This window comes from Pseudomonas sp. KCJK9058, assembly GCF_046230975.1.
Classification (GTDB): Bacteria; Pseudomonadota; Gammaproteobacteria; order Pseudomonadales; family Pseudomonadaceae; genus Aquipseudomonas; species Aquipseudomonas alloputida.
Genome location: NZ_JBJJLR010000035.1, coordinates 1 through 55,244 on the forward strand (window position 1 = coordinate 1; position 55,244 = coordinate 55,244).

Annotated in this window: 52 protein-coding genes, 2 tRNA genes and 2 pseudogenes (1 of these 56 running past the window's edge); 25 read left to right on the plus strand and 31 right to left on the minus strand. The window is 59.4% G+C overall.

What is annotated here, in order from left to right:
* Positions 1–65 precede the first annotated feature (65 nt).
* Entirely contained in the window at positions 66–296 is a 231-nt protein-coding gene (locus tag ACK59Z_RS17950; protein ID WP_081237919.1) for a DUF4160 domain-containing protein, read from the plus strand.
* Positions 284–736: a DUF2442 domain-containing protein gene (locus ACK59Z_RS17955; protein WP_103470261.1), complete on the plus strand. Its 453-nt coding sequence runs from the start codon at positions 284–286 to the stop codon at positions 734–736. The genes ACK59Z_RS17950 and ACK59Z_RS17955 overlap by 13 nt, the downstream gene beginning before the upstream one ends.
* Before the next feature lie 651 nt (positions 737–1,387).
* Here ACK59Z_RS17955 and ACK59Z_RS17960 read toward each other — a convergent pair.
* Together ACK59Z_RS17960 and ACK59Z_RS17965 are read right to left on the minus strand one after the other, a co-directional pair.
* A complete protein-coding gene (locus ACK59Z_RS17960) occupies positions 1,388–2,152 on the minus strand; it encodes a hypothetical protein (protein ID WP_409293524.1) in 765 nt (254 codons plus the stop codon).
* Between the two features lie 112 nt (positions 2,153–2,264).
* Positions 2,265–4,007 carry an anti-phage dCTP deaminase gene (locus ACK59Z_RS17965; protein ID WP_409293525.1) on the minus strand — a complete coding sequence of 581 codons (1,743 nt, stop codon included), beginning with the start codon at positions 4,005–4,007 and terminating at the stop codon, positions 2,265–2,267.
* 918 nt (positions 4,008–4,925) lie between these two features.
* On the opposite strand from ACK59Z_RS17965, the pseudogene ACK59Z_RS17970 reads away from it, so the two are divergent.
* Positions 4,926–5,081, plus strand: a pseudogene (locus ACK59Z_RS17970) (type II toxin-antitoxin system RelE/ParE family toxin); the annotation flags it as partial.
* Here ACK59Z_RS17970 and ACK59Z_RS17975 read toward each other — a convergent pair.
* Positions 5,078–5,401, minus strand: coding sequence for a helix-turn-helix domain-containing protein (locus ACK59Z_RS17975; protein WP_409293526.1), 324 nt, complete (start codon positions 5,399–5,401; stop codon positions 5,078–5,080). The pseudogene ACK59Z_RS17970 and the gene ACK59Z_RS17975 sit on opposite strands and share 4 nt — an antisense overlap.
* Positions 5,402–5,913: 512 nt before the next feature.
* On the opposite strand from ACK59Z_RS17975, the gene ACK59Z_RS17980 reads away from it, so the two are divergent.
* Positions 5,914–6,330, plus strand: coding sequence for a transposase (locus ACK59Z_RS17980; protein ID WP_409293527.1), 417 nt, complete (start codon positions 5,914–5,916; stop codon positions 6,328–6,330).
* A 34-nt stretch (positions 6,331–6,364) separates the two neighbouring features.
* Here ACK59Z_RS17980 and xerC read toward each other — a convergent pair whose 3' ends face one another.
* On the minus strand, positions 6,365–7,339 hold the full coding sequence (gene xerC, locus ACK59Z_RS17985) for a tyrosine recombinase XerC (RefSeq protein WP_409293528.1): 975 nt from the start codon (positions 7,337–7,339) through the stop codon (positions 6,365–6,367).
* A 101-nt stretch (positions 7,340–7,440) separates the two neighbouring features.
* On the opposite strand from xerC, the pseudogene ACK59Z_RS17990 reads away from it, so the two are divergent.
* Positions 7,441–7,944: pseudogene (locus ACK59Z_RS17990) on the plus strand (phage portal protein); the annotation flags it as partial.
* A gap of 61 nt (positions 7,945–8,005) precedes the next feature.
* On the opposite strand, the gene ACK59Z_RS17995 reads toward ACK59Z_RS17990, so the two are convergent.
* The 4 genes from ACK59Z_RS17995 to ACK59Z_RS18010 all read right to left on the minus strand — a co-directional run bounded on the left by ACK59Z_RS17995 (position 8,006) and on the right by ACK59Z_RS18010 (position 10,324).
* Positions 8,006–8,659 (minus strand): DUF4145 domain-containing protein, encoded by a 654-nt coding sequence (locus ACK59Z_RS17995; protein WP_409293529.1) that lies wholly within the window; start codon positions 8,657–8,659, stop codon positions 8,006–8,008.
* Between the two features lie 645 nt (positions 8,660–9,304).
* Positions 9,305–9,817, minus strand: coding sequence for a hypothetical protein (locus tag ACK59Z_RS18000; RefSeq protein WP_409293530.1), 513 nt, complete (start codon positions 9,815–9,817; stop codon positions 9,305–9,307).
* Between the two features lie 84 nt (positions 9,818–9,901).
* Positions 9,902–9,977, minus strand: a tRNA-Thr gene (locus ACK59Z_RS18005).
* 98 nt (positions 9,978–10,075) lie between these two features.
* Positions 10,076–10,324: a hypothetical protein gene (locus tag ACK59Z_RS18010; protein ID WP_010951646.1), complete on the minus strand. Its 249-nt coding sequence runs from the start codon at positions 10,322–10,324 to the stop codon at positions 10,076–10,078.
* A gap of 525 nt (positions 10,325–10,849) precedes the next feature.
* On the opposite strand from ACK59Z_RS18010, the gene ACK59Z_RS18015 reads away from it, so the two are divergent.
* Positions 10,850–11,140: a DUF3077 domain-containing protein gene (locus tag ACK59Z_RS18015; protein WP_003255753.1), complete on the plus strand. Its 291-nt coding sequence runs from the start codon at positions 10,850–10,852 to the stop codon at positions 11,138–11,140.
* Positions 11,141–11,494: 354 nt separating this feature from the next.
* On the opposite strand, the gene ACK59Z_RS18020 is transcribed toward ACK59Z_RS18015, so the two are convergent.
* The 5 genes from ACK59Z_RS18020 to ACK59Z_RS18040 all read right to left on the minus strand — a co-directional run bounded on the left by ACK59Z_RS18020 (position 11,495) and on the right by ACK59Z_RS18040 (position 15,785).
* Complete coding sequence (locus ACK59Z_RS18020) at positions 11,495–12,700, minus strand: methyltransferase (protein WP_409293531.1); 1,206 nt, start codon at positions 12,698–12,700, stop codon at positions 11,495–11,497.
* A 111-nt stretch (positions 12,701–12,811) separates the two neighbouring features.
* Entirely contained in the window at positions 12,812–13,501 is a 690-nt protein-coding gene (locus ACK59Z_RS18025) for an ABC transporter permease (RefSeq protein ID WP_019439073.1), read from the minus strand.
* Positions 13,501–14,193 (minus strand): ABC transporter permease, encoded by a 693-nt coding sequence (locus tag ACK59Z_RS18030; protein ID WP_003255749.1) that lies wholly within the window; start codon positions 14,191–14,193, stop codon positions 13,501–13,503. The genes ACK59Z_RS18025 and ACK59Z_RS18030 overlap by 1 nt, the downstream gene beginning before the upstream one ends.
* Before the next feature lie 54 nt (positions 14,194–14,247).
* Positions 14,248–15,000: an ABC transporter substrate-binding protein gene (locus ACK59Z_RS18035; protein ID WP_003255747.1), complete on the minus strand. Its 753-nt coding sequence runs from the start codon at positions 14,998–15,000 to the stop codon at positions 14,248–14,250.
* 11 nt (positions 15,001–15,011) lie between these two features.
* A complete protein-coding gene (locus tag ACK59Z_RS18040) occupies positions 15,012–15,785 on the minus strand; it encodes an ABC transporter ATP-binding protein (RefSeq protein ID WP_003255746.1) in 774 nt (257 codons plus the stop codon).
* A gap of 630 nt (positions 15,786–16,415) precedes the next feature.
* Between ACK59Z_RS18040 and gabP the strand changes: the two genes are divergently transcribed.
* The gene (gene gabP / locus ACK59Z_RS18045; protein WP_003255745.1) at positions 16,416–17,801 is read left to right on the plus strand and encodes a GABA permease; all 1,386 of its coding nucleotides are present in this window, start codon (positions 16,416–16,418) and stop codon (positions 17,799–17,801) included.
* Positions 17,802–18,050: 249 nt separating this feature from the next.
* Here the strand turns inward: gabP and ACK59Z_RS18050 are convergent, their stop codons facing one another.
* From ACK59Z_RS18050 to ACK59Z_RS18075, 6 genes are all read right to left on the minus strand, one after another.
* Positions 18,051–18,494, minus strand: coding sequence for a hypothetical protein (locus ACK59Z_RS18050; protein WP_011953234.1), 444 nt, complete (start codon positions 18,492–18,494; stop codon positions 18,051–18,053).
* 187 nt (positions 18,495–18,681) lie between these two features.
* A complete protein-coding gene (gene ppk2 / locus ACK59Z_RS18055; RefSeq protein WP_232891519.1) occupies positions 18,682–19,662 on the minus strand; it encodes a polyphosphate kinase 2 in 981 nt (326 codons plus the stop codon).
* A 170-nt stretch (positions 19,663–19,832) separates the two neighbouring features.
* Positions 19,833–19,908, minus strand: a tRNA-Phe gene (locus ACK59Z_RS18060).
* Positions 19,909–19,998: 90 nt separating this feature from the next.
* Entirely contained in the window at positions 19,999–20,271 is a 273-nt protein-coding gene (locus ACK59Z_RS18065) for an oxidative damage protection protein (protein WP_003255742.1), read from the minus strand.
* Positions 20,268–21,335, minus strand: a complete 1,068-nt coding sequence (gene mutY / locus ACK59Z_RS18070; RefSeq protein ID WP_003255741.1) for an A/G-specific adenine glycosylase — start codon at positions 21,333–21,335, stop codon at positions 20,268–20,270. Before mutY ends, ACK59Z_RS18065 begins: the two co-directional genes overlap by 4 nt.
* Positions 21,332–23,578 carry an AsmA family protein gene (locus ACK59Z_RS18075; protein WP_108191860.1) on the minus strand — a complete coding sequence of 749 codons (2,247 nt, stop codon included), beginning with the start codon at positions 23,576–23,578 and terminating at the stop codon, positions 21,332–21,334. The genes mutY and ACK59Z_RS18075 overlap by 4 nt, the downstream gene beginning before the upstream one ends.
* 268 nt (positions 23,579–23,846) lie before the next feature.
* On the opposite strand from ACK59Z_RS18075, the gene ACK59Z_RS18080 reads away from it, so the two are divergent.
* From ACK59Z_RS18080 to hisF, 6 genes are all read left to right on the plus strand, one after another.
* Positions 23,847–25,508, plus strand: coding sequence for an OFA family MFS transporter (locus ACK59Z_RS18080; RefSeq protein WP_003255739.1), 1,662 nt, complete (start codon positions 23,847–23,849; stop codon positions 25,506–25,508).
* A gap of 185 nt (positions 25,509–25,693) precedes the next feature.
* A complete protein-coding gene (hisB, locus tag ACK59Z_RS18085; protein WP_003255736.1) occupies positions 25,694–26,287 on the plus strand; it encodes an imidazoleglycerol-phosphate dehydratase HisB in 594 nt (197 codons plus the stop codon).
* Positions 26,288–26,926 carry an imidazole glycerol phosphate synthase subunit HisH gene (hisH, locus tag ACK59Z_RS18090; RefSeq protein ID WP_003255735.1) on the plus strand — a complete coding sequence of 213 codons (639 nt, stop codon included), beginning with the start codon at positions 26,288–26,290 and terminating at the stop codon, positions 26,924–26,926.
* On the plus strand, positions 26,927–27,187 hold the full coding sequence (locus ACK59Z_RS18095; RefSeq protein ID WP_003255734.1) for a DUF2164 domain-containing protein: 261 nt from the start codon (positions 26,927–26,929) through the stop codon (positions 27,185–27,187).
* Between the two features lie 27 nt (positions 27,188–27,214).
* Entirely contained in the window at positions 27,215–27,952 is a 738-nt protein-coding gene (gene hisA, locus ACK59Z_RS18100) for a 1-(5-phosphoribosyl)-5-[(5-phosphoribosylamino)methylideneamino]imidazole-4-carboxamide isomerase (RefSeq protein WP_108191859.1), read from the plus strand.
* Positions 27,953–27,962: 10 nt separating this feature from the next.
* Positions 27,963–28,733: an imidazole glycerol phosphate synthase subunit HisF gene (gene hisF / locus ACK59Z_RS18105; protein ID WP_003255729.1), complete on the plus strand. Its 771-nt coding sequence runs from the start codon at positions 27,963–27,965 to the stop codon at positions 28,731–28,733.
* Between the two features lie 175 nt (positions 28,734–28,908).
* Here the strand turns inward: hisF and choV are convergent, their stop codons facing one another.
* The 3 genes from choV to ACK59Z_RS18120 all read right to left on the minus strand — a co-directional run bounded on the left by choV (position 28,909) and on the right by ACK59Z_RS18120 (position 31,961).
* Positions 28,909–30,087 carry a choline ABC transporter ATP-binding protein gene (gene choV, locus ACK59Z_RS18110; RefSeq protein WP_010951660.1) on the minus strand — a complete coding sequence of 393 codons (1,179 nt, stop codon included), beginning with the start codon at positions 30,085–30,087 and terminating at the stop codon, positions 28,909–28,911.
* Positions 30,084–30,932, minus strand: a complete 849-nt coding sequence (choW, locus tag ACK59Z_RS18115) for a choline ABC transporter permease subunit (protein WP_172830946.1) — start codon at positions 30,930–30,932, stop codon at positions 30,084–30,086. The genes choV and choW overlap by 4 nt, the downstream gene beginning before the upstream one ends.
* Before the next feature lie 81 nt (positions 30,933–31,013).
* Positions 31,014–31,961, minus strand: coding sequence for a choline ABC transporter substrate-binding protein (locus tag ACK59Z_RS18120; RefSeq protein ID WP_010951661.1), 948 nt, complete (start codon positions 31,959–31,961; stop codon positions 31,014–31,016).
* Between the two features lie 452 nt (positions 31,962–32,413).
* Here ACK59Z_RS18120 and ACK59Z_RS18125 point away from each other — a divergent pair, with 452 nt between their 5' ends.
* Together ACK59Z_RS18125 and ACK59Z_RS18130 are read left to right on the plus strand one after the other, a co-directional pair.
* Positions 32,414–33,790 (plus strand): L-serine ammonia-lyase, encoded by a 1,377-nt coding sequence (locus ACK59Z_RS18125; protein ID WP_019439081.1) that lies wholly within the window; start codon positions 32,414–32,416, stop codon positions 33,788–33,790.
* Positions 33,791–34,283: 493 nt separating this feature from the next.
* A complete protein-coding gene (locus ACK59Z_RS18130; RefSeq protein ID WP_011953240.1) occupies positions 34,284–35,390 on the plus strand; it encodes a GlxA family transcriptional regulator in 1,107 nt (368 codons plus the stop codon).
* A gap of 121 nt (positions 35,391–35,511) precedes the next feature.
* Here the strand turns inward: ACK59Z_RS18130 and ACK59Z_RS18135 are convergent, their stop codons facing one another.
* On the minus strand, positions 35,512–35,769 hold the full coding sequence (locus tag ACK59Z_RS18135; protein ID WP_021782639.1) for a hypothetical protein: 258 nt from the start codon (positions 35,767–35,769) through the stop codon (positions 35,512–35,514).
* 338 nt (positions 35,770–36,107) lie between these two features.
* On the opposite strand from ACK59Z_RS18135, the gene ACK59Z_RS18140 reads away from it, so the two are divergent.
* Positions 36,108–36,359, plus strand: coding sequence for a hypothetical protein (locus tag ACK59Z_RS18140; protein ID WP_108191858.1), 252 nt, complete (start codon positions 36,108–36,110; stop codon positions 36,357–36,359).
* A gap of 219 nt (positions 36,360–36,578) precedes the next feature.
* Here ACK59Z_RS18140 and ACK59Z_RS18145 read toward each other — a convergent pair whose 3' ends face one another.
* From ACK59Z_RS18145 to choX, 4 genes are all read right to left on the minus strand, one after another.
* On the minus strand, positions 36,579–37,049 hold the full coding sequence (locus ACK59Z_RS18145) for a thioesterase family protein (protein ID WP_108191857.1): 471 nt from the start codon (positions 37,047–37,049) through the stop codon (positions 36,579–36,581).
* Between the two features lie 10 nt (positions 37,050–37,059).
* The gene (locus tag ACK59Z_RS18150; RefSeq protein ID WP_108191856.1) at positions 37,060–38,025 is read right to left on the minus strand and encodes an L-carnitine dehydrogenase; all 966 of its coding nucleotides are present in this window, start codon (positions 38,023–38,025) and stop codon (positions 37,060–37,062) included.
* Between the two features lie 18 nt (positions 38,026–38,043).
* Positions 38,044–38,928: a 3-keto-5-aminohexanoate cleavage protein gene (locus ACK59Z_RS18155; protein WP_003255710.1), complete on the minus strand. Its 885-nt coding sequence runs from the start codon at positions 38,926–38,928 to the stop codon at positions 38,044–38,046.
* A 122-nt stretch (positions 38,929–39,050) separates the two neighbouring features.
* Positions 39,051–39,995, minus strand: coding sequence for a choline ABC transporter substrate-binding protein (gene choX, locus ACK59Z_RS18160; protein ID WP_108191855.1), 945 nt, complete (start codon positions 39,993–39,995; stop codon positions 39,051–39,053).
* Positions 39,996–40,139: 144 nt separating this feature from the next.
* Here choX and ACK59Z_RS18165 point away from each other — a divergent pair, with 144 nt between their 5' ends.
* Positions 40,140–41,087 (plus strand): GlxA family transcriptional regulator, encoded by a 948-nt coding sequence (locus ACK59Z_RS18165; protein WP_011953245.1) that lies wholly within the window; start codon positions 40,140–40,142, stop codon positions 41,085–41,087.
* A 3-nt stretch (positions 41,088–41,090) separates the two neighbouring features.
* Here ACK59Z_RS18165 and ACK59Z_RS18170 read toward each other — a convergent pair whose 3' ends face one another.
* From ACK59Z_RS18170 to ACK59Z_RS18180, 3 genes are all read right to left on the minus strand, one after another.
* Complete coding sequence (locus ACK59Z_RS18170; RefSeq protein ID WP_014755073.1) at positions 41,091–41,708, minus strand: hypothetical protein; 618 nt, start codon at positions 41,706–41,708, stop codon at positions 41,091–41,093.
* Positions 41,709–41,779: 71 nt separating this feature from the next.
* Entirely contained in the window at positions 41,780–42,472 is a 693-nt protein-coding gene (locus ACK59Z_RS18175) for a hypothetical protein (protein ID WP_003255705.1), read from the minus strand.
* Between the two features lie 138 nt (positions 42,473–42,610).
* Entirely contained in the window at positions 42,611–43,027 is a 417-nt protein-coding gene (locus ACK59Z_RS18180; protein WP_003255702.1) for a lysozyme inhibitor LprI family protein, read from the minus strand.
* Positions 43,028–43,312: 285 nt separating this feature from the next.
* On the opposite strand from ACK59Z_RS18180, the gene ACK59Z_RS18185 reads away from it, so the two are divergent.
* The 7 genes from ACK59Z_RS18185 (at position 43,313) to ACK59Z_RS18215 (ending at position 52,628) form a co-directional block, all read left to right on the plus strand.
* Complete coding sequence (locus ACK59Z_RS18185) at positions 43,313–44,290, plus strand: dipeptidase (protein ID WP_003255700.1); 978 nt, start codon at positions 43,313–43,315, stop codon at positions 44,288–44,290.
* A 76-nt stretch (positions 44,291–44,366) separates the two neighbouring features.
* Positions 44,367–44,897, plus strand: coding sequence for a DUF5943 domain-containing protein (locus tag ACK59Z_RS18190; RefSeq protein WP_011953247.1), 531 nt, complete (start codon positions 44,367–44,369; stop codon positions 44,895–44,897).
* 15 nt (positions 44,898–44,912) lie between these two features.
* Entirely contained in the window at positions 44,913–46,973 is a 2,061-nt protein-coding gene (gene dgcA / locus ACK59Z_RS18195; protein ID WP_003255697.1) for a dimethylglycine demethylation protein DgcA, read from the plus strand.
* Positions 46,974–47,151: 178 nt separating this feature from the next.
* Entirely contained in the window at positions 47,152–49,104 is a 1,953-nt protein-coding gene (gene dgcB / locus ACK59Z_RS18200; protein WP_004575952.1) for a dimethylglycine demethylation protein DgcB, read from the plus strand.
* Entirely contained in the window at positions 49,104–50,336 is a 1,233-nt protein-coding gene (locus ACK59Z_RS18205; protein WP_108191854.1) for an electron transfer flavoprotein subunit alpha/FixB family protein, read from the plus strand. The genes dgcB and ACK59Z_RS18205 overlap by 1 nt, the downstream gene beginning before the upstream one ends.
* Positions 50,337–50,346: 10 nt before the next feature.
* Positions 50,347–51,117 (plus strand): electron transfer flavoprotein subunit beta, encoded by a 771-nt coding sequence (locus tag ACK59Z_RS18210; RefSeq protein ID WP_108191853.1) that lies wholly within the window; start codon positions 50,347–50,349, stop codon positions 51,115–51,117.
* Positions 51,118–51,761: 644 nt separating this feature from the next.
* On the plus strand, positions 51,762–52,628 hold the full coding sequence (locus ACK59Z_RS18215) for an RHS repeat-associated core domain-containing protein (protein ID WP_108191852.1): 867 nt from the start codon (positions 51,762–51,764) through the stop codon (positions 52,626–52,628).
* Between the two features lie 92 nt (positions 52,629–52,720).
* Here ACK59Z_RS18215 and gbcA read toward each other — a convergent pair whose 3' ends face one another.
* Positions 52,721–54,013 carry a glycine-betaine demethylase subunit GbcA gene (gbcA, locus tag ACK59Z_RS18220; protein ID WP_409293532.1) on the minus strand — a complete coding sequence of 431 codons (1,293 nt, stop codon included), beginning with the start codon at positions 54,011–54,013 and terminating at the stop codon, positions 52,721–52,723.
* Between the two features lie 295 nt (positions 54,014–54,308).
* Between gbcA and gbcB the strand changes: the two genes are divergently transcribed.
* Positions 54,309–55,244 carry the 5' portion of a glycine-betaine demethylase subunit GbcB gene (gene gbcB, locus ACK59Z_RS18225; RefSeq protein WP_003255691.1) on the plus strand. Its footprint extends 165 nt past the window's final position, so the window shows 936 of its 1,101 coding nt (coding positions 1–936); it begins with the start codon at positions 54,309–54,311; the stop codon falls past the right edge of the window.

The following is a 55,244-nucleotide window of genomic DNA, read 5'->3' on the forward strand; positions in this document are numbered from 1 at the left end:
CGGTCTCTGGGTAACTTCACAGCCGGTCGGTTGCCGTATCGCCAAATTGGCGATACGATCATGCCATGTCTACCAAATACCGATTTCGCGACAAGTACCGCATCGAGCTAAGGGAAAGGGATCATCTACCACCCCACGTTCACCTTACGGGCGGTGGGGTGGATGTGGTGATCAGTCTGGAATCTGTGACTGTTAGCCAAGGCAGGGCACCTGCGAAAGTGGTGCAAGAAGCCCTGGCCTGGGTCGCGGCCAATCAGGCCGATTTGTTGAAGGAGTGGATGAAATGGCATCGATGAAACGTCCCCGTCTGAAGGGTGTACAGCCCCGATCGGGCGCTAGCCTTGAGCTAACCTTTACCAATGGTCAGCATTTCACCCTGGATATGAGTGATGCGCTCAAGACGTATCCTGGATTGGCGCCACTGTCCAAGCGAAAAGCGTTTGAAGGCGTCGTATTGGGTGACGGAGGATGGTCGGTGGAGTGGCCAGCGCTGGATATTCAGATTGGTGCGGATACCCTGCTATTGGACGCGCTTGCCCAGAACGCACCTGATGAAAACACCCGAGTTTTCATTCGCTGGCGCTTGCGGCACCGGATGACGCTCGACCAGGCAGCCGAAGCGCTGGGAGTCAGCGCCCGCAGCATCAGCCGCTACAGCAGTGGTCGTGAACCGGTACCACGCACATTGGCGCTGGCTTGCCTGGGTTGGGAGAGCCTGGAGCAAAGAGCCGCCTGATAGGGCTTTCTGACGCTTGTGGGAGGGCTGAGGTTTCGCTGTTCCGGTCTGAGATTGCCAGGGCCGCTTTGCGGCCCATCGCGGCGCAAGGCTGCTCCCACAGAAGACGCGACTTACTGGCGAATCCACTTCTCTGCGCGACGTTGGAGAACAGGCGGAACGCAAACCATCGCGGAGGGGGTTGCCGGAACACCTTTGAGTACGCCGTAGCTGAAAGCCGAAAAGGCCCACCTTTCGGTGAGCCCTTTTTGATACTGCGTAGGGTGCGGCACCAGACGAACGGTAGCTTTGGGCGAGGCCAGGTTTTCTGCGGGTCTGGAATTCGCTGGAAAATTCGGTGTACCCCAACTAGGAACTACAAATAAATTAGCTAGTTATGGCGTTCGGTGGAATCGAACTTGGGATTTTCTAGAGGTCAGCACATCGTCAGTCTGCATATAATTCAGAGCCTCAGACGGAATGGTAAGCCTCTTGAATTTGAACGTTGTAGATCATCCTCGCTGTAGAGAATAGGCAGGAATCCTTCCAAAGCTCCCGTGGCCACAGGCAGCAGACTGCCGAAAGCAGGAATCTAAAGCGCCTACTCAACTGGTGGGCGCTCCCGGCATCCCCGACCCCGCTTTAGTACAGCCAAACCCTAACCAACTTATTTCATCGCGTTAACAGTGGAGAGAGCCAGTGTAAAATTCTTCTTCGCCAGCTTTTACGGCGCGTTGGAATAGGGTTTTTTCCAACTTTCGTTAAAGGTAAAGGGCGAGTGGCTTTCCCATCCTGACTTAATTTATCGCCGACCTGCGCGGCGAACCCTTGGAGATGCCAGTACGCTTTTTGGGCAGCTTCAAGGTCATAGGTAACACCGCGGCGTATTTCCGCATGTAGGTGAATCGCATTTCTCATGCTGTAGACATCGCAGATCACGCCTTTAATCTTTAGATCGATGAGGCCCAACTGCCTCGCCGTTTCGGCTTTGTCTTCAAATACGATTTTTCGCTCATCTACACTGCGCTTCTCATTTTCGAAAACTGAGATATCTCCGGTAGGGTTATATTGTGTTTGAATTTTCCCAAGGATAACTTGTGAAACATTAATTCGTTTCTTATGTTCGTACGTCGTAAGCTTCACAACCTCAGGTGTCGATGCGTAATCTTGTAGCAGTATGTGGTGTAGAACTGCCTCGTAAATGGATGCGTAAAGCAATATTTGGATCTTGCATTGAGCCACCAAAAGCTCATCCTTAACTTGTAGCCCCTCCAGTACTTTGTAGATATACCTAGCAGTTTTAAATTCGTCTGCGAGACGTGTTTTTAACGCAGTGTCGGAAATGAACCAAAAATAGTTTTTATAATACTCATCATCTGGGAGGTGGGCTTGAACATAGGAAGCTATTTTTTGTTTGGTTTTCTTTTGAAAGGCCATGATCTGTTCTTGGTGAGGGTTGTTGTCTAGATGTAGGGAAAAGGGGCTGGCTTATTTTCGAAAAATTAATCAGCCTCCTTTATGCTTAAAGGTTCGATGTGTAGATTAATTATTATTCCATATATGCTAATTCGTCTTTGTAAGGTAGAACTGAGTCATATAATTGATGGTAGCCCTTGCCTACGGCTCCGTAGAATTGTAAGAGTTCAGGCGGATTCTCGCCGACTTCTAATATGTGATCATTCGCTATGCCAGGGTATGGATCGATAAAAATAATTTCTCTCAAACCCAATTGATAGGCTTTTTTTGCGCAAAGTTCACAAGGGCTGGCAGTGGTAAATAACTTTCCGCCCTCAATCGCCGCGCCACCATATTTCACAATTTGCAAAAATGCATTCTCTTCGGCATGAAGAGATCTAGTATGTACTTGGTTGCCACGTGTACGCTCACTGCTCTCCAAGCCGTTCCGGATATCTTTGAAACAGTAAGATAGGTTCTGACCGGTTGATTCTAACGCGTCAGCTAGCTTGATAAGTTTTTTGCCTGCGCTTAGTCTAAATTCAGAATTCGTTCGCTCGTATTTGCTATAGGCGACGGCGTCGAAATCGTTCATCAAGCCCTTAAGTGACCTTAGCGAGCACGGAATTTGTCCTTTTGCTACATCATTCCACCCAACAGCTTTGACAGAGTAATCTGCATCAGTTACTACGGCCCCCACCTGCCGAGAAACGCACCCCGAGTTACTTTTGGCAGAGTACGCAATTTGCATAACCCTCTCCATTGATGTTGGTGAGACAAGGCCAGGGTGGAGCATTAAAGCTACGTACCATGCCAGCTGGGCCTTTAGTATATTATTATTGTCAAGCTCGCCTCTTGGATTGAATAGATGTATGTCCGATATTTCAATGCATTGCTTAACGTTCTGGCTGATGAAGTCGGCGTGAGTGATCTTGGTTTTGCCTGACTCATGGTCATCAATTTCTCGAAGCTTATCAGAGGTGAACTTATGAACGCTGTGCAAATAAGCTGCACGATCATCGTCAGGAGCATTTATTGACACAAGATAGAATGCAGAATAACGGTCTTTGAAGAATCTGGCTTCATAGGGGTTTCGAATTGCATCTATAACTATCAGGGCCTTTTCTTTTATGCTCCTAATCCCTTTGATCACCCTGTTTATAGTTTCGGGAAGATGGAAGACGCTGGCGGGCATAAAATCGACGGACTTGTAGTCTTTGTCGATACATCCGATTTTTCTTATTGAATTCCCTGCTGATTGATAAACCGACACATAAAGTGCGTTATCAATTTGCCTCAACTCGCTTTTGAAGTCGTTTGTAAATTTTCTCATGAGTCGTAAAAAAGAAATAAATTTTTCCTTTTCTTTGTCTTGAAGCACGAATTTCTCTTCGTGATCCAATAGTTTACTCATTATAGGTGCGAATTTGGTTCTTATTTTGTTTTTGCCGTAGGAGCCGTTTTCTAAGATTTCGACTAATTTGGCATTGTCAATAGGGGCCTCCAATGCTCCGATGATAAATGAAAGAAGCTCATCGGTGTCCATTGATAACAAATAAGCTGATATTAAATCGCTTACCTTTATTGAATAGAATTGTACGATGTTCCGTTCGGCATAGCTCTTAAGTATCTCGTATCGCCTACCGTTTAAGCGTTCAAAAAAAGCTTTTCCTTTGTACTGGACGGCATTTAGATCTGGGAAATTTGGGTTGAGACTTTCAAGGATATTTGCCGCGGTAGTGCAGCCTGAGCCGGTTCGGCCTGTTAATCCTATTACAACAAATTTGCTACGTTCTCTGAAAAGGGATGTTACTACTTCCCTGTTGTGATTTACCATGCTTTCTCCACTTGCATTGTTGTATTTTATTTTCTGAAGCTTGACTTCGCCTAATCAGTTGTCTTTCACGGCTTGAGGCCTTCAGTGGCGGCACTTAAACTTTGGCTAACGGGCGAGCGTAGAATCTTCCTCCCAACCTCCAAACTGTATTGAGTGAGGGCCGGAGGCGTATGCAGCTATCTGAACTTACGGGCAAATCTACCTTTTACCACCTTGGTTAAATAGCTATTTAAACCATGGCCAGATCGAGCCAGCTGCTGTAGCTGAGAGACGATGGCAGCGCCAGGCCGCGTCCCGTCATAGAGATATTTCCAGCCGTCTTTGAAGGCTACGACGATTGAGCCTGGCCCAATCTCGTAACCGACAACGCCTGAGTCCCCGCCTTTATTCCTATACCTTTCCATGCCTACGGTCCTACCATGCTTGTGCGCTGCCAGCATGGTGGCACATGGCCGCACCCAAATACATCCGCCCTTAGTCAGGTGGCTGGAAACGGCCAGAACCCTAGGGGGCCGATAGGTGAACTTAAACTTTCGTTCCGCATGCTTTAGATCAGACGAGCGGCAGTGGTTGTGACGGGTGTGTGAGGATACCTGTCATCTATCACACGCCGTTTTGACAATGCCTTCATTGCTCCTACCGAACAGCTTTCGACGGCATAGCCAAGATACTGACCGTCATCGGCCATTCCGTTTTCCTACCAGTGCCATAGTTATAAGTCCGCACCTAGATACTCGTAGTCTTCCCCCACGTCATCCCGCCAAGAATGCTGAGTGTTATCAGGGATCAAGGCCCCTGCGACCTGTGGGGACTGTCCCCTACGCAGGACTGGCGGCTCCTTACGACCAGGAGCAAGGCATCTCATGATCAGGCCTCCTGAACACCGTTACCGGTGGGCGGGTGGAGGCAGCACTGGTCCAATGCGTGTATGTGGCCAAATTTGCAGACATGGTCGTCGTGTTGCATTCGTTCGTAAAAACGACCAACAGGTCCGACCGGCACGCGATGCAGGTCGCCGAAGAGCGGATGAAGGAGTTGAAGCAAGAACTGAGAAAAATGGGATACAGGGTTTAGCTGCCAGGCGTTTGGGTGATCACGATCTGGGGCGGTGAACCGGCATCGTTCGAGGGCAGGGTCAGGGTTGTGCGAAAGCCTAGCTTGTCCAGCATGTCCATCATGGCGTCCAAGGTGAATTTCTCGATCTTGCCATTTGCAAGCTCGGATATGCGGGATTGGGTTACGTTCAGTTTGGCTGCGGCATCATGCTGTTTGAGGCCCATTTTTTTGATGGAGTCAGTGATGAAAATGGACAAGTCCATTTTCAAGGCCATTTTGCTTGCGGTATCTGCGTCGTGGGTGGCGTGGAAAGGGCTTTCGTGGAATTGAAGCGCCATTGGCTTGCCTCGGCGGAAATATCTAAAATTTGCGATAAATCGTAGTGGGGATTGGTTGGCGAGTCAAAGCGTTTGTGTTGGAGGGTGTGTCTGTTTTTGAGCTGGGCTGGTGATCAGAGAATTGCTTCTGCTTGGGGTGGTTGGGGCTGCTGCGCAGCCCATCGCAGGCAAGCCAGCTCCTACACCGATCGTGGTGGCTTCAGGGCATCTGTAAGGCAGGGGATTGGGCGCTGCGGGGGGAAAACAAAAAAGGCCCACCTTTCGGTGAGCCTTTTTTGATACTGCGTATGGTGCCTGCACCAGGAATCGAACCCGGGACCTACTGATTACAAGAAAGATGCTCTCTGCTTAAAAATCAGGTAGTTACGTAGTTTTCTGGTACGTGAACTGTGAGCTGCAGGCGCCGAATTCACTGATACAAATTTCTGTTGGTACGCGGACGCACGGACTGAGGGTTGACCAGCTCACAGGACGGGCTACATTCGGACGGACACCAATCTGAGGCTTCAGAAATGACCACTGACGATGCGGTACGCCAGCAACACACGCTGCAGACTCTCGTGAGGCTCTCCGAGACAGAGGCCTATTGCGATATCACGTTCTTCAATCGTGAACCGTTACTGGGCGTCCGCTTGAGTCCTAAGCTCGGTGCCGCTCTGATGTACGGGGCAGGTGCGGCGAAGATTGCCTCGATTCTCTCAGCTCTAGAAACACGGACCGGCTTGTCCTTCAATGCGGCAGATGTGTGGGTGATTGTTGAATTTGGGCGCAGCCTGCCCACGCAAGAAGAGCTTGCGAATGTAGACCTTGCAGACGGGGACGCGGAAATCGCACCTGGTGTTTCTATGCGAGAAATGGCCCGGCAGGTCTATCACTGCCGGGATGACGTAGAAGCTGAGGCTATGCTGCGCAGGGTACTGGCGGCATGAGGCCGGCGCGGCGCTGTTTGCGCCGCACGTTTATTCAGTCCCCTGACGGGTGCACGAGGGGTAGGCTGAAATCGTAAATATCGAGCATGGACTCGTCGCGGTGGCCGCTGGCGTCCTGCTTCTGTTTGCGATCCCCAGGGGTATCTGTGATGCCCCGGCGTTTCAGGTCGTGTAGCGCGAAGCGCTGATCGTCTGTGAGGACCCCGTCCTTGATCGCCTTTGTGATGAAGCGCTGCCAGGTTGTGTCCAGGCTGGACTTCTGCAGCGCGCCGCCATGGGCTGCCACAATGATGAACCGGCGGTCTGCGGCCACCGGTACCGGAAAGGCTTGGGTAGTCCAGACTCGTTGCCGGTAAGCCTTGGCACCCTCCCAGGCCGACCGAAGCTTGGCAGTCCAGCGCACCACGTTGTCGCGGCTGCCCTTGCGTCTGTTGGTTTGTACGCCCTCTTCCAGTTCGTTTGCGTCGGTCAGAGTGACAGCCTCAATGCCTCGCAGCCGGCACAGGTAGGCCAGCTCCATGACATAACCCAGGTATGCCGGGCATGAACCACGTTGGCCACGCGTGAGCTGGCCTTTCTCGTGGGCGCGGGCAATGAGTGCGGCCATAATATTGGGGCTCGGCAGGCGGCGCTGCTTGCGTTCTGCCGGCGCCTCAATGCCCAGGGCCACGTTGATTTCCAGGTAGCCGCGGTTGCGCCCCCACTGCATCACGCGTCGAAGGTATCGCAGTACGTGCGCGGCCTTGGACGGTGTGCCTTCGTCTGCGATCCGATCGACCAGGCGTTGCACCAATGCCGATGTGAATTTACGCACAGACAGGTCGCCCAGGGGTTTCTGCAGCTTCGTTGGAATGGCCACCAGCACATTACGGCTGTACTCGTAGTCTTCTTGGGTCTTCTTCGCCAGTTTTTTGAACTGCGTGCTTTTGTGGAACTCCTCGCACAGGTGGTTGAGGCTTTCCCGATCGATGCCGTTCCTCTCCTCCATGATTCGGTGCAGTTCGGCCAACGTTGCAGTTGGCCCGGCGATGTTCGTCCGCTTGCGATTACCGCCCTCATCTCGCCAGGTGGTGTACCAGGCGCCGCTCCAGCGGCTGTCAAAGTAAACGGCTGCCGGCGCTGCAGGCCGCGCTGCTCAATGAGTCGGCCACGTTGTTCCGCCGGAAGTATTACCAGAATGGGAGCCATGCGGGCTTCATCCTGTACATGACCGACGCAGCCCAGAACGAAGATTTTGTCGATGACCTGCGCACGGCAATGAAAAGCAGCAAGGGCCCAGGCAACTTCCGCAACCTGTTCATGTACGCGCCCAACGGTAAGAAGGACGGCATTCAGCTGATCCCGATCAGCGAGGTGGCGGCGGAGGATGATTTCGGCGCAATCAAGAACATCAGTCGCGACGACCAGTTGGCGATGCTGCGTATACCGCCCCAGCTGATGGGGGTGGTGCCGCAGAACGCGGGCGGCTTCGGTTCGGTTCGTGACGCAACTCAGGTTTGGGCGATGAACGAGCTGGAGCCGGAACAGGCCAGGCTGTTGCAGATCAATGAGTGGCTTGGTGAAGAGGTGATCCGGTTCCAGCCGTATGAGGTTCCCGCCGGCAACGTGAACTGAGAAACCGAAAACAGAAAAGCCGCCCTTGGGCGGCTTATTCATTGCTCATATGCGCGTGATTTCAGTTCGCAGATGGCGCTTTGTCGCGCGCCTTCGCATCTTTCTCTTCGGCTGCGGTCCTAGCCCCTTCTGGAACCATATTATAAAGAGCAGCCAGTTCCTTCGGTTCGGTTATACCCTTACTTACGATAAGGTTAAGCATCAAGAACATTTTAGATGCCACTAGGTCAACGTCTTCGGCGGCCATCTCGCCAGGGTGAACCGCGTTGTTTCCTGTGATCCTTACAGTGTCGGCCACCTTAATGAGCAGCTGAGGAAGCACATTTTTTCGAGCAAGCTCCCTAATATCGACATCGATCTTTTCACCTTTCTCACCAAGGTGAACGCACAGTTTCTGCAAACCGAGACGAAGGAGGGCTGCCGCAGCACGTGGTGAACGGCTGAAGATATCAGCAGCCTCCTCATAATCCTTTCGCACATCAGCCGGCATATCAGGCACTGGAAGTGGAGCAGTTCCCCTGCTCGGCAAAATCATTCGACCGGCCTCGACCAACCAAATGCTTTCTTTTGAACACTTTGCACAAGATGCCGAACGTAACCCGGTGCGATTCATGGTTCCGTAAAACGACAGATCGCTCCACTTCATGTGGGCGAAGGCACCACACTTCGGGCAGTTGAAAGCTTCCAGACCCAGCGCTGGTATCACCACATCCATCGTCGCGACTCCCTCAGTTGAAAGGCCCGTAGGTTAACTGCCTTCCGAAAAAATCTACACATCTCTTCAGTTATCAGCCTGTTTTGACCCCGGCGCGCGCCCTCGTCCCCCCGCCACGCCTGCGGGCTAAACGTGTCGGAATTTCCGCACCCCTGCGCAGGTTCTGAACAGGCCAGTCTGTTGGGCTGTTGGGGAGAATTGCCGCTCAAGATCTTCTGCGAATCCCTGCACCGAAGAGGGGATCGCGACGGCGCAGAGCTGATTCTGAAGCATTGCTTGGCAGAGGTAGGGGGGTAGTCTCGACAAAAGAGTAACAAGCGTAATCGAGGGGAGGTGAGGTACTGAGGACCCCGTATTTACTGGGCTTCGCTGATTACAAAGAGAGGTAGTGGAAAGTTAATTGAAAAGGTAATTTTTCGCTAGGCCAATGATTTTAAAGGCTTTCAGCGAGACAAAATATCACTCAAATAAAGAGTAATCTGATTACTTATAGGTTACTTAAAAATTATTTTTCGGAGCGGCCTAAAGGTCGCGGAAATCAAGGGCTGCGGGCGAGAAAACGGTCAGGATTACTCAGGTTACTCTTTTTTAGGCATGCCACTACCTTGAAAGTAGAACCCTAGACACGGGTGCACGCGCACGCGTCTAGTCAATGATGTTCTTTTCGCTTCCGCTCTCTCGCAGCAGGAGGTTTATCTGCAAAAAGGCATTGAACGATCCGAACATGAACTCAAGGCTCCGGCGCAGGCCGGGCTTGTCATCAGAGTCGTGCTGCTGGTTCACCAGGGCGATAATCGACTGCTTATGGCCCTCAATTTCTAGCGGATCAGGCTCAAGCTCGTGAGCCATGGCGTTGCGTAGTTTGTTGAGCTTTTTGGCAACAGCCCACATTGGTTGCGCGTAGTCGTTGAACGTCTCTACGGAGAGCGCCTGGGCCAAACTGAGTACCTGGTGAAACTGAAACCTGGCACCTCGCAAATGCGACGGCTGAAGCACAGATCGGTGGCAGAAGTCCCGCAGCGCACCTTCGAGCAACAAATGGGCTTTGAGAATCATCGCCTCTTCGTCCAAATCTGCCGGGAAATGCTTGTCGAACATCTCCCCGTGCTGGGTGATGAAATCACTGCGGGCTGTGTCCAGGATCTCTGCATTTTTCATGGCAGGCCACTCGCCTTGGTACGTGCGTTGGTACGTGCAAAGCCAAAAAAAAGGGCCTGCATCACTGCAAGCCCTTGATTTATATGGTGCCGGCACCAGGAATCGAACCCGGGACCTACTGATTACAAGTCAGTTGCTCTACCATCTGAGCTATACCGGCAATGGGGCGTCATTATAGCGATCGTTTGGCGCCTGTAAACCACTTCCTTGCGAATGTTCGCAAAAGACCTAAGTCACCGGCCTAAAAGAAGAATTTTCCTACCAGCCGCGGTGCATGGTGGTGACGCTAGGCTCGCTTTTACCCGGGTTGAAAAACAGCTTGTCGTTGTCGCAGCCGCGCTTGCGGCATGGGGCTTCTGTGCGCAGGGGCAGGCCTTTGTCGCCGCCCAGTTGCATGCCGGGGTGGTTCCAGCCCAGGTTGCTGTTGGGGTGGGGCGAGGTACCGCCGGCGCAGCCGGTCAGGGCCAGGGCGAAGGTCAGCAGGGCGAGGGGGTTGGCTCGGGTCACGATGCTCAGGTCCGGTGGTCCATTGTCGGTTCTGGCGCAACGCCAGAAGGTCGCGGGGCTGGCGGGCAGCGCGCGACGTCACTTTTTAATGATTTGGGGGGCGGATGATACACCGTTGCGGGGGTGGAGCATTAGCCTTGTGTTGTCTGGTATGGCCTCTTCGCGGGTGAACCCGCTCCTACAAGGGGGCGGGTAAGCCGGGTTATCTGTGTAAGGGAATTCTGAACCATGGGGTCAAAAGCTTCAGGGTTTGGATGCTTCGGAAGTATCCTACGCGCGCCGCCGAAGTAACGCTGTTGTCGGGGAAGTGGCTCACGGATACCGTTTTCGGGTCGCTCTGGCGACCGGGTGTGAGAACCCGACTTTGAACGTATCGGCTGCGTAATGGCGACTGTGCGCGGGCAGACCTTGGTCTGGCCGAGCTTCCTACGTTCACTCGGTTTCTCACCTCGTGCACGGTTGCCGCCTTTGTTCCGTGAGAAAGAATGAACACGGCAACTCCTTTTGAACTAGGGAGTTTGAAAAGTGAAAACGATCGATTCTGATCCCAACAGCCCCAAACCAATCACAACCGCAGGCGTGGAAACCTTCCTCGCAGCCGGTAACCCATCCCTCAATCTCCTACGCGTAGAGCCCGGCGTCCCCGTCGACGCGGCCTACGAGCATGTCTCGATCCTGATGGGCTACATCAAGCACCTGGTGCGCGAGGGCGATATGGAGGACGACCATAAATTCCTGGGGGCAGCCGATTACCTGTGCGACATGGCCAAGGCGCTGATGAACGATATCGAGATCGCCAAGGGTAAGGCGCATTAGGCATTGACGCGGTCATTTGTGGGAGCGGCCTTGCGTCGCGAAAGGGCCGCAAAGCGGCCCCCGTTTTCGGCACAATCTCTGAAATCGCCGGGGCTGCTTTGCAGCCCATTCGCGACGCAAGGCCGCTCCCACAAAAGCCGCTTGCGCTAACCACAAGAAATGTTTATGCACAAGTGGCATCGGCGACCTGAGCGAAAGGCATGCCGGATCGCTACGCCGCTGGTCTTTGCGCAAACGCCCGTTTTTACTGGGCTGCAGCCGCAAGCAGGAATAAGCCAAGCGCTTGAAATAGCGCTTGGATCCAACAGGTAATCACAAGCTTGTTCACAGACTTATCCACAGGTTGTACTGCGGCTAACCGTCGCGTTCCGCAAGAATGAGCAGGTTGCGCGGGGTCAGTGGGTAATCGCAAAACAGGCCCAGGCGCACGTCATAGCCTTGTTCTTCGAGGAACAGGGCGCGATCGAGTACCAGCCACAGCTCCAGTGGCCGACGGAACAGGTTGCGTACGCGCTCCAGGTTCCGAACCTCGGCCAGGCGTTGCCAGCCCGCAGCTTCCAGCATTGCCCAGTCCGGGTTGCCGCTCACTGGCAATTGCTTCAGTTCAGCCAAGTCACGGCAGTATTGCTCGAAGGGCTTCTCCAGCCAGGCCACCGGCAGGGAAGGTGTCGGCAGGTATTCATCGCTCTGGCGCTGCTGGCGTTGCAGCAGGTCGAAGCCCAGGCGCCGGGCCATCGAGGTGTCGCGCTGGCGCCGCACGCGGGCGCCGGCAGTGACGGTTTCGCTCAAGGGCAGGCCCAGGTCGTCCAGCGACAGCTGCAGGCTCGACGCCTGCGCGGCTGTGGATAACGCCTGGTATTGCTGCGCGGCGATGCGGTTGTAGCAGCAGGGGGCTATGGCCAGTTGCCGGCAACCTTGCTGGCTGGCCAGTTGCAGCAGGCGTACATGCAGATCGCCACAGGCATGCAGGGCAACCACGCTTTTATCGTTAGCCAGGTGACGAGCGCTGTCGCTGGCCATCACATCCTGATGTACGTGCTGTGCTTGCAAGTGGTGGTGTGCACTCAGGGCCTGACCGGCAGCGACCAGGGCGGCGTCGTACTCCAGGCAGGTCAGGTGTTGCCCAGGTTGCAGCAGGCGACGGCCGAGGTGGCCTTTGCCAGAACACCAGTCCAGCCAGTGCCGGGGCTGCTCGCGGAAGGCCAGGTGGCTGGCGAAGGCTTCGATCTGTTGCCATTTGCGACCGGGGACGGCGACGTCCAGGCGGTGGGCGGCAGGCGGTAGATTGGTTTGCGCAAGGCTGCCGAGCGTGGCGAGCTGTCGGGCTTGTTCGGCCAGTTGCGGGAATGGGGCAGGCAAGCGGTCAGCGGCGCTGTCGGTTTCGGCGTCTGCCAGGGAACATTGGCGCAGGTGGGCGGCAAGCTCTGGGTGGGTGGTTTCCCAGGCCAGTTGCAGGGTGGTGAAGGGGCGGGGTTTCCACAGCTGTTGGTGCTCGATCAGGAACTGGTCGAGGGCCTGGAAGCGGGTGCTTAGGTGGTGGCTGTGGAGGGGGCGGGGCATGGGGATGTGTGTTGGGGTTGAGGGCCTGTTCGCGGGTAAACCCGCTCCTACGAAGGTTCAGCATAGGCCTGTTGTAGGAGCGGGCGTGCCCGCGAAGAAGGCTAGGAGATGTCAGCGGCCTTGGCAGGCATCCACGCGCAACCAGCGCTCCAGCAGCTTGAAGCCTTGCACCAGCATGAACGAGATCACCAGGTAGAACACGCCTGCGGCGAAGAAGATCTCCACCGGCAGGTAGGTGCGGGCGATGATGGTACGGGCCATGCCGGTCAGCTCCAGCAGGGTCACGGTACTGGCCAGGGCACTGGCCTTGAGCATCAGGATCACTTCGTTGCTGTACGCCGGCAGGCCGATGCGCGCAGCGCGTGGCAGCATGATGTAGAACAGCGCTTTGCCACGCGACATGCCCAGCGCCCGTGCCGCTTCGATCTCACCTTTAGGGATCGCCTGCAGCGCGCCACGCAGGATCTCGGCAATGTACGCGGCGGTGTGCAGGGTCATGGTCAGCACCGTGCACCAGAACGGATCGCGCAGGTACGGCCACAGCGAACTGGAGCGCACCGCATCGAACTGCGCCAGGCCGTAATAGACCAGGAACAACTGCACCAGCAGCGGCGTGCCACGGAAGAAGAAGATGTAGCTGAACGGCACCGCGCGCACGTACCAGTGGCGCGAGGAACGGGCGATGCCCAGCGGGATGGCCAGGATCAACCCTGCAACCACGGCAATGGCCACCAGCTCCAGGGTCAGGACCGCACCCTCGGCCAGGCGTGGCAGCCATTTGAAGATGACTTCCCAATTCATTATTCAGCCCTCGCAAAGCCGCGAGCGGCGCGTTTTTCCATGAAATGCATACCGGTCATGGCAAGGACGGTCAGGCCCAGGTAGATGCAGGCCGCGACCATGTAGAAGGTGAACGGCTCTTTGGTCACGGTCACGCCAATTTGCGAGTGACGCATGATTTCTTCAAGGCCGATTACCGATACCAGGGCGGTGTCCTTCATCAGGATCATGAACAGGTTGCCAAGGCCGGGCAGGGCGATGCGCCACATCTGCGGCAGGATGATCCGCGAGAGGATGCGGCCCTTGGACAAGCCCAGCGCCAGGCCAGCTTCGCGGTGGCCTTTGGGGATCGCCAGGATAGCGCCACGGAACACTTCGGTGGCGTAGGCGCCAAAGCACAGGCCCAGGGCGATCACGCCCGCGGCGAAGGCGCTTAGCTCAAGGCCCGGCATGTTCAGGGCTTCGCCGAGGCTGTTCATGAGCCCGACGGTGCCGAAATAGATAAGCAGTACCCACAGCAGTTCGGGCACGCCGCGAACCAGGGTCGAGTAGAAGCCGCCAAGCCATTGCAGGGGCTTGAGCGGTGAGGTTTTGGCCAGGGCGCCGAGCAGGCCCAGGACCAGCCCCAGCAGCAAGGCGCAAAGCGCCAGTTTTACGGTCATCAGGGTGCCGGCCATCATGGCCGGACCGAATCCGTGCAGGTCGATATTCATGGGCAGGTCATTTTAGGGACTGGCGCGCCGCAAGGGCGCGCCGGTCAGGGCGGATCATTCGATGCTGAACGGGAAGTACTTGTCGTTGATTTTCTTGTACGTACCGTCGGCTTTGATTTCTGCCAGGGCTTTGTTCAGGTCGTCGCGCAGCTTGGTGTCACCTTTGCGCACGGCAATGCCGATCTTGTCGCTGTCCATCACCGGCTCGCCCTTGAACTCGAAGTTCGAGCCGTCTTTGCTTTTCAGCCACTCGTACTGCACGTACTTGTCGGCCAGGATGCCGTCGATACGACCGGAGACCAGGTCGAGGTAGGCGTTTTCCTGGGTGTCGTACAGCTTGACGTCGACGCCCTTGAAGTTGTCTTCAAGGTAGGTGCCGGCCAGGGTGGCGCGCTGGGTGCCGATGACCTTGCCTTTCAGCGACTCTTTGTCAGTCTTGAAGTCGACGTTTTTCGGCGCGATGAACTGCAGCTTGTTGGAGTAGTACGGCTCGGTGAAGTCCACAGCCTGCTTGCGTTCGTCGGTGATCGACAGCGACGACACCAGGAAGTCGAACTTCTTGGCGTTCAGGGCCGGGATGATGCCGTCCCAGTCGGAGGTAACGACCGAGCACTCGACTTTCATCTTGGCGCACAGGGCGTCGCCAATATCTTTGTCGAAGCCAACCACGTTACCGCTGGCATCCTTGTTGTTGAACGGTGGGTAGGCGGCTTCGATGCCCATGCGCAGTTTTTCTGCGGCCATGGCGTTTGCCGACATCACCAGCGTGGCAGCAGCTGCCAGGAGAAACTTCTTGTAGGTGTGCATGTATTGCTCCGTTAGCGGTGGCTGGACATGAATTGCTTGCAACGCGCCGAGGTCGGGTTTTCGAAGACCTGCTGCGGCGATCCCTGCTCTTCGACCAGGCCCTGGTGCAGGAAGACGACTTCACTGGACACATGGCGGGCAAAGCTCATCTCGTGCGTCACCAGCAGCATGGTACGGCCTTCTTCGGCCAATGCGCGGATAACGTTAAGCACTTCCTGGACCATTTCCGGATCGAGTGCCGATGTAGGCTCGTCGAACAGGATGACCTTGGGCTTCATGGCCAGGGTACGGGCAATGGCGGCGCGCTGTTGCTGGCCACCGGAAAGCTGGGCGGGGTAGCTGTGGCGTTTGTCGTAGATGCCGACCTTGTTCAGCAGCGCTTCGGCGGCTTCGATGGCCTCGGCCTTGCTTTGGCCGAGCACGCGGCGTGGCGCCTCGATGATGTTGTCGAGGATCGACATGTGCGGCCACAGGTTGAAATTCTGGAAGACAAAGCCGATTTCGCTGCGCAGGCGATTGATCTGGCGGTTGTCGGCTGCGATCAGGTCGCCATTCTTGGCAGCCTTGAGCTTGAGGGCTTCGCCGGCGACCAGGATTTCGCCCTGGTGCGGGTTCTCGAGCAGGTTGATGCAGCGCAGCAGGGTGGACTTGCCGGAGCCGGACGACCCCAGGATGGAGATCACGTCACCGTCGCGAGCGGTCAGCGAAATGCCCTTGAGAATTTCCTGCTCGCCGTAGCGTTTGTGCAAATTGCGGATTTCCAGCGCGGGCGTGGCCTGAGCCATGTGCGGTCCTCATGTGTTCGGGTGCGTTCCCAGCTGTTGGCGGCCTTCCTGGCGTGCGCCAAGCTAGCATAGCGGCATTATGACGGCCAACAGGGTCGCCGGGGACTGGGGGCGCTGGTGGGGCAGTTTGTCGCATCGCTACAGCGTAACGTCGCGCAGATGTCCGCGAAGGTGTCGCCCAACACCAGAGCCTTGATGAAAAAAGGCGCGATGGTGCCAGCTTTGGCCGGCGCATGGAAGCTGTTTTGACCCATTGGAGGGGTAAACCCGACCTTTTGCCAGTGCAAACGGGTTCACCACGAATGCCATATTGATGTCACAAGGTTGTACCCATGGGTTGCGCCTTTTGGCATTGCGTTGGTGCGTGGGTGTTACCGAGGAGCACCTTTGGTGCATTTGTAAGTGAGTATTTCAGTAATCCGATGATTTGATGCCCTTTCGGTCATGCAATGGCCGAAAGCCCTCCAAGCCGCATCCTAAAAGGCCTGCAGAATTTTCTGACGAGTGTATTCGGCATGTGGCGCGCTTATTGCCAGTTGGAAACCGCCGATTGCAGCGACGCCTGGGTCAACCCCTGGCGCGCTCTATACCCGCAGTCGGCGTGGTCCACTCCTTACAAAGGTAGTTTCAATGAGCGGTAACAATTCCAATGACCTCGCTCAGGGGCTCAAACAACGGCATGTGACCATGCTGTCCATCGCTGGCGTCATCGGTGCCGGCCTGTTCGTAGGCTCCGGCCACGCCATCGCAGCTGCCGGCCCAGCCGTGCTGCTGGCTTACGCTGCCGCCGGTACGCTGGTCGTGCTGGTCATGCGTATGCTGGGTGAAATGGCAGTCGCCTCGCCTGACACCGGTTCGTTCTCTACGTATGCCGACCGTGCCATCGGGCGCTGGGCCGGTTTCACCATCGGCTGGCTGTACTGGTGGTTCTGGGTGTTGGTAATTCCGCTGGAGGCCAACGCCGCCGCGGCCATTCTGCATGCCTGGTTCCCGGCGGTTGACCTGTGGGCGTTCTCCCTCATCATTACCCTGGCACTGACACTTACCAACCTGTGCAGCGTGAAGAACTACGGTGAGTTCGAGTTCTGGTTTGCCCTGCTCAAAGTGCTGGCGATCATCGGCTTCATCGCCGTGGGCTGTGCTGCCTTGTTCGGCTTTGTACCGAGCAGCCAAGTGAGCGGTGCCAGCCACCTGTTCGATACCCAAGGCTTCATGCCTAACGGCCTGGGCGCAGTGCTGGCAGCCATGCTGACCACCATGTTCTCGTTCATGGGTACCGAAATCGTCACCATCGCCGCTGCCGAGTCGAAGGACCCGGGCAAGCAGATCAGCCGTGCCACCAACTCGGTAATCTGGCGTATCTGCCTGTTCTACCTGGTGTCGATCTTCCTGGTCGTGGCCCTGGTGCCGTGGAACGACCCGGCCCTGGCCGAGACGGGCTCCTACCAGACCGTGCTGAGCCGTATTGGTGTGCCGAATGCCAAGCTGATCGTCGACATTGTTGTGCTGATTGCCGTGACCAGCTGTCTGAACTCGGCGCTGTACACTTCTTCGCGCATGTTGTTCTCGCTGAGCAAGCGTGGCGACGCCCCGGCCATCGCCCAACGCACCACCAAGGCGGCGACCCCGCACGTGGCGGTACTGCTGTCCACCGCAGCGGCATTCCTTTGCGTGTTCGCCAACTTCGTGGCACCGGCCCAGGTGTTCGAGTTCCTGCTGGCCAGCTCTGGCGCCATCGCGCTGCTGGTGTACCTGGTGATTGCCGTGTCGCAGCTGCGCATGCGCGCCCAGCGTGAAGCCCGCGGCGAGAAGATCACCTTCAAGATGTGGCTGTTCCCGGGCCTGACTTGGGCGACCATTGCCTTCATCGTTGCCATTCTGGTGGTGATGGCGCTGCGTGAGGATCACCGTGCGGAGATCATTGCGACTGCGTTGCTGAGTATTGGTGTGGTGGCGGCTGGCTTGCTGGTGCACCGCAAGCGCGAGGCTGCCGGGCGGGCGGCGCTGGACAGCTGATCCGCGCTGGCTGAAATGAGAAGGCCGCGCCCTGTGAAGGGTGCGGCCTTTTTTTGTTGCCTGTGATGGCCCTTTCGTGGGCAAGCCCGCAGGTTCGCCACAGGCCCGTAGGAGCGGGTTTACCCGCGAAAGGGCCGGGCCTGCTGGCCAATTTCCCTGGCGAATCACCGTCGCAGCCGCCATCGTATTCGCGGGTAAACCCGCTCCTACAGGGGCCGCGCGGAGGCCACAACGGGTTACATGGCCCTGTCAGCCAAACTGCTTCTGCTGTTGCTGCTGCTTGGCCACGAGTTCGGAAGCAGCGATATAGGCGTCCTGGAACTCATCACTCTCCAACCAGGCCATGGTGGTCTCTTCGTCAGCGCCGTCCAGCCATTTGCGGTAGGCGTTGAACACCAGCACGATGTAGTCGGTGGCGTGTTCTTCCTTGTGCCCCTTGAGCACCAGGGCGAGCAGCGGATCCACCAGGAACACCGAGATCATTGGCACCAGGCCGCCTTCCTGGGCTTCCTTCATCTTGTTGAACATCGCGTCATAGCTGCCCGACTCCATGGCCTTTTTATACACCTGCTCGACGCTGGCGCTGTCGCCGGCGCTGGCCTTGACCGCTTGGCCGCTGCGTACCATGCGGTTCTGCTTGGCCTTGCTGGCGGCGCGCTTGGCGCGTTTCTGTTGCTTGGTAGGGGTGGCCATGGGGAAATCCTTGGGTGTGTCTGAAAGTGCGCGTATTGAAGCGCAATTGCACGATAAACCCAAGCAACGCTCCTGAGCGCTGCAGCTTAGTGAGACGTCTGTGGGAGACATCTCCAGATGATGCTGGCCGAGGGCCCTACGCAGCTTCTCTCCCACTGCCAGCCATGCTGGCCGGCATACCGAGCCTTCAGGTGGCCAGCTGCGGAGTCTCGTCTTCTTCGAAGCCGTGTGAAGCTCGGCCTACCAGCAGAGGGTCGGGTGCATGTGCCACCCGAGGGTCTTTGCCTGGGTAGTCCAGCGAATGCAGGAAGTGCCGGATGCAGTTGATCCGCGCCCGCTTCTTGTCATCGGACTTGATCACCGTCCACGGCGCATCGGCTGTATCGGTATGGAAGAACATCGCCTCTTTGGCCGAAGTGTAGTCCTCCCACTTGTCCAGCGACTTGATGTCGATGGGCGACAGCTTCCAGTGCTTGAGCGGGTCGTCCCGGCGCGAAATGAAGCGTCGCAACTGCTCTTCGCGGTTCACCGAAAACCAGTACTTGAACAGCAGGATGCCACTGTTGCACAGCATGCGCTCCAGGTCTGGGGCCTGACGCATGAATTCCAGGTATTGCAGTGGCGTGCAGAAGTCCATCACCTTCTCAACCCCGGCACGGTTGTACCAGGAGCGGTCGAAGAACACCATTTCACCCTCCGTGGGCAGGTGCTGGATGTAGCGCTGGAAGTACCACTGGCCTTTCTCCTGCTCGGAAGGCTTCTCCAGGGCGACAATGCGCGCACCGCGTGGGTTGAGGTGCTCCATGAAGCGCTTGATGGTGCCGCCTTTGCCTGCGGCATCGCGCCCTTCGAACAGGATCACCACACGCTGGCCGGTTTCCTTCACCCAGCTCTGTACCTTTAGCAGCTCGATCTGCAATGCATGCTTGGCCTTGTCGTAGTCCTGGCGGCGCAGGCGGGTGCGGTAAGGGTAGCTGGCCGGCAGGCGTGCCGAGGTGCTGTCTTCGTTGCTGCCTTTGGGGGCGGTGGCAACTTCCAGTGCTGCGGGTTGCTGGCTGATGCGGGTTATTGTCGGCTCCGGCTTGCGCTGGCGTGTGCGGCGTGTGCGGATCGGTGCGGTGGTGGGTTCGCTGGGGGCGGGGAGCAGGAGGGGGGATTCTTCGCTCATGGAGGGCCTTGCTAGTCGATACGGATGTCCGTTTTCGATTATGAAGGTGAACGAATGATGGCTATTTGATGCTGATCAATGCGAAAAAATCACAGGCAACAAAAAACCCGCACTAGGCGGGTTTCTTGTTGTCGCTTCGGGTAACTTTGCAACCACCAGAAGCTTGAAGGTGGTGCCCAGAGACGGAGTCGAACCGCCGACACGAGGATTTTCAATCCTCTGCTCTACCGACTGAGCTATCTGGGCGACGAGGTGAATTAAATAGATTTCCGGACCGCTCGTCAACGACTTTTTGAAAAAATTTTAAATTAATTCCGTCGCTTACGTTTTTTGGGGTCATTCGGCCGGTGGAACGTAGCCTTCGGCCTGGGCGTATTCTTCGCCGGCGAAAAACTTGTCCATCTCAGCCTGGAGGAATTTGCGGTCCTCGGCGTTCATCATGTTCAGGCGCTTCTCGTTGATCAGCATGGTCTGGTGCTTCTGCCAGTCGGCCCAGGCTTTCTGCGAGATGTGTTCGAAGATGTCCTGGCCCTTGGCACCGGGATAGGGCGGGCGTTCCAGGCCTGGCAGTTCTTCTTGGTATTTGCGGCACATCACGGTGCGGGTCATCGGGCGTCTCCTGCAATCAGTTCGTCGGTCGCGCGTTCAAGCAGCTTTTTCACCGGAGCGGCGAGGCCCAGGCGCGGCGGGGTGGCGAGGTTATACCAGAGCCAGTCGGCCTCGACCACGTGCTCGCCGACCGGGTCGACGCGCACGAGCCAAGGCTCGATCGCCAGCTGGAAGTGGCTGAAGGTGTGGGTCAGGCCGTCCATGGCGTGGCGGCCAGCCAGGCGCAGGCCGTGCTGGTAGGCCAGGTCGTCGAGCTGGGCGATGTCGTCCAGCTCCGGGAGGCTCCACAAACCACCCCACAGGCCGCTGGAGGGGCGGCGGTAAAGCAGGATGGCGCCTTCGTGGTTGGCCAGCAGTGGCATCAGTGTGCGCCGTTGCGGCAGCGCCTTGCGCGGTTTGGGCTCTGGGTAGCGGGTTTCTTCGCCGTGCAGGTGCGCTTCGCAGCCGCGCTGCAACGGGCAGATCAGGCAACTGGGCTTGCTGCGCGTGCACAGCGTGGCGCCCATGTCCATCATCGCCTGGGTGTAGTGGTTGGCGCGTTGTTGCGGGGTAAAGCGCTCGGCAGTGGCCCATAGCTGGTTGGCAACCTTGGGTTCGCCGGGGTAGCCAGCCTGGGCGGTGTAGCGTGCCAGCACGCGCTTGACGTTGCCGTCGAGGATCGGTGCGCGGATGCCCATGCTGATGCTGGCGATGGCGCCGGCAGTGGAGCGGCCAATGCCGGGCAGCTCGGTAAGCTGCTCGACGCTGCGCGGGAATTCGCCGCCATGTTGCTCGACGACGACCTTGGCGGCCTTTTGCAGGTTGCGTGCGCGGGTGTAGTAACCCAGGCCCGTCCACAGGTGCAGCACTTCGTCCTCCGGTGCCTCGGCCAGGGCTTGCACGGTTGGCAGGGCCTGCATGAAGCGGTCGAAGTAGTTGAGCACGGTGCTGACCTGGGTCTGCTGCAACATGATTTCCGACACCCACACCCGGTACGGCGTGATGCCCTGTTGCCAGGGCAGGTCGTGCCGGCCGTGCTCGTCATACCAGTCCAGCACTGCGCTGGAGAACTGCTCGGGGCTCATCGCTTGAACAGCCCCTTGAGCGCGTCTTTCAGTTCCGGGCTCACTTTGTCTCCAAGTTTTTCATCAAGCTTTTCATCGATCTTGTCCTTCAGGCGGTTGCCGGCCAGTTTGGCGGCAACCTTACCCAGGCCGTTCTGGTCCAGGCGGCAGGCCTTTGCGCCGAGTTCCAGCGGACCACGGCAGCGCAGGGGTACTTCAACACCTACATAACGTTCGTTGACCTGGCAGGCCGGGTCCGGCATGGCACGCTGGTCGCCTTCGACGACTACACCGACGTTGTAGTCCATGCCCAGCACGCGCAGGTCGAGGTCACCATGGCCATTGACGGTGAGGCCCGGGATGCGCGCCTTGAGGTCCGGGTTGCTGGCGACGCCATTGCGTACTACCAGGCTGCCGCGCAGTTCCTGGAACGGGGTGTCCTTGCCGCGTGGTTCGCTGCTCAGCGTCTTGCGATTGAGCGTGGCGATGGCCTGGCACAGCTGCTGTTCCAGGTTGGCATTGACCAGCACGCCATCGTTGATGGCGAAGTTTGCGCTGCCGTTCAGGGTGTCGACCAGTGCCTTCTGGCTGTTACCGGTGGCTGTCAGATCACTGGTCAGGGTCAGCAGGCCCTTGACCGGCGGCGTCTGTTCCTTGCCTTCGGCCTTGATGAAGTGTTCCACCGGCACCCGCTGGATATTGGTGTTCACACCCAGCTGTGGCACGGCAGGGCGAACGTCGACCGTACCCTTGGCTTCGAAGGTGCCGTTGTACAGCGCTCCGCGCAAGGTTTGCAGGGTCAGCAGGCCGCCTTGGCCAACGGCCTTGAGCTGGGCGTCCTCGATCGGCAGCTTGTCCAGGGTCAACGAGCCGAAGGCCAGGTCTGCCTGCAGGTCGAGGGCGCGCAGACGGTCGACCGGCAGCAGCTTGTCGTCGCTCCATGCCACGTGTGTTGGGGCGTTGGGCAGTGGTGTGGTGCCAGCACCGGCTACGGCGCTGGCCTCTTGTTGCTTGACCTCGGCCTGGCGCGCAGCGGTGGCGCCCTTGGCTTCTTCGCTCTTGGCTGGCAGGTAGCGGTCGGCGTCGAAGGTGTCGCCCTTAAGCTGCAGGCGCAGGGCTTGTTTGGCGAAATCTTCGACGGCCACGCGGCCGCTGAAGGTGCTGTCGTCCAGCTTCACCGCCAGGTCTTCCAGGGCCAGGCTGCTGGGCGTGCCCTGCAGGCGAGTCACCAGCTCCAGCTTGGCGAAGGCGGCCGGGTCGTTGGTGGCCGGCAGCGGGTGGCCAATGCTTTCAAGGAAGGCGCGCAGGTTGAACTGGGCGATGGACAGGCCGCCGCTCAGCTGGGGTGCTTTGTCCAGATCACGCAGGTTCAGCTCACCGAGGGCGCGCAGTTGGTTGGCCGAGACTTTCAGGCCGTTCCACGAGGCGACATTGGCGGCCAGGTCGACCAGCAGTTGGCCTTGGGCGGCGAAGGTCACGGTCTTGCCGCCGGTAGGCTCACCCGAGGTCTCGCCCGACAGGCGCATGTCTTCGAAGTTGTAGCGCTTGAGCTTGCGGTCGAAGCGCAATTCGCCGGCCAGCTCGGTACGGGCTTTGATGCTCGGCTGGCTGGCGCTGACGAAGGCGCTGGCCTTGAGCGGGATGTTTGCGCCTTCATGGACCGGGCCGGTGCTCAGCTGGATGCTCTCGGCGCTGTAATTTTGGCCGGTCTTGGCATCGGTGTACTGCACGCGGGCGTTGTTCACGGTCAGGCTGTCGATGTCCAGCTTGATGGCGCGGTCGTTGCTGTCGGTGGTCGCAGGCGCCTGCTCGGCAGGTGCCTGTGCCTGTGCATCGGTGCCTGCGCCATTTTGCGCGGGTAGCGGCTTGCCGATGTCCTCCCAGTTGCCATGGCCCTGTTCGTCACGCGCCAGGGTCAGGTTCAGGCCCTCGACACGTACGTCGCTCATTTGCACTTCGCGGCGCAGCAGCGGCAGCACACGGACTGAAAGGCCAAGCATCTGCAGGTCGGCGAACGGTTCCTTGGGTTTGTTCAAGGTAGCGATGCTGGCTTCGTGCAGCTCCAGACCCAGCCACGGGAACAGGCTCCAGCCGATGTCACCATTGAGGGTCAGTTCGACGTGGGCCTTGTCGCGTGCCAGCTGGCGAATCTCGTCTTTGTAGTCGTTGGGATCAAAGAGGTGGGTCAGGGCGAAGCCCAGCGCCACGATGATCAGCAGTAACCCGAGAAGCCCCAGTCCCAGGATTTTGCCGAACGCTTTCATGGGCGAGTCCTTTTAGTCCGTTAGTGAGTTCAGGCGGCAGAGTATAACGCTGTAGCGGTTACCCCTGCTTGTACGACTAGAGATGTAGAAAATTCCTACGCCTGCATCAGAGGGTACGGCTTTCGACAGCTTAATACTGAGCATTTGCCGGGGACATGACCGATTCAGTTAGGCAAAAATGGACGATGGCAGATTGCTTTCATGCTGCTTGATGCTGCTACCCTTGCGCCGCTTCGCGAGCACCCTCCCTATAACAAGGATCAGATTCATGACCAGTACCGTCGCGACGGGAAGCTCGGCCAGTGAGCCAGGCTTCCTGTCGAAGGAACGCATAATCGCCCGCCCGGGCTTCAACCGCTGGCTGGTCCCGCCAGCTGCCTTGGCCATTCACCTGTGCATCGGTATGGCCTACGGCTTCTCGGTATTCTGGCTGCCCTTGTCGCAAGCCCTGGGGATCACCGCCCCCGTCGCCTGTGCGGCAGACATGGGCTTCATGGCCCGGATGTTCAGCGCCGAATGCGACTGGCCAATCTCGATGCTGAGCTGGATCTACACCCTGTTCTTCGTCTTCCTCGGTTGCTCGGCGGCGGTGCTGGGCGGCTGGCTGGAGCACGCCGGGCCGCGCAAGGCTGGCCTGGTGTCGGCCTTGTGCTGGTGCGGTGGCATGCTACTTTCGGCGATAGGTGTGAAAACCCATCAATTGTGGCTGATGTGGCTTGGCTCCGGCGTGATTGGCGGTATCGGCCTGGGCCTGGGCTACATCTCACCCGTGTCGACCTTGATCAAGTGGTTCCCGGACAAACGCGGCATGGCCACCGGTATGGCGATCATGGGCTTCGGCGGCGGGGCCATGGTCGGGGCGCCGCTGGCCACCGCGCTTATGGGGCATTTTGGCAATGAGCACGAAGTTGGCGTATGGCAGAGCTTTGTCGCCATGGCGGCGATCTACTTTGTGTTCATGACCGCTGGCGCCCTGGCGTATCGCGTACCACCGACCGGCTGGAAGCCTGAAGGCTGGGCTGCGCCGTTGAAGAATGCCAGTAACGCCATGGTCACCGACCGCCACGTGCACGTCAGTGTGGCCTGGAAGACCCCGCAGTTCGCGCTGATCTGGCTGGTGCTGTGCCTGAACGTGTCGGCGGGCATCGGCATTTTGGGCATGGCGTCACCGCTGCTGCAGGAAGTGTTCGCCGGTAAGTTACTGGGCAACGAACTGACCTTCAGCCAGCTGAGCACTGCGCAGTTGGCGCAGATTGCCGCGATCGCCGCCGGCTTTACCGGCCTGCTGAGCCTGTTCAACATTGGCGGCCGGTTCTTCTGGGCATCGTTCTCCGACTACATCGGCCGCAAGAACACCTACTTTGCCTTCTTCGCCTTGGGCGTGGGCTTGTACAGCCTTGTGCCGAACATGGGGCACCTGGGCAACGTGGCACTTTTCGTGGCAGCGTTCTGCATCATTCTGTCGATGTATGGCGGTGGTTTTGCAACGGTGCCGGCCTACCTGGCCGACCTGTTCGGCACGCAGATGGTGGGTGCCATCCATGGCCGCCTGCTGACCGCCTGGGCGGCAGCGGGGGTGCTGGGGCCGGTGCTGATCACCTACCTGCGCGAGTATCAACTGGCAGCAGGCGTGGAGCGGGCGGCGGCTTATGACATGACCTTGTACATCCTCGCGGGTCTGCTGGTGCTGGGCTTTATCTGCAACATGCTGGTGCGCCCGGTGGCCGACAAGCACTTCATGAGTGATGCCGAACTGGCGGCCGAGCGCGCGTTGAGCCATGACAAGGGCGCCGATGGGGCGCGGTCGCTGGAGTGGAAGGCGGCGCCAGGCAGCCTGCCACTGGTGCTGCTGGCCTGGGCGGTGGTGGTTGTGCCGTTGGCCTGGGGTGTTTGGGTGACCTTGCAAAAGACCGCTGTGCTGTTCTATTGATCAGGGGGGGCGCGTGTTGCGCCCCTTTCGCCGCTGCAGGAGCGGGCTGCTGTGGTTGTATAGACCTGTAGCAGCATCCAGCCCGCGTAAAACCTGGCTTTGCCATATGTCATGCGCGTTTCAAGCTGGCGCGTTCTGGGCCTATAATGAAACCCTTTTCGCCCAATGATTTTGCGGAGCTGGTGATGGTCGAACGTAAGGCTTCCGTCGAGCGCAATACCCTGGAAACCCAGGTCAAGTGCTCGATCAACCTCGATGGCAGTGGCAAGGCCCGATTCGATATCGGTGTGCCTTTCCTTGAACACATGCTGGACCAGATCGCCCGCCATGGGCTGATCGATCTGGATATCGAGTGCAAGGGTGACACGCATATCGACGATCACCATACCGTCGAAGACGTCGGCATCACCCTGGGCATGGCATTCGCCCAAGCTATCGGTGACAAGAAAGGTATCTTCCGCTACGGCCACGCCTACGTGCCGCTGGACGAAGCGCTGTCACGCGTGGTCATCGACTTCTCTGGCCGCCCAGGCCTGCAGATGCACGTGCCGTATACCCGTGCAAGCGTTGGCGGTTTCGATGTCGACCTGTTTCAGGAGTTTTTCCAGGGCTTCGTCAACCACGCCCTGGTAACCCTGCACATCGACAACCTGCGTGGTCACAACACCCACCACCAGATCGAAACCGTATTCAAGGCTTTCGGCCGTGCCCTGCGCATGGCCATCACCCTCGACGAGCGTATGGCCGGGCAGATGCCTTCCACCAAAGGGTGCCTGTAAATGCAAACGGTAGCCGTAATCGACTATGGCATGGGTAACCTGCACTCGGTGGCCAAGGCGCTTGAGCACGTAGGTGCCGGTAAAGTGCTGGTGACCAGCGATGCCTCGGTGATCCGCGAGGCCGACCGTGTGGTGTTCCCGGGCGTGGGCGCGATTCGCGACTGCATGGCCGAAATCCGCCGCCTGGGCTTCGACAGCCTGGTGCGCGAAGTCAGCCAGGACCGCCCGTTCCTCGGCATCTGCGTCGGTATGCAGGCGCTGCTCGAGCACAGTGAGGAAAACAACGGCGTCGACTGCATTGGCCTGTTCCCTGGCCAGGTGCGCTTTTTCGGCAAAGACCTGCAAGAAGAGGGCGAGCACCTGAAGGTGCCGCACATGGGCTGGAACGAAGTCAGCCAGACCATCGACCACCCGCTGTGGCATGACATCCCTGACCGCGCACGTTTCTACTTCGTGCACAGCTACTACATCAATGCCGGCAAGCCGGGCCAGGTGGTGGGACGCGGTCACTATGGCGTCGATTTCGCCGCAGCGCTGGCCGACGGTTCGCGTTTTGCCGTGCAGTTCCACCCGGAGAAGAGCCATACCCATGGCCTGCAGCTGCTGCAGAACTTCATCGCCTGGGACGGGCGCTGGTAAATGAGCAGGTCGAAGACCAAGGCCCCGACCATCACCCTGGCCCCCGAGCAGGAGCGCGAAGCGCTCGATACCTTGAAGCGTTTTCTCGAAGACCGCTTCGAGCTGCAGTTGGGGTCGTTCGAGGTGGCCGAGGTCCTCGAGCTGTTCAGCAAAGAGATTGCACCCCATTACTACAACAGGGCGATTGCCGATGTTCAGCTGCACCTCAAGGAGCGGTTCGAGAGCATCGAAAGCGACCTGTGGGCACTCGAGAAGCCCTGAAACCCAACAAATAGACAGGTTCCCAAGATGCTGATTATCCCCGCTATCGATCTGAAGGACGGTGCTTGCGTGCGCCTGCGCCAGGGCCGCATGGAAGACTCTACGGTATTTTCCGACGACCCGGTGAGCATGGCCGCCAAGTGGGTCGAGGGTGGCTGCCGCCGCCTGCACCTGGTCGACCTCAACGGCGCCTTCGAAGGCCAGCCGGTCAATGGTGAAGTGGTTACCGCCATCGCCAAGCGCTACCCGAACCTGCCGATCCAGATCGGCGGCGGTATCCGTTCGCTGGAAACCATCGAACACTACGTCAAGGCTGGCGTCAGCTACGTGATCATTGGCACCAAGGCCGTCAAGCAGCCCGAGTTCGTCGCTGAAGCGTGCAAAGCCTTCCCAGGCAAGGTCATCGTCGGCCTGGACGCCAAGGACGGTTTCGTCGCCACCGACGGTTGGGCCGAAGTGAGCTCGGTGCAGGTCATCGACCTGGCCAAGCGTTTCGAGGCCGATGGCGTCTCGGCGATCGTCTACACCGACATCGCAAAGGACGGCATGATGCAGGGCTGCAACGTGCCCTTCACCAAGGCACTGGCTGAAGCCACCCGTATCCCGGTGATCGCCTCGGGCGGCATTCACAACCTGGGCGACATCAAGGCGCTGCTGGACGCCAAGGCCCCGGGCATCATCGGCGCCATCACCGGCCGTGCCATCTACGAAGGCACCCTGGATGTTGCTGAGGCCCAGGCCTTCTGTGACAACTACCAAGCCTGAGGACTGAACCATGGCACTGGCCAAGCGCATTATCCCTTGCCTGGACGTGGACAACGGCCGGGTGGTCAAGGGCGTCAAGTTCGAGAACATCCGTGATGCCGGCGACCCGGTGGAAATCGCCCGTCGCTACGACGAGCAAGGTGCTGACGAAATCACCTTTCTCGACATCACCGCCAGCGTCGATGGCCGCGACACCACTTTGCATACCGTCGAGCGCATGGCCAGCCAGGTGTTCATCCCGCTGACGGTAGGGGGTGGCGTGCGGACCGTGCAGGACATCCGCAACCTGCTCAACGCCGGTGCCGACAAGGTCTCGATCAACACCGCCGCGGTGTTCAACCCAGAGTTTGTTGGCGAGGCGGCGGACCGTTTCGGTTCGCAGTGCATCGTTGTCGCCATCGATGCCAAGAAAGTGTCCGGGCCAGGTGAAGCGCCGCGCTGGGAGATTTTCACTCACGGCGGGCGCAAACCGACCGGGCTGGATGCAGTCGAGTGGGCGAAGAAGATGGAAGGCCTGGGCGCTGGCGAGATCTTGCTGACCAGCATGGACCAAGACGGCATGAAGAACGGCTTCGACCTGGGCGTTACCCGCGCTATCAGTGATGCGCTGGGGATTCCGGTGATTGCCTCGGGGGGTGTGGGTAACCTGCAGCACTTGGCTGACGGCATTCTGGAAGGGCATGCCAGCGCGGTGCTGGCGGCCAGCATCTTCCACTTTGGCGAGTACACAGTGCCTGAAGCCAAGGCTTACATGGCTTCGCGCGGGATCGTCGTTCGCTGATCCATTGATCGGGGCTGCTTTGCAGCCCTTCGCGGGCACGCCCGCTCCCACAGAGATCTCAGCAAACCTGGACTGCCCCCAAGAGTTGGATTGGTGTCCAACTTCTTGGGGGCAGTCCACAAACCTGTGGGAGCGGGCGTGCCCGCGAAAGGGCCGCGAAGCGGCCCCAATTGCCTCACCCGTGGTTCTTGCCGAGCAGCGCGTGGTAAAGCTCGGTATCCCCGAGTATCCCCACCACCCTGTCGTTATCCTGCAGCACCAGCTTGTTGCCGGTTTGATAACGAATCTGCAGTGCCTCACGCATGCCGATGTCAGCGTGCACCACGGTCGGCCTGCGCTCCAGCAGCTCCACATCTTGCCCCGGTGCCCATTTCTGCATGTCCAGCCCGTTCTGGCCCTGGCGTGCACGCTTGAGCGCGCCGCCTTCGCCAAGGTCCAGCCACGAATCGATACCTGGGTCCAGGCACACCGAGCCATTGACCCGTTTGCAATTGTCCAGGCTGCGCATCAGGCTGCGCCCGCACAGCACGTTCAGCGGGTTGGTATGGGCGACGAAGGTGCGCACGTATTCGTCAGCCGGGTTCAGCACGATCTCCTCCGGCTTGCTGTACTGGATGATCCGACCGTCTTTCATGATCGCAATGCGGGTACCCAGTTTCAGCGCCTCGTCCAGGTCGTGGCTGACGAACACGATGGTTTTGCTCAACTTGGCCTGCAGGCCAAGCAGCTCATCTTGCAGGCCCTGGCGGATCAGTGGATCCAGTGCCGAGAACGGTTCGTCCATCAGCAAGATGTCGGCATCCATCGCCAGCGCCCGGGCCAGGCCCACGCGCTGCTGCATGCCGCCAGACAGCTCATCCGGCTTCTTGTTGCGCCACTGGGTCAGGCCCACCAGCTCAAGCTTCTCGTCGACCAGCTTGCGCCGTTCCTTTTCCGGGCGACCCTGCATTTCCAGGCCAAAGCTGATGTTCTCGCGCACCGTCAGCCAAGGCATCAGGGCAAACTTCTGGAACACCATGGCAATGCGCTTGGTGCGCATCATCTTCAGCTCGGCCGCGGAGCAGTTGGCAATGTCGATGTGCTTGCCTTCGTGCTCGACGAACAACTTGCCACGGCTGACGGTGTTGAGGCCGTTGATGCAGCGCAGCAGGCTCGACTTGCCCGAGCCAGACAAGCCCATCAGCACGCAGATCTCGCCTTTGTTGATATCGAGGTTGGCCTTTTCGACACCCACCACCAGGCCGGTCTGCTTGAGGATCTGCTCGCGGGTCTGGCCTTGGTCCAGCAGCGCCAGTGCCTCGCGCGGCTTGTTGGAGAAGATGACGTCGACGTCTTCGAAACGAATGATGCTCATGCCTCACCCCTTACCGGCAGTTCCGGTTGCTTGCAGATACGGTCGAGCATGATTGCCAGCAGCACGATCGCCAGGCCCGCTTCGAAGCCCAGGGAGATATCGGCGGTGTTCAGTGCGTTGACCACAGGTTTGCCCAGGCCGTCAGCGCCAACCAGGGCGGCAATGACCACCATCGACAGCGACAGCATGATGCATTGAGTGACACCGGCGGCGATGCTTGGCATCGCGTGCGGCAGTTCGATACGGGTAAGCAGTTGACGACGCGAGCAGCCAAAGGCCTTGCCGGCGTCCATCAACTCTTGTGGCACGTCGCAGATGCCCAGGTAGGTCAGGCGAATGGGCGCGGCGATGGCGAACACCACGGTGGAAATCAGCCCCGGCACCACGCCCAGGCCGAACAGGGTCAGGGTAGGGATCAGGTAGACGAATGTGGGCACCGTCTGCATCAGGTCGAGCACCGGGCGCATGGCGGTATAGAACATCGGCTTGTGCGCGGCGAGGATGCCCAGTGGCACGCCGATCACCACACATACCACCGTGGCGAAGGTGACCTGCGCCAGGGTTTCCATGGTTTCCTGCCAGTATCCCAGGTTGAGGATCAGCAGGAACGACAGGGCGACAAATGCGGTCAGGGCCCACTTGCGCTGGATGAAGTGCGCCAGGGCGGCGAACAGGGCGATAAGTACGAACGGGTTGAAGAAAGTCAGGGCGCTGGTGACGCCATGGATCATGAACTCCAGGCCTTGCGCGATGGCGTCGAAGTAATTCGCGCCGTTCTGGGTCAGCCATTCGACGAACGACGCGATGTACTGGCCCAGAGGTATTTTCTGATCGATAAGCATGATAGCGAGCTTCCACCTGCATAGATTGAAATCAACCCGGGGCAGGCACGGTCCTGCCCCGAGGTAGCGCTACTGCGTAGTTCGTTATTGCGTAAGCTTGGCCTTGACCGCCTCCAGGCCTGGTTTGCCATCAACGGTGGTAACGCCGGCCAGCCAGGCATCCAGCTTGCCTGGGTTGTCCTTGATCCATTTCTTGGCGGCGGCCTCGGGTTTCATCTTGTCGTCCAGGACATAGCCCATCATGGTGCTTTCATCCTTGAGCTCGAACGACAGGTTCTTAAGCAGTTGGCCAACGTTGCTGCATTCCTGCGTGTATCCTTTGCGGGTGTTTGTCAGCACGGTCGCCTTGCCGAAGTCGGGGCCGAAGAAGTCGTCCCCGCCGGTCAGGTACTGCATCTTGAAGCGGGTGTTCATCGGGTGTGGCTCCCAGCCCAGGAACACCAATGCCTCGCCGCGTTTCTGCGCGCGGTCAACTTGCGACAGCATGCCCGCCTCGCTGGACTGCACGATCTTGAAACCGGCGTCCTTCAAGCCAAAGGCGTTCTTGTCGATCATGCTCTGGATGGTGCGGTTACCGTCGTTACCCGGTTCGATGCCGTAGATCTTGCCGTCCAGTTCCTTCTTGAACTTGGGTATGTCGCTGAAATCCTTCAGGCCCTTGTCGTACAGCGCCTGGGGGACTGCCAGGGTGTACTTGGCGTTCTCCAGGTTGGCGCGCACGGTTTCTACCGTGCCGGCGTCGCGGTACTGCTTGATGTCGTTCTCCATGGTCGGCATCCAGTTGCCGAGAAACACGTCCAGGTCCTTGCCGGTGGCCAGCGACTTGTAGGTCACCGGTACCGAGATCATGGTGGTGTGGGTCTTGTAACCCAGTGCTTCGAGCACAACGCTGGTGGTCGCGGTCGTGACTGTGATGTCGGTCCAGCCGACATCGGAGAAGCGTACAGTCTGACATTGCTCGGGTTCGGCTGCTTGGGCCAGCAATGGCGCGGACAGCAACGCAACCAGTAACAGCGAGGGTGAACCTTTCATGGATGGACTCCTGAGATATTGTCTTCGGGTTCGCGTGGGTCGCCGGGCTTTCTGAGGGTCCGGTCGACCAGGCCTGCAGAGGGCAGGATGCGTGGCCGTGCTTTACGAGTCGCTTTCGATAATCCTCCAGCGCCGGGCAATCGCCTACTGGTTGGGTCGTATCCAGTACGGAACGGGTCGTATCCAGTATGGGCGATGTCGCTTATGGATTTTTCCACCCCCTCGCGCGCATTTTTGCGTCACCAGGCCGCTGGAAAACGGCGCGGTGGGCGCAGTTTCTGGTTGAGAACAGCGCGGCGCTGCTGGACAAAAGTACGTCGGTTGCAGACGGCGAGGTGGGCGGTAAAAGCCCGATGATGCTGGCATTCAAGGCGGCCCGCTGTTTGAGCCTAGCAGCTACCCCGCCCTGCGCATGGCGCGCAGAGACAAGCCCAGCAAGAGGTGATTCGACAATGGCCATCAGCGTGTTCGACCTGTTCAAGATCGGTGTCGGGCCCTCCAGCTCCCACACCGTCGGCCCCATGCGTGCTGGCGCCCTGTTCGTTCAGGGCCTGCGCGAACGCGGTGAGCTGGAGCGTGTAAAACGGATCGAAGTGCGCCTGTATGGCTCGCTGTCGGCCACCGGTATTGGTCATGGCACCGACAACGCCACCATCATGGGCCTGATGGGCGAGTGGCCGGACGCCATTGACCCGACCCAGATCGTGCCGCGTATCGCCGACCTGCGCGAAACCAACACCCTGCAGCTGGATAGCCGGTTGCCCATCGAGTTCGTCTGGGCCCGCGACATGCTGCTGCTGGACGAGAACTTGCCGTATCACCCCAACGCCATGACCCTGATTGCCGAAGGCGAGCAGGGTGAGTTGCACCGCGACACCTATTACTCGGTGGGCGGCGGCTTTGTGGTCGATGCAGCCCAAGCCGCCAGCGGTGTGCTGGATGCTGACCAGACAGTGCTGCCGTACGACTTCAACAGCGCCGCCGAACTGCTGCGCCTGTGCAAGCAAAACGACCTCAGCGTGTCGCAATTGATGATGGCCAACGAGAAGGTCTGGCGCAGCGAGGAAGACATCCGTGCTGGCCTGCACAAGCTCTGGGAAGCCATGCAGGAATGCGTCAACAACGGCCTCAAGTACGAGGGCACGCTACCCGGCGGGCTGAACGTGCGCCGGCGCGCTGCCAAGCTGCACCGCAGCCTGCAGGAAATTGGCAAGCCCAACGTGATCGGTTCGACCATGAGTGCCATGGAATGGGTCAACCTGTTCGCCTTGGCGGTCAATGAAGAAAACGCCGCCGGCGGGCGCATGGTGACCGCGCCTACCAACGGCGCGGCAGGCATCATCCCGGCGGTGCTGCATTACTACATGCGTTTCAGTGATGAGGTTGATGAGTCCAGCGTTGTCGATTACTTCCTGGCCGCCGCCGCCGTGGGCATCCTGTGCAAGAAGAACGCCTCGATCTCTGGTGCCGAAGTAGGTTGCCAGGGGGAGGTCGGCTCGGCCTGCGCGATGGCCGCAGCAGGCCTTGCCGAAGTACTCGGCGCCACTCCTGCACAAGTTGAGAACGCCGCTGAAATTGCCCTGGAACATAACCTTGGCCTGACCTGCGACCCGGTTGGCGGGTTGGTGCAAGTGCCCTGCATCGAGCGCAACGCGATTGCTGCGGTAAAGGCCATCAACGCAGTGCAGATGGCGTTGCGCGGTGATGGTGAGCACTTCATTTCCCTCGACCAGGTAATCCGCACCATGCGCGATACCGGGGCCGATATGCACGACAAGTACAAAGAGACCTCGCGCGGTGGCCTGGCGGTCAGCGCTATCGAGTGCTGATTTGCTGATCTGACCTCCAGGGCGTCTTCGCGGGCAAGCCCGCTCCTACAGGAACTGTGCAATCCCTGTAGGAGCGGGCTTGCCCGCGAAGAGGCCCTTGAGGCTGATGCAGGTGCAACACAACCGCCAATGCCTCTTTATGGTGCGGCGCCACGCTACCGATCGTCGGATGTCGCGATCAGTGTGAGGGTTGTCGGTGACACTTAAAGGTGTCGCTTCTGGGAAACCTACGAGGCGCGTGTCACTAAACTGCTCAACCGTTACAGGCAACGCGCTAGCTCGCCTGTTCTGGACGACTGGCCAACACGATGCAAGCACTTGAATTGCCCCATAAAGGCGTCGTTTTCAGGTTTTTTTGGATGGCCGTTCAAGTTTAGGCACGGCGTTTGCGTTGAGATTGGCAAGCCTACCCCCGGAAAATGACCGAGGGGTCATAACAAGAAGTAAGTGCCCGCCTGAGGCACACCCTGCATTTGTGTGAGGAGAAATCGCGATGACGTCGTACACCTCCGGGAATCCAACCCAGAACCGCACAACACCCCAGTCCATCGGGTTTCTTCTATTGGACAATTTCACCCTGATTTCCCTGGCATCGGCGGTCGAGCCGCTGCGCATGGCCAACCAGCTGTCTGGTCGTGAGCTGTATCGCTGGCACACGCTGACCATCGATGGCGGCCAGGTGTGGGCCAGCGATGGTCTGCAAATCACACCGGATGCCGCCATCAGCAATGCTCCGCCTATCGACACCGTGATTGTCTGTGGTGGTGTTGGCATCCAGCGTTCCGTCACCCGTGAACACGTCACCTGGCTGCAAGCCCAGGCCCGTCAGTCGCGCAGGCTGGGCGCCGTGTGCACCGGCAGTTGGGCACTGGCCTGCGCTGGCCTGCTCGACGGCTTCGATTGCAGCGTGCACTGGGAATGCCTGGCCGCGATGCAGGAAGCCTTCCCGCGGGTGAACATGAGTACCCGCCTGTTCACCCTTGACCGCAACCGCTTCACCAGCTCCGGTGGCACCGCGCCGCTGGACATGATGCTGCACCTGATCAGCCGTGATCACGGCCGCGAGTTGTCGGCAGCGATCTCCGAGATGTTCGTCTACGAGCGTATTCGCAACGAGCAGGACCACCAGCGTGTGCCGCTCAAACATATGCTTGGCACCAACCAGCCGAAGTTGCAGGAAATCGTCGCGTTGATGGAGGCCAATCTGGAGGAACCGATCGACCTGGACGAACTGGCGGTCTATGTGGCGGTTTCGCGGCGTCAGCTGGAGCGCCTGTTCCAGAAGTACCTGCACTGCTCACCTTCGCGCTACTACCTGAAGTTGCGCCTGATCCGTGCGCGGCAGTTGTTGAAGCAGACGCCGATGTCGATCATCGAAGTGGCATCGGTGTGCGGCTTCGTGTCGACCCCGCACTTCTCCAAGTGCTATCGCGAGTACTTTGGCATTCCGCCGCGTGACGAGCGCGTGGGCTCCAACACCGCGCAGCAGGTGGCCATGATGCCGATTCCTCAGGCCATGACCCTGTCGCCGCACAGCGGGCCGATGGCGGCCCTGAGCCAGGCACGCAACGAGTCGACATTTGCCAGTGTAAGGCTCTGAGACCGCGCCGACCTCTTCGCGGGCACGCCCGCTCCCACAGGTCACACCCGCTGAGCTTGAGCCAGCGGTGACCTATGGGGGCGGGCTTGTTCCGCGAAGGGGCCGGTCCTGGGTAAATGAATTACGCGCGTTTGTTGAACTGCGCCAATGCCGGCAACAGTTGCTTGTCGATGGCCTGGCGCACTGCCGGCAGGATCGTCGCACTGCCGGTGTACATCTGCTCCACCATCCCCTTCAGCGCTCGCGCATTGGGCTCGTTCAGTCCACGAACCACCGCTTCACACGCCTGTTCGGCACTGGCCCCGGCCGGAATATCGAAACCGCGCGCGCGCAAATGGCCGGCGAGGTCGTCCTGATCAATCAAATCCGCATGCATCATGGCTGTTGTCCCTTTTATCGCTAAGAGAGTGCTGCTGTGATTTACGACCGATTCTGTGACGTGCGCGACAGCCTCGCAAGGACAGAATGCCGCCATGGCTGCTTTGGCTAAGAACAGGTCGTTTACGACTAAATCCCCTGCCAGGCAAGCACGCACACTGAAGCCATTCACGGTACAGAGGGTTTGGTCACCCTCGCTCACGCACAGTGGATGTTGCTCGCTCTTGGCCCCGGTAGCTCACGGCTTTCCGGGGTTATTTTTTTGCAACTGTTATTTATATTGGTTTTTGGGAATCGATGTCCGTGGACGAGTAAGGCTCCGATATCTGGAGCATGAACATGGACCGGGAAAAATTAAAGTTCGGCTTGTTAGGTGCTGTGTTTATTTTTGCAGGGTGTACAGCCGCGGAGCATTCGAATTATCTCGAAGGTTTAGCCGGCACGCTATTTCAGATTAAATCTGATCAGCGCCGTGAAACACTTGAAAGTGTTAGCAAGGATAATGATGTCGATCTCGTGCGGGCTGAGGTAAAGACTTCGACAGTGGATTACCCCGAGCAAGTTATGTCCGTCAACATTTTTACATGGTAAAGAGCTGTTAGGCGGAAAAATAACTTTTCTGGGGCATAACCACGGATGTACATTTTGGCGGTGGTAAACCAGAAGTGTTCAGATTTACAAGAAGACTGACCGGGCCAGTATATAGAGCGTTCGCTATGGTTGTCCGCTTCTCTACTGTCTGATTGTTGCGAGTGAAGGCGCCAGGGTGCTTCGTATCTATGGAGACCTTGGCGCCGGCTCCCTGGTCATTCAAGAAGGAAGTTTTAAGGTGCGCCCGATGTATTGCGGCGCCGGCGCCCCCTCCTGTTGCTCTACCAAGTGGTTCAATTGGTAAACAGTGGTGTGCCCAAAAGGCGCTGACTGCGGCCCCGCCAGGTCCACGTGCAGTAACATCTGCTCGCTCGCCGCCAGGACCTCGTCGAACCCTGCCCGGTGCAGGCTGTGATACACGTGAAGACGCTTGTGGTCGAACCCGATGATCTGCGTCTGCACCCACACCTCAGTACCCAGCTTCACCTCGTGCAGATAATTGATGTGCGCCTCCAGCGTGAACAGCGAATTACCGCTTTGCCCGCGGCTGTCGGCGTCCAGGCCAATGCGCTCCATCAGGGCATCGGTCGCGTAGCTGAAGATCAGCAGGTAGAAGGCATCGCGCAGGTGCCCGTTGTAATCGACCCAGTCCTCCTGGACCGTGGTGCGGTAGGTGATCAGAGCAGGCATCTTGGCCTCCTTAATCGCTGAACGACAGGCCGTGGCTGGCCTTGCTGGACTTCACCGCTTCCAGTACCGCCAGCAGGGTGTCGTCACGGTAGCGCTCCAGTGCAGCGATGCTGCGCTCGCCCTGTTGCTCAGCGGTGCCGCTCACCACATCGTCGATCAGCTTGTCGGTCAGTTCCGGTGCTGGCAGGTACGTCCAGGGCAGCTTCAGGGCAGGGCCGAACTGTGACATGAAGTGGCGCATGCCGGCATCGCCACCGGCCAGGGTATAGGTAAGGAATGTGCCCATGAACGACCAGCGCAAGCCTGCGCCGAAGCGGATCGCGTCGTCGATTTCGCCCGTGGTGGCAACCCCGTCGTTGACCAGGTGCAGGGCCTCGCGCCATAGCGCTTCGAGCAGGCGGTCGGCGATGAAGCCTGGCACTTCCTTGCGCACATGCAGTGGGCGCATGCCGAGGGCGGTGTAGATGGTTTTGGCAGCTTCAATGGCCTCGGGTGAGGTGCGGCTGCCGCCGACGATCTCGACCAGCGGCAGCAAGTACACCGGGTTGAACGGGTGGCCGACAACGCAGCGCTCAGGGTGAGTGGACGACTCGTAGAACTCGCTGGGCAGCAGGCCCGAAGTGCTTGAACCGATGATTGCGTCAGGCTTGGCTGCGGCGCTGATTTTGGCGTGCAGGCCGAGCTTGAGGTCCAGGCGCTCTGGTGCGCTTTCCTGGATGAAATCGGCGTTGCGCACGCATTCCTCGATGGTTGCCACGAACTTCAGGCGGTCTTGCGATGCGCCAGGGGCCAGGCCTTGCTTTTCCAGTGCCGGCCAGGCGTTGGCGACACGTTTGCGCAGTGCCTGTTCGGCGCCGGGCGCCGGATCCCAGGCCACCACGTCCAGGCCATGGGCCAGGGCGCGGGCGACCCAGCCGCTGCCGATCACGCCGCTACCCAGGGCGGCGAAGGTCTTGATCTCGGTAATGAAGGGCATATCGGTCTCCTGAAAGGATCAGCGGCGCTTGAGGTTCATTTTTTCCCGGCCTTCTGCCGGGCTGAGCACGCGGCCACCCATGCGGGTGATGATCTCGCTCGCGCGTTCCACCAGTTGGCCATTGCTGGCCAGCACGCCACGGTCCAGATACAAGTTGTCTTCCAGGCCCACCCGCACATTGCCGCCGAGCAACACGGCCTGCGCGGCCATGGGCATCTGCATGCGGCCGATGCCGAAGCCGGCCCAGGTGACGTTGGCAGGCAGGTTGTCGACCATGGCCTTCATGGTGGTGGTGTCGGCCGGTGCGCCCCACGGGATGCCCAGGCACAGCTGGAACAACGGGTCTTCAAGTAGGCCTTCCTTCATCATTTGCTTGGCGAACCACAGGTGGCCGGTGTCGAAGATTTCCAGCTCGGCCTTCACCCCCAGTTCGGTAATGCGCTTGGCACCGGCGCGCAGTTGGGCCGGGGTGGACACGTAGATCGAGTTGCCATCGCCGAAGTTGAGGGTGCCGCAGTCGAGGGTGCAGATTTCCGGCAACAGTGCTTCGACATGGGCCAGGCGCTCCAGCGGGCCGATCAGGTCGGTGCCCGGGCCGAACGCCAGCGGCGTTTCACCCGGGCCGATTTCCAGGTCGCCGCCCATGCCGGCGGTGAGGTTGACGATGATGTCCACGTCGGCTTCGCGGATACGCTCCATGACTTCGCGATAGAGGTTTACATCACGGCTGAAACGGCCGGTCTGCGGGTCGCGGACGTGGCAGTGGACCACGGTGGCGCCTGCTTTGGCAGCTTCCACGGCGGATTCGGCGATCTGTTTGGGGGTGACCGGGACCAAGTGGCTTTTCGAGGCGGTGTCGCCGGCGCCGGTGAGGGCGCAGGTGATGATGACGTCGTGGTTCATGGCGGGTTCCTTGTATGGTCAATGCTGGCCTCTTCGCGGGCAAGCCCGCTCCTACAGGGAGCCGTGATGGCCCTGGCGAGCGCGTTACCTGTGGGAGCGGGCGTGCCCGCGAAAGGGCCCTGTCAGTTGGCGGTAAGCTTGAGGTTGTCCGCAGCCGGCTTGCCATCGAAGGTGGTCACACCCTCAAGCCAGCGCGCCTTGTCCTCGGGGTGGTCCTTGAGCCACTGGCGGGCCGATTCCAGCGCGTCTTTGTGGTCAAGCAGTGGCTGCATCATGCGGCTCTCGTCCTCGGCGCTGAACTTCAGGTTGGCCAGCAGGCGGTGGGCATTGGGGCAGCGTTCGGCGTAGTCCGGCGCCGTCACCGTCCACACCGTCGCACGGCCTTCGTCAGGGCCGAGTGCATCCTGGCTGTCGCCCAGGTAGGCCATGTCGATGTTCACGTTCATCGGGTGCGGCGCCCAGCCGAAGAACACCACGGCCTCCTTGCGCCGCACCGCGCGGTCGACGGCGGCGAGCATGCCGGCCTCGCTGGACTCGACCAGCTGGAATTTGCCCAGGTCGAACTGGTTCTTGGTGATCATCGCTTTGATCTGCGTATTGGCGCCGGAACCCGGTTCGATGCCATAGATCTTGCCGCCCAGCGCTTTCTCGAACTTGTGGATGTCGGCGAACGTCTTCAGGCCCTTGTCGTAGAGGTATTTCGGCACGGCCAAGGTGGCGCGCGCGTCCTCCAGGCTTGGCTTGTCCAACACCTTGACCTGGTTGGCATCGACGAACGGGGTAATGGTCTGGGTCATGATCGGGTTCCAGTAACCCAGGAACATGTCCAGGCGTTTGTCGCGTATGCCGGCGAAGATGATCTGTTGCGAGGCACTGGTCTGTTTGGTCTGGTACCCCAGGCCGTCGAGCAGTACCTGGGCCATGGCGCTGGTGGCAATGACGTCGGTCCAGTTGACCACGCCAAGGCGCACGTTTTTGCAGGCGGCGGGCTCGGCGGCAAAAAGCGGGGTGGCAACGATGCTGCTCAGGGCAAGGGACAACAGGCTGCGGCGGATCAAGCTGTGCATGGTGGCTCTCCATCGGCAGTGCATATTGTTATTGAGGGCGGCCTCTGCGGACCGTGTGAATACGCTACGCTGGCGCTACCTTGCCCAAGCGCACGCTAGCGACAGGAATTAGCACCTGGGCGACCAGTTTCTGTGGAGGAGGGGATGATGGAGACGATTGCCTTTCTGTTGGTGCCCGGCTTTTCCGCCATGGGGTTCATTTCGGCGGTGGAGCCGCTGCGGGTGGCCAATCGTTTTGGCGGGCAGTTGTACCGGTGGCAGGTGCTTAGCCTGGACGGTGAGGCGGTGCTGGCGAGCAATGGCATGTCGATCAATGCCGATGCCGCCCTGGGGGAAGGAGAGCCGGCCAACATCCTGCTGGTGGTTGCGGGCTTTGAGCCACTGGCCAATGTCGCACCCAAACTGCTGCATGCGCTGCGCCGGCTCAATCACGAAGCTGTCATGCTCGGTGGCATCGACACGGGCGCGATGGTGCTGGCCGAGGCAGGGCTGCTCGAGGGCTACCGGGCGACATTGCATTGGGAGGCGCTTGAGGCATTCAAGGAACGCTATCCAGGCCTTCAAGCCACCCAGGAGCTGTTCGAAATTGACCGCAGCCGCATCACCTGCGCTGGCGGAACCGCCTCGATCGATTTGATGCTGCACCTGATTGCCCAGTCTCACGGCAGCGAACTGGCGGTCAAGGTGTCGGAGCAGTTCGTGCTGGGTCGTATCCGTCAGCGCCAGGACCACCAGCGCATGCAGATCGGTGCGCGCTATGGCATCAGCAACAAGAAGCTGGTCCATGCCATTGGCGAAATGGAAAAACACATCGAGCCACCGTTGAGTACGCTGGAACTGGCTGCCGCGATCAAGGTGACACGGCGTCAACTGGAGCGTTTGTTTCGCATGCACCTTGATGCAACCCCGAGCGGTTTCTATCTCGGGTTACGGCTGGACAAGGCGCGCCAGCTGTTGGCCCAGACCGACATGTCGGTGACTGAAGTCAGCCTTGCGTGCGGGTTTGAACTGCCATCCTATTTCACGCGGCGCTACAAGCTGAGGTTTGGACGGTGCCCGCGGGAGGAGCGACGGCCCAGCGGTACAAAATGAGCTTCAATCCAGTTCACGCTCGAGGATGGCCCTTAGCTTTTCGCGATTCCTTGTTTGCAGATCTTTGCGAAGCGGGGCGAAATCCGCTGCATTGAAGCGTGCACCCAGATGGTCAAATATCAGGTTCAACTTTCTGGTGGGCTCGACCGGGTCGGTAACGCAGTAGGCATAAAACAGGATCGCAACCGGGACCTGGTCCCCTTCATGGTCCATTTCGATACTGAGATGTGAAGAGGCGTTCATGACGGTGAAGGTACGCGTACCGGCCGACTGCAGAGCGGCTTGAACATTTTCTTCGAGGCTCTTGAACCAAGGTCCTTTCTCGCGGGGCGGGGGTAGATAGCCACTGTAAACATCGCTTAATGCAAGCAAGTGTGGCTCATACACGATGGTTTTATGAGTGTGTTCGAACAGGGTGAATTTCAATGATTGCAAGGTGGCGAGAGCGACAGTGAACCATTGCTGAGGCTGGGTCTCCATCGAGAATTTTTCATTGGCCACTGCTTGTGAATAACGCAGGCATAGCTGCAAGTCTTCCCATGTCTCAAGTGTCAGCCAGGGCGCAGGCTTGATGCTTAGCCGCTCCTCGAATACACGGGTATCCAGGTTCGTATCGCCCATGTGGCATTGCTCCTTGATGGATGCAGATGACCAGAACCGGGTACCAGAGAGCTGGTACCCGGTCTCGCTAATCAGATAGCGAGAAACGCGGCGATGTCGCCTTTTATCTTCTCATTCACAAGATCACGTGCAGCGTCGAAGTGACGAACGCTGAACGTGCCTTGTTGCGAAGCGCGATAAACGCGGGTAGAGGTCTTGTCGACCTTGCGGGTCAGGGCGCCTTCACGCTCGACTTTCGAGTCGTAGCTGGCCTGGAAGCTGGTCATGTGCATCGCCGGCAGGCCTTGTGGCGTCATTTCGCACTGAGCGACCACGAAGTTGCTCGATTTGCCGGATTCGCTATGGCTGTGCTTTTCCAGGTGCGCCTTGACTTCCGGCTTCTGCACGACAATTTGCAGAACACGCCTGGCGCAGGCGGCGCGACGAGGGTCCGCGGAGACGCTGATGGTGACGGACTTGGTAATCAGCTCTGCCAGGGTCAGGTTGTCCTCATCAATGGCATCTTCGGCATGTGCTGCGCCCGTCATGGTCCAGCCAAACTTGATCAGGCCATCGTTGTAGAAGTTGTACCACTCGCGCTGCTGGGTCTCCTTGTCGAACTTCTTGTTGGCCAGTTCGGTCATCAAACGCATGCCGGCCAGGATGTCTTCTGCAATGTTGGCAGGGACATTGTCAGCGAAGACGCAGATGGTCTGGCCGGTAGCGGCTACGCGCTCTTGACCCTCTTTGCGGATTTTTTCCATTTCAACTTTGATGTCAGCCACTTTGTAATTCCTTGATAGTTGTGAGTTCCAAGACACACATGGTGAGCACGTGGTCTGGGGGCACTATCGAGCAATTACGCAGGGGGCATCAGCGGCACGTTGTTCCTCTGGAGTTGATCCTTCACTCGCACGTGCTGATCAATCTTCGGGTGCTGGCTCGTCACTGTTTTGCGCGCCCAGGCTGCGCAAATACTCGGCTCGCTCATCGCTGCGCTGTGCAATGCAGCTGTTCCAGGCGATCTGGTAGGCCCTGCTGCCGGGTTGTTCAGCATGGGTTTCGACCTTGCAGTCTGCATCGCGCAGTTGGCTCCAGACTTTCTCGGCTGCCTCTATTCGCGACATCAGGCCTGCCTCGTCGCCGAACTGATCACGCATGCGCGCGACCAGGTCGTCGTAGGCCGACTGCAGCTCACGCTCGGCGACCTGCTTGTTGAATGCTGCACAGGCGAAGGTTTGCTGGTCGGTCTCCACATTGTCGCAAGGTGTGCTTTCGTCCTCACTGGCCTGGGCCCCGCTCACGATGGCCAGCAGCACCAGCCATGCCATTGATTTCATCCGTTTTCTCCTCAACAGGCTGTCGAATCGCAAGGATTCTCGCTCAGCCAGAGGCCAGGTGGTAGCTCCCTGACCAAATGTTCATGTACCGGCCGCAAATGTCGTTATCGAGACTGTCTCGCATCCCCGGAACACGCGCCAGACGCGCTCTTGTCGCGCATTGACGCTTTCGGCAAACCCCCTGTCGTTTTTGCACCGGGGCGCCTCGGGGCACAGGCATATGCTGGCCTCAAAGCGCCGGCAGAAGGTTTGGCGCGACCCAACTCTATAAAAGGGGACAGCCTGATGAGCCCAGCCGAACTACACGCCGACAGCATCGTCATCGATGGCCTGATCATCGCCAAATGGAACCGCGAGCTGTTCGAAGACATGCGCAAAGGCGGCCTCACTGCGGCCAACTGCACGGTGTCGGTCTGGGAAGGGTTCAAGGCTACCGTCGACAACATCGCGTCCAGCCAGAAGCTGATCCGCGACAACAGCGACCTGGTGATGCCGGTGCGCACCACCGCCGACATCCGCAAGGCCAAGGAACTGGGCAAGACCGGCATCCTCTTCGGCTTCCAGAACGCCCATGCGTTCGAGGACCAGATCGCTTATGTGGACGTGTTCAAGCAGCTGGGCGTGGGCATCGTGCAGATGTGCTACAACACCCAGAACCTGGTGGGCACCGGCTGCTACGAGCGTGACGGCGGGCTGTCCGGCTTCGGTCGCGAGATCGTTGCCGAGATGAACCGTGTCGGCATCATGTGCGACCTGTCCCACGTTGGCTCCAAGACTTCCGAAGAAGTCATCCTCGAATCGAAAAAGCCGGTGTGCTACTCGCACTGCCTGCCCTCGGGCCTGAAAGAGCACCCGCGCAACAAGTCGGACGAAGAGCTGAAGTTCATCGCTGATCACGGCGGTTTCGTTGGCGTCACCATGTTCGCGCCGTTCCTGGCCAAAGGCATTGACTCGACTATCGATGACTACGCCGAAGCCATCGAGTACACCATGAATATCGTCGGTGAAGACGCCATCGGTATCGGTACCGACTTCACCCAGGGGCACGGCCAGGACTTCTTCGAATACCTGACCCATGACAAGGGCTACGCCCGCCGCCTGACCAACTTCGGCAAGATCATCAACCCGCTGGGCATTCGCACCGTCGGCGAATTCCCCAACCTCACCGAGACCTTGCTGAAACGCGGCCACTCCGAGCGTGTGGTGCGCAAGATCATGGGCGAGAACTGGGTCAACGTCCTCAAGGATGTCTGGGGCGAGTAAGCCGCTCTCCAAGCCTGATAGCCCCTGCCAGCAACGCCGGGGCACCCACAAAAAAATTTTATGGAGTTGAGTTTCCATGGCCAAAATCGCCCCGCAATTGCCAATCGAAGTCGACAGCGAGACCGGTGTCTGGACCAGCGACGCCTTGCCGATGCTGTATGTGCCGCGGCATTTCTTCGTCAATAACCACATCGGCATCGAGGAAGTGCTGGGCGCCGACGCCTATGCCGAGATCCTCTACAAGGCTGGCTACAAGTCTGCCTGGCACTGGTGTGAAAAAGAGGCCGAGTGCCATGGCCTGGAAGGCGTCGCGGTGTTCGAGCACTACATGAAGCGCCTGAGCCAGCGTGGCTGGGGCCTGTTCGAGATCCAGGATATCGACCTGGATAAAGGTACCTGCAGCGTCAAGCTCAAGCACTCTGCGTTCGTGTACGTCTATGGCAAGTGCGGCCGCAAGGTCGACTACATGTTCACCGGCTGGTTCGCTGGCGCGATGGACCAGATTCTCGCTGCCCGCGGCAGCAATATCCGCACCGTGGCCGAGCAGGTCTATGGCGGGTCGGAAGAAGGCCACGAAGATGGCCTGTTCGTTACAAAGCCGTTGTAAGCCGGAGATAGCGTCATGGCATTCGAAGCAATGTTCCAGCCGATCCAGATCGGCAAACTGACCATCCGCAACCGTGTGCTCAGCACCGCGCACGCCGAGGTCTACGCCACTGACGGCGGCATGACGACCGACCGCTATGTGAAGTACTACGAAGAGAAGGCCAAGGGTGGCATCGGCCTGGCCATCTGTGGCGGCTCGTCGGTGGTTGCCATCGACAGCCCGCAGGAATGGTGGGCATCGGTCAACTTGTCGACCGACCGCATCATCCCGCACTTCCAGAACCTTGCCGACGCCATGCACAAGCATGGCGCCAAGATCATGATCCAGATTACCCACATGGGCCGCCGCTCGCGCTGGGACGGCTTCAACTGGCCGACGCTGATGTCGCCATCGGGCATTCGCGAACCTGTGCACCGCGCCACCTGCAAAACTATCGAGGTGGAAGAGATCTGGCGGGTAATCGGCAACTACGCGCAGGCTGCGCGTCGCGCCAAAGAGGGCGGCCTGGACGGCGTGGAATTGTCGGCGGTGCACCAGCACATGATCGACCAGTTCTGGAGCCCACGGGTCAACAAACGTACCGACGAATGGGGCGGTACCTTTGAAGGCCGCATGAAATTCGGCCTGGAAGTACTGAAAGCTGTGCGCGCCGAAGTGGGTGACGACTTCTGCGTGGGCATGCGTATCTGTGGTGACGAGTTCCACCCTGATGGCCTCAGCCACGAGGACATGAAGCAGATCGCTGCCTACTACGACGCCACCGGCATGCTCGACTTCATCGGCGTGGTCGGCTCGGGTTGCGATACCCACAATACCCTGGCCAACGTCATCCCCAACATGAGCTACCCGCCGGAGCCGTTCCTGCACCTGGCAGCCGGTATCAAGGAAGTGGTCAAGGTCCCGGTGCTGCACGCGCAGAACATCAAAGACCCGAACCAGGCCACGCGCATCCTTGAAGGCGGCTACGTGGACATGGTCGGCATGACCCGTGCGCACATGGCCGACCCGCACCTGATCGCCAAGATCAAGATGGGCCAGATCGACCAGATCAAGCAGTGCGTCGGTGCCAACTACTGCATCGACCGCCAGTACCAAGGCCTGGATGTGCTGTGCATCCAGAACGCCGCGACCTCCCGTGAGTACATGGGTGTGCCGCACATCATCGAGAAGACCACCGGCGTCAAGCGCAAGGTGGTGGTGGTTGGCGCAGGCCCTGCCGGCATGGAAGCGGCCCGCGTGGCTGCTGAACGCGGCCACGACGTGACCCTGTTCGAGAAGAGGGACCAGATTGGCGGGCAGATCACCATTGCCGCCAAGGCCCCGCAGCGTGACCAGATTGCCGGTATCACCCGCTGGTACCAGCTTGAGCTGGCTCGCCTGAAAGTCGACTTGCGCCTGGGCACTGCCGCTGATGTGGCCGCGATCCAGGACCTGCGCCCGGACGTCATCGTGCTGGCCGTAGGTGGGCACTCGTTCCTGGAGCAGAACGAGCACTGGGGCGCCGCTGAAGGGCTGGTGGTCAGCAGCTGGGATGTGCTCGATGGCAAGGTAGCGCCGGGCAAGAACGTGCTGGTGTACGACACCATCTGTGAATTCACCGGTATGTCGGTCGCCGACTTCATCGCTGACAAGGGCAGCCAGGTCGAGATCGTCACCGACGACATCAAGCCAGGCGTGGCCATGGGGGGGACCACCTTCCCCACCTACTACCGCAGCATGTACCCCAAAGAAGTGATCATGACCGGCGACATGATGCTGGAAAAGGTCTACCGCGAAGGCGACAAGCTGGTGGCGGTACTGGAGAACGAATACACCGGCGCCAAGGAAGAGCGCGTGGTCGATCAAGTCGTGGTTGAAAACGGCGTGCGCCCTGACGAAGAGCTGTACTACGCGCTCAAGGAAGGTTCGCGCAACAAGGGCCAGATCGACGTGGAGGCGCTGTTCGCCATCAAGCCACAGCCGATCCTCAGCCAGCCGGGCGAAGGCTACCTGCTGTACCGCATCGGTGACTGCGTGGCCCAGCGCAACGTGCATGCGGCGATCTACGACGCCTTGCGCCTGTGCAAGGACTTCTGATCGTTAACAGTCGCCGCCATCGGGCGCGATCCCTGTAGGAGCGGGTTTACCCGCGAATGCGTCAGCACTGACAACACTGTTGCCTGACCGAACGCATTCGCGGGTAAACCCGCTGCTACATGGGGCCAGTCTCGCCCTCTGGTCGGCGCAAGAATCCAGCTGTTTGTGGGAGCCTCCCATGTTGAACACCCTTCTACCCATCCTGCTGTTCGCTGCCCTTGGCCTGGCAGTGCTCGGTGCCTTGCGCCGGGTGCGCATGTGGCGCCGTGGCCGGCCGTCCAAGGTCAACCTGATCGGCGGCCTGCTGGCCATGCCGCGGCGCTACCTGGTGGACCTGCACCACGTGGTTGAGCGCGACAAATACATGTCCAAGACCCACGTGGCCACTGCGGGCGGCTTTGTGCTGTCTGCTGTGCTGGCCATTCTGGTGCATGGTTTTGGCCTGCAGAGCAAGATCCTCGGCTATGCACTGCTGGTAGCCACGGTGATCATGTTCACCGGTGCCATCTTTGTCTTCAAACGCCGCCTGAACCCGCCCTCTCGTCTGTCCAAGGGCCCGTGGATGCGCCTGCCGAAGAGTTTGCTGGCGTTCGCCGTGAGCTTCTTCATTGCCACCCTGCCGGTCGCCGGTATCCTGCCGGCCAACACGGGTGGTTGGGTGATGGTCGCCGTTCTGGGCCTGGGCGTGCTGTGGGGTGTTTCGGAGCTGTTCTTTGGCATGACCTGGGGCGGCCCGATGAAGCACGCCTTCGCCGGTGCCTTGCACCTGGCCTGGCACCGCCGTGCCGATCGCTTCGGCGGCGGCCGCTCCACCGGCCTCAAGCCGTTGGACCTGGAAGACCCGAACGCACCCCTTGGCGTGGAAAAGCCGGTGGACTTCACCTGGAACCAGCTGCTGGGCTTCGATGCCTGCGTGCAGTGCGGTAAATGTGAAGCCATGTGCCCGGCCTTTGCCGCTGGCCAGCCGCTGAACCCGAAAAAACTCATCCAGGACATGGTCATCGGCCTTGCCGGTGGCACTGACGCCCAATTCGCCGGTAGCCCATACCCTGGCAAACCAATCGGCGAACACGGTGGCAATCCACACCAGCCGATCGTCAATGGCCTGGTCGACGCCGAAACGCTGTGGTCCTGCACCACCTGCCGTGCCTGCGTCGAGGAGTGCCCGATGATGATCGAGCACGTCGATGCCATCGTCGACATGCGCCGCCACCTCACTCTGGAAAAGGGCGCTACCCCGAACAAGGGCGCCGAGGTGCTGGACAACCTGATCGCCACCGACAACCCCGGCGGCTTCGCCCCCGGCGGGCGCATGAACTGGGCTGCCGACCTTAACCTGCGGCTGCTGTCTGAAGTGAAAGCGACCGAAGTGTTGTTCTGGGTCGGTGATGGTGCCTTCGACATGCGTAACCAACGCACTTTGCGTTCGTTTGTCAAAGTATTGAAAGCCTCGGGTGTGGACTTCGCCGTACTCGGCCTGGAAGAGCGCGACAGCGGCGACGTGGCGCGTCGTCTAGGCGATGAGGCGACCTTCCAGCAACTGGCCAAGCGCAACATCCAGACCTTGGCCAAGTACAAGTTCCAGCGCATCGTCACCTGCGACCCGCACAGCTTCCATGTGCTGAAGAACGAATACGGCGCCCTGGGCGGTGACTACCAGGTGCAGCACCACAGCACCTACATCGCCGAACTGATCGCGGCCAAGAAGCTCAACCTGGGCCAACACAAGGGCGGCAGCGTCACCTACCACGATCCGTGCTACCTGGGCCGCTACAACGGCGAGTACGAAGCCCCGCGCGAAGTGCTCAAGGCGCTGGGTATTGAGGTGCGCGAGATGCAACGCTCGGGCTTCCGTTCCCGTTGCTGCGGTGGTGGTGGCGGTGCGCCGATCACTGACATCCCTGGCAAGCAGCGTATTCCCGATATGCGCATGGACGACATTCGTGAGACCGAGGCCGAGCTGGTAGCCGTGGGTTGCCCGCAGTGCACCGCCATGCTTGAAGGCGTGGTCGAGCCGCGCCCACAGATCAAGGACTTGGCCGAACTGGTGGCCGACGTGCTGATCGAGGAGGACGCATCCACTGTCCCAAAGCCGCAAACGGCTAAACGTGAACCTGCGGAGGTGCACTGATGAGCGACATTATCCGCCGCGACCCACGCGCCGAGTGGATCGCCCGTAACCGCCTGCACCCGCTGCATGCCGCGATGCAGACACAACAGACCAGCTGGATGGGGCCTAACGGCATCATCCGCAAGAACCCACATGCGATTGCCGCGGGCTTTGTCGGCCCGGCCGGCATCAAGCGTATCGACCGCAGCGGCGCCCAGCAGGGCACCGGCGCGGGCGGGCGGCGCACGGCAACAGTCGAGGTCAAGTTGCCACTGCACCAGGTGGCGGCGCCGGCGTTCTACATTGCCGTTGTGCCGGACATGGTTGGCGGCCGCCTGAGCAGCCACGACCGCGACCTGCTTGGCCTGGCCCACAGCCTGGCCGGCAGCGACGGGGCGGTGCTGGCCGTGGTGTTCAACGAGCACAAGGAAAGCAACTTTTCCACAGCCGGTGTCGACCGCCTGCTGGTTATCGAAGGCGAGGCCTTTGAAGGTTATGCACCGGAGCAACTGGTGCAGGGCCTGCGGGCTGTGGATAACCAGTTCGCGCCGCGCCACTGGCTGCTGCCCGACAGCCGCACCGGTGGCGGTGAACTGGGTCGGCGCCTGGGCGCCGCGCTGGGCGAGCGCCCGGCAACGCGGGTATGGCAGATCAAGGACGGCCAGTGCATTGGTCGCGCCGGTGCCGGCCAGCAAGACCTGCAACGCACCGTGCCGCGCCTGATCCTGGCGGCGGCCGAGTGCGCCGAACCGGTCAGCGAAACCCGTCACGAAGCGCTGCCGGTGGAGTTGTCCACAAGCGTGGCACGCAGCCTGCCGCGCATCGAAGACCTTGGCTCGGTGGCCGTCGACCCGGCCACCATTGCCATGGCCGAAGCGGAGTTCATCGTCTCGGGCGGCAACGGTGTCAAGGACTGGGACCTGTACCACAAAGCCACCGCAGCCCTCGGCGCTACCGAAGGTGCCTCGCGGGTGGCGGTGGACGACGGCTTCATGCCGCGCAATCGCCAGGTGGGGGCTACCGGCACCTGGGTTACCGCGCGTGTCTACGTGGCTGTGGGTATCTCGGGCGCGATCCAGCACCTGCAGGGTATCGGTGCCTGCGACAAGGTGGTGGCGATCAATATGGATCCAGGCTGCGACATGATCAAACGGGCTGACCTGTCGGTGATTGGCGACAGCTCGGCGATTCTCAAGGCGCTGATCGAGGCTGTGGACAACTTCCGCAGCGGCTGCCAGCGCGACGCGGCATAAGGGCACGAGCATGAGTACGAAAGTGATCAGCCTGGTTTCCATTGGTGCCCACCCCAGCTCTGGCCGCGCCCGCCGCGCCGAGCAGGATGCCCGTGCCGTGGAGTTGGGTTTGCAGCTGGCTGGGGATAACTTGCAGGTGGTGCATGCTGGCGATCCACAGGAAGAGGCGTTGCGCGCTTACCTGGGCATGGGCCTGGACCACCTGGACGTGCTGGAGCAACCGGCCGGTGCCGATGTGCTGGGCGTGCTGGGGGATTACCTGCGCGACGCCGGAGCACAGCTGGTGCTGACCGGCAGCCAGGCCGAGACGGGTGAAGGGTCGGGCATGTTGCCATTTCTGCTAGCCGAAAAGCTTGGCTGGCCGTTGATCGTGGGGTTGGCCGAGGTGGAGTCGATCGAGAACGGCACCGCCCAGGTATTGCAGGCCTTGCCGCGGGGCCAGCGGCGCCGGCTGAAAGTGCGCCTGCCGTTGTTAGCGACTGTGGATAACGCGGCGCCTAAGCCGCGCCAGAGCGCTTTTGGGCCTGCGCGCCGGGGTATACTGGCGGCGCGTGATGTGGCCATTGTCGAAGATGAGCTACTGGGTGACGCCGAGCTGCAACCGGCCCGCCCACGGCCCAAACGGTTGAAGGTAATCAAGGCCAAGAGCGGTGCTGACCGCATGAAAGCGGCGACGGCGAAGGCCAGCGGTGGCGGTGGCAAGGTGCTGAAGGATGTTTCGCCACAGGAAGGCGCCGAGGCCATCCTCAAGCTGCTGGTGGAAGAGGGCGTGCTGCGCTAAAGCCTTGCGCGGTTCCGTGTAGGAGCCGGCCTTGCCGGCGCCCCGGCAAGGCCACTCCTACTTTTAGGGCCTACCCGCAATCTACGGTTGCCCACCAAATCTGTTCGCCAAGGTGTGGATAAAGTGTTGGTGCATCGCTACAGGCCAAATATCCCGTGCCTTTAAAGGAGTTGATCAGAAAACGGTCAGGCTTTCTTCCGCCCATTGGGTATCCCCATCAACATCGTGCCGGATCTTGCCCACAATCGCTGTGAGCTGGTCTGTGGATAATCTGTTTGGTAGTGTCTGCAAACCACGCAGTTCAAGGCCTTGACAGGTTTGGTTAAAAAACAGTCAATCCAGGCGGAGATCCCCTTTATCCCTGAGAATCAGGGTGTTGATTCGCTTATCCACAACCTTCTCGCTGAATGCGCTTGTGTTGCCCACAAATTTTGTTGGTGTTTCTGTGGGTAAGATGTAAAGAAAACTTCACAGGTGCTCTATCGCGCGGAATTGATAGAAATGATCAAATTTCAGCCAAAATCCCGGCGGGATTTTGGCTTGAGAGCGATGACAGGCCAAGGGGTAACTGATAATTTTGCCAGTATCACGTGATTGAGTTGGATGGGTAGAGTGCTAGTGATTTCAAGTCATTAGGGCACATCATGACCGTCTCACATTTGCTTAAGGTCGACCGACAGCAATCAGTCTTGGGTGAGGGTAGCGATATCGTCCGTGCCTTTACCGTTTACGGTGGGTTCAATCCTGTCGATAGCCTATACACGGGTTTCTCCGGCGAGATTAGAGATCAACTGACTGGTTGCTATCACCTGGGCCAGGGCTATCGCACTTTTAACCCTGTACTCATGCGCTTTCACTCACCTGACGCAATAAGTCCTTTTGGTCTTGGAGGCATCAACGCCTATGCCTATAGTGATCCCGTTAATACCCGAGATCCTAGCGGGCATAATGCCTTGTTTATCTCGGCGTTCGCCCAGCGGGTAATGACAGCAGTGGTCGGCACAATTTCAATTGGGAAAGCACTCCTGAGCAAGCCTCCCACAACCTTGGTTGATCGCTTGATTTTGCGCATGACTGTAGTGGGTGGCGGGTTGAGTATCGCTGGGGCAGTGGGGCAGACTGCTGGTGCGGCTTCGTTTGCGTATGTGTCCAACGCAGGCCTCGGCTTGGCGGGGGGGGGAACTGTAGCGGGCTTTGCAAAAGCGCTTTATGACGAGCGCAGTAGCCTTGGTAGCAGGGTGCTTACCAACCTTCGCGCCGCTGTGGGGGTGAAGGCGAAACAACCTAGATCTCAAGATCTGGAAATCAATTCCCCGGTGCCACACGTGCCTTTAGCCAGTTTTCCCTTACCTTCAGCGCCCCCTGAAAGCCCGGGCTTTCGTCTTAGTGCCGTGGCGCTTCGCCCGGATGTTGCGGTAACAGTGCCTCGACCCTTTACATCACTCGAACTGCTGGAAAGTGACATGAGCTACATGAGTGATATGAACAAGCGAGCTCGACAGCCTGCTTGAGATGAGCATGACGTTAAGCTCATATATCAAATGTATACCGAGGCCGCATCGCACATCACGAACACTACCGTAATGTGCGACGCCCTCATGGGTTATTGAGCCTTTACCTCCTTCAGGTAGGGGGCAGGCTCTGCGCCCAAGTTGGCCAATACGCGGTCGCTGTACCAGTCAATGAAGTTCACCACACCAAACTCGTAAGTCTTCGAGTAAGGCCCTGGCTGGTAAGCGGTGGAGTTGATACCCCGCTGGTTTTCTTCGGCCAGGCGGCGATCCTGGTCGTTGGTGGCGTCCCACACCTTGCGCATGCGCTCAGGGTCGTAGTCCACACCTTCGACGGCATCCTTGTGCACCAGCCACTTGGTGGTGACCATGGTCTCCTGGGCACTGATCGGCCACACGGTGAACACGATCATGTGGTCGCCCATGCAGTGGTTCCACGAGTGCGGCAGGTGCAGGATGCGCATCGAGCCCAGGTCCGGGTTCTTGATGCGGCCCATCAGTTTCTGGCAAGCCTGCTTGCCGTCCATGGTCATCGATACCGTGCCTTTGAGCAGCGGCATGCGCACGATACGGTTACGCAGGCCGTGGCTCTTGTGCAGATACGGGATCTTTTCGGCTTCCCAGGCGGCGGCCGAAGCGGCCACGTGGTCCTTGAATTCCTGGCTGGCACGCGGGTCGTTGGTATCGTCCCATTCCAGCAGGGTTTGCAGCAGTTCCGGGTGCGAACCGGAGCAGTGGTAGCACTCGCGGTTGTTTTCCAGCACCAGTTTCCAGTTGGCCTTTTCCATCAAGGTGGTCTGCACCGCCACCTTGGTGTTCTCCATGTCGTACGGTTCCATGTAGTGCTCGAGCGTGGCCAGGAACTCGTCGATGGCGGGCGGGTTTTCCGCCAGGCTGATGAAGATGTAGCCGCCGGCCACCTTCACGTTCACGGGCTTGAGGCCGTACTGGTTCATATCGAAGTCAGCACCCATCTCGGTACCGGCAAACAGCAGGCGCCCGTCCAGTTCGTAGGTCCACTGGTGGTAGTGGCAGACCAGCTTGGCCACCTTGCCTTTGTCGCTGACGCACAGGCGTGAACCGCGGTGACGGCAGACGTTGTGGAAGGCGTGCACCTTACCTTCGGCACCACGGATAACGATGATCGGGTTCTTGCCGATCTGCAGGGTGATGTAGTTGCCTTTCGCCGGGATCTCGCAGGTCATGCCGGCGATCAGCCATTCTTTGTGGAAGATCTCCTGCATGTCGATCTGGAACAGACGCTCGTCGGTGTAGAAAGGCTGGGGCAGCGAGTAGGTTCGCTCGCGGGTCTGCAGCATCTCGGCGGTGGCCTTGCGTGCAGGTTCCAGTGGATCGCCCAGGCTCAGGGTTGCGGTGACGTCCATCGTGTATTCCTCGGGGCCGTATGCGGCCGGCAAAAGGTGGCTAATCGTTGTTGTGGTGCCGCAAGGCTGCTTGTCAGAAAACAGCATGTTGTTTTGCCGTGGAGTGTGCGTCCGAAGACGCCGCGAACCGTATCCATGGGCGACATGGCCGATTTGAATAACGACGCGCCAGCCCTTGTATCGCGGGGCTGGTCGCGATAAGCACGCCGATGTCGCTGGCAGGAATGTACGTCGCTCTCAGCTTGCGCATTATCCAAGCCATATAAAGCCCGATAGTCGGCCGCTGGAGATGAACATGTCCGATACCTTCCTCAATCCGGTCACTACCCAGACCTGGGCCAACGGCCGCCACATCGTGCGCTGCGTCAAGGTCATCCAGGAGACCTGGGACGTGCGCACCTTCTGCTTCATGGCCGACCAGCCGATCATGTTCTTCTTCAAGCCAGGGCAGTTCGTCACCCTGGAGCTGGAGATCGAAGGCAAGCCCGTGATGCGCTCCTACACCATCTCCAGTTCGCCGTCAGTGCCCTACAGCTTCTCGATCACCGTCAAGCGTGTGCCGGGTGGCCTGGTGTCGAACTTCCTGCACGACACCATGCACGAAGGCGCCGAGCTGCCGGTGCACGGCCCGGTGGGGCTGTTCAACGCGATCGACTTCCCTGCTGGCAAGGTGCTGTACCTGTCGGGCGGCGTCGGTATTACCCCAGTGATGTCGATGGCGCGCTGGTTCTACGACACCAATGCCAACGTCGACATGGTGTTCGTCCACAGCGCCCGTTCGCCGAAAGACATCATTTACCACCGCGAGCTGGAACAGATGGCGTCGCGCATCCCCAACTTCAGCCTGCACATCATTTGCGAAAAGCATGGCCTGGGCGAGCCGTGGGCGGGTTACCGCGGTTACCTGAACCAGCGGCTGATGGAACTGATTGCGCCCGACTACATGGAGCGCGTTGTGTTCTGCTGCGGCCCGACGCCGTACATGACGGCGGTCAAGCGCATGCTTGAAGCGGTCGGCTTCGACATGAAGAATTATCACGAGGAGTCGTTCGGCGCGACGCCGGCGGAAGCCAAAGCCGACGCCGTGGAGCACGCCGAGCAGGCGGCCGATGCACCTGAGCTGGACGTTTCCGACCTCAATCTGGTGGAGTTCATCGGCAGCGAGAAGAGCATCCGCATCGCCCCGGGCGAGACCGTGCATGCGGCCGCGGCCAAGGTCGGCCTGATGATC

What these genes read in the sequence shown, in the direction of transcription:
- ACK59Z_RS17950 (WP_081237919.1), top strand. Translation starts at nt 66, where the DNA reads ATGTCTACCAAATACCGATTTCGCGACAAGTACCGCATCGAGCTAAGG.
- ACK59Z_RS17955 (WP_103470261.1), top strand. Translation starts at nt 284, where the DNA reads ATGGCATCGATGAAACGTCCCCGTCTGAAGGGTGTACAGCCCCGATCG.
- ACK59Z_RS17960 (WP_409293524.1), bottom strand. Translation starts at nt 2,152, where the DNA reads ATGGCCTTTCAAAAGAAAACCAAACAAAAAATAGCTTCCTATGTTCAA.
- ACK59Z_RS17965 (WP_409293525.1), bottom strand. Translation starts at nt 4,007, where the DNA reads ATGGTAAATCACAACAGGGAAGTAGTAACATCCCTTTTCAGAGAACGT.
- ACK59Z_RS17975 (WP_409293526.1), bottom strand. Translation starts at nt 5,401, where the DNA reads ATGGCGCTTCAATTCCACGAAAGCCCTTTCCACGCCACCCACGACGCA.
- ACK59Z_RS17980 (WP_409293527.1), top strand. Translation starts at nt 5,914, where the DNA reads ATGACCACTGACGATGCGGTACGCCAGCAACACACGCTGCAGACTCTC.
- ACK59Z_RS17995 (WP_409293529.1), bottom strand. Translation starts at nt 8,659, where the DNA reads ATGGATGTGGTGATACCAGCGCTGGGTCTGGAAGCTTTCAACTGCCCG.
- ACK59Z_RS18000 (WP_409293530.1), bottom strand. Translation starts at nt 9,817, where the DNA reads ATGAAAAATGCAGAGATCCTGGACACAGCCCGCAGTGATTTCATCACC.
- ACK59Z_RS18020 (WP_409293531.1), bottom strand. Translation starts at nt 12,700, where the DNA reads ATGCCCCGCCCCCTCCACAGCCACCACCTAAGCACCCGCTTCCAGGCC.
- ACK59Z_RS18025 (WP_019439073.1), bottom strand. Translation starts at nt 13,501, where the DNA reads ATGAATTGGGAAGTCATCTTCAAATGGCTGCCACGCCTGGCCGAGGGT.
- ACK59Z_RS18030 (WP_003255749.1), bottom strand. Translation starts at nt 14,193, where the DNA reads ATGAATATCGACCTGCACGGATTCGGTCCGGCCATGATGGCCGGCACC.
- ACK59Z_RS18035 (WP_003255747.1), bottom strand. Translation starts at nt 15,000, where the DNA reads ATGCACACCTACAAGAAGTTTCTCCTGGCAGCTGCTGCCACGCTGGTG.
- ACK59Z_RS18040 (WP_003255746.1), bottom strand. Translation starts at nt 15,785, where the DNA reads ATGGCTCAGGCCACGCCCGCGCTGGAAATCCGCAATTTGCACAAACGC.
- gabP (WP_003255745.1), top strand. Translation starts at nt 16,416, where the DNA reads ATGAGCGGTAACAATTCCAATGACCTCGCTCAGGGGCTCAAACAACGG.
- ACK59Z_RS18050 (WP_011953234.1), bottom strand. Translation starts at nt 18,494, where the DNA reads ATGGCCACCCCTACCAAGCAACAGAAACGCGCCAAGCGCGCCGCCAGC.
- ppk2 (WP_232891519.1), bottom strand. Translation starts at nt 19,662, where the DNA reads ATGAGCGAAGAATCCCCCCTCCTGCTCCCCGCCCCCAGCGAACCCACC.
- ACK59Z_RS18065 (WP_003255742.1), bottom strand. Translation starts at nt 20,271, where the DNA reads ATGACCCGCACCGTGATGTGCCGCAAATACCAAGAAGAACTGCCAGGC.
- mutY (WP_003255741.1), bottom strand. Translation starts at nt 21,335, where the DNA reads ATGAGCCCCGAGCAGTTCTCCAGCGCAGTGCTGGACTGGTATGACGAG.
- ACK59Z_RS18075 (WP_108191860.1), bottom strand. Translation starts at nt 23,578, where the DNA reads ATGAAAGCGTTCGGCAAAATCCTGGGACTGGGGCTTCTCGGGTTACTG.
- ACK59Z_RS18080 (WP_003255739.1), top strand. Translation starts at nt 23,847, where the DNA reads ATGACCAGTACCGTCGCGACGGGAAGCTCGGCCAGTGAGCCAGGCTTC.
- hisB (WP_003255736.1), top strand. Translation starts at nt 25,694, where the DNA reads ATGGTCGAACGTAAGGCTTCCGTCGAGCGCAATACCCTGGAAACCCAG.
- hisH (WP_003255735.1), top strand. Translation starts at nt 26,288, where the DNA reads ATGCAAACGGTAGCCGTAATCGACTATGGCATGGGTAACCTGCACTCG.
- ACK59Z_RS18095 (WP_003255734.1), top strand. Translation starts at nt 26,927, where the DNA reads ATGAGCAGGTCGAAGACCAAGGCCCCGACCATCACCCTGGCCCCCGAG.
- hisA (WP_108191859.1), top strand. Translation starts at nt 27,215, where the DNA reads ATGCTGATTATCCCCGCTATCGATCTGAAGGACGGTGCTTGCGTGCGC.
- hisF (WP_003255729.1), top strand. Translation starts at nt 27,963, where the DNA reads ATGGCACTGGCCAAGCGCATTATCCCTTGCCTGGACGTGGACAACGGC.
- choV (WP_010951660.1), bottom strand. Translation starts at nt 30,087, where the DNA reads ATGAGCATCATTCGTTTCGAAGACGTCGACGTCATCTTCTCCAACAAG.
- ACK59Z_RS18120 (WP_010951661.1), bottom strand. Translation starts at nt 31,961, where the DNA reads ATGAAAGGTTCACCCTCGCTGTTACTGGTTGCGTTGCTGTCCGCGCCA.
- ACK59Z_RS18125 (WP_019439081.1), top strand. Translation starts at nt 32,414, where the DNA reads ATGGCCATCAGCGTGTTCGACCTGTTCAAGATCGGTGTCGGGCCCTCC.
- ACK59Z_RS18130 (WP_011953240.1), top strand. Translation starts at nt 34,284, where the DNA reads ATGACGTCGTACACCTCCGGGAATCCAACCCAGAACCGCACAACACCC.
- ACK59Z_RS18135 (WP_021782639.1), bottom strand. Translation starts at nt 35,769, where the DNA reads ATGATGCATGCGGATTTGATTGATCAGGACGACCTCGCCGGCCATTTG.
- ACK59Z_RS18140 (WP_108191858.1), top strand. Translation starts at nt 36,108, where the DNA reads ATGGACCGGGAAAAATTAAAGTTCGGCTTGTTAGGTGCTGTGTTTATT.
- ACK59Z_RS18145 (WP_108191857.1), bottom strand. Translation starts at nt 37,049, where the DNA reads ATGCCTGCTCTGATCACCTACCGCACCACGGTCCAGGAGGACTGGGTC.
- ACK59Z_RS18150 (WP_108191856.1), bottom strand. Translation starts at nt 38,025, where the DNA reads ATGCCCTTCATTACCGAGATCAAGACCTTCGCCGCCCTGGGTAGCGGC.
- ACK59Z_RS18155 (WP_003255710.1), bottom strand. Translation starts at nt 38,928, where the DNA reads ATGAACCACGACGTCATCATCACCTGCGCCCTCACCGGCGCCGGCGAC.
- choX (WP_108191855.1), bottom strand. Translation starts at nt 39,995, where the DNA reads ATGCACAGCTTGATCCGCCGCAGCCTGTTGTCCCTTGCCCTGAGCAGC.
- ACK59Z_RS18165 (WP_011953245.1), top strand. Translation starts at nt 40,140, where the DNA reads ATGATGGAGACGATTGCCTTTCTGTTGGTGCCCGGCTTTTCCGCCATG.
- ACK59Z_RS18170 (WP_014755073.1), bottom strand. Translation starts at nt 41,708, where the DNA reads ATGGGCGATACGAACCTGGATACCCGTGTATTCGAGGAGCGGCTAAGC.
- ACK59Z_RS18180 (WP_003255702.1), bottom strand. Translation starts at nt 43,027, where the DNA reads ATGAAATCAATGGCATGGCTGGTGCTGCTGGCCATCGTGAGCGGGGCC.
- ACK59Z_RS18185 (WP_003255700.1), top strand. Translation starts at nt 43,313, where the DNA reads ATGAGCCCAGCCGAACTACACGCCGACAGCATCGTCATCGATGGCCTG.
- ACK59Z_RS18190 (WP_011953247.1), top strand. Translation starts at nt 44,367, where the DNA reads ATGGCCAAAATCGCCCCGCAATTGCCAATCGAAGTCGACAGCGAGACC.
- dgcA (WP_003255697.1), top strand. Translation starts at nt 44,913, where the DNA reads ATGGCATTCGAAGCAATGTTCCAGCCGATCCAGATCGGCAAACTGACC.
- dgcB (WP_004575952.1), top strand. Translation starts at nt 47,152, where the DNA reads ATGTTGAACACCCTTCTACCCATCCTGCTGTTCGCTGCCCTTGGCCTG.
- ACK59Z_RS18205 (WP_108191854.1), top strand. Translation starts at nt 49,104, where the DNA reads ATGAGCGACATTATCCGCCGCGACCCACGCGCCGAGTGGATCGCCCGT.
- ACK59Z_RS18210 (WP_108191853.1), top strand. Translation starts at nt 50,347, where the DNA reads ATGAGTACGAAAGTGATCAGCCTGGTTTCCATTGGTGCCCACCCCAGC.
- ACK59Z_RS18215 (WP_108191852.1), top strand. Translation starts at nt 51,762, where the DNA reads ATGACCGTCTCACATTTGCTTAAGGTCGACCGACAGCAATCAGTCTTG.
- gbcA (WP_409293532.1), bottom strand. Translation starts at nt 54,013, where the DNA reads ATGGACGTCACCGCAACCCTGAGCCTGGGCGATCCACTGGAACCTGCA.